The following is a 53,799-nucleotide window of genomic DNA, read 5'->3' as shown; positions in this document are numbered from 1 at the left end:
CCCGTCCCCGGCAGCGGGCCGGCTGACGTCGTACCGGCCGATGGCGACCGTGGCCAGATAGCTCGCCATCGGCTCCGCTGTGTGCCAGGAGAAGGCGGTACGCCCACCGGCGGTCCGCTCGCCCCGCAGCTCACCGTTGGAGACGGCGGTGAGCCCCTCTGGCACGCTCACCGTGATGTCGTACGACGCCTTGTCGGAAGGGTGGTGATTGCCCGGGAACCACGCCATGGAGCCGGTCGGCTCGCCCAACGCCAAGGCGCCGTCGGCCGTACGCAGCCAGCCCTCCTTCGAGCCGTCGGGATCAGTGATCACAGCCGGACGGCCCCCGTAGCGCACGGACGTCTCGAACATCGCGCCCTCGGCCAGCCGGGCGGACGGACGGACGACCAACTCCTGGCCCTCATGGTCGAAGGACGCCTCCTTGCCCCCGACCGTGACCCCCTCGACCTCCAGCCCCTTCAGATCGAGATGAAACCCGTCCAGCGCCTGGGTGGCCCGGGCCGTGATCCGGGCGGTGCCGGACAGCCGGCGCGTGGCGGGATCGTAGGCCAGGTCCAGGGCGTAGTGCGTGACGTCGTAACCGCCGTTGCCGGCCTTCGGGAAGTACGGGTCCCCCACCCCCGAGGAGCCCTCGGCATCGCCCCGGCCCCCTCCGTCGCACCCCCCCAGACATAACGCGAGCACCGGAACGACAACCCCCGCAGCAGCGGCCCGGACAAGCCGCACAGTTCGGTACATGCCGGCGATCCTATGCGCAGCCGTTCGACCGGACACCTGATCGCGCCCGACGCATGACACCATCGCCTACGTGCTCGACATCGGCTACGCCCTCTCCAACCGGTTCCCCGACCCCCCGCAGACCGACTACCGCCGCGCGGACGTCCGGGCACTGCGGCACGACCTGTTCTGCGGAGACGTCTACCTCGCCGACACCAAGACGGACCGCGAGCTGTCCACAGCCTGGGGATGGGTGCCCGTACTCGACTTCGCGTGGGCCCTGTGCGACATCGTCGAACACCTCGACCGCGACCCGGCGGGCTCCCGCGCCTCCCGCCCCCAGCACGCGGAGCTGGACTTCACCGAATCCACCGACCGCATGCTCTTCGAACGCCGCTTCGGCTGGGTGGACGTCGAAGCCGACTGGATGCCGGCCGAAGAACCCCCACTGACCTTCTCCCACACCGAACTCCGGCGCGAGGCACGCGACTTCCTGCACGACCTGATCGCCGACCTCACCGACCTCCACGAAGACCTCGCCGACAACCCCGCGATCTGGACCCTCCAGGCACGCTTCCCCCGCATCAGCTGACCCCGCCTGGCCTCAGCCCTCCACTCTGATCCCCAGCTCCGCAGCCAACGCCGGTGCCAGATCCAGCAGTTGGGCCGCACTGATCACCGCGCCCGACAGCCGGTCCAGACCGCCCGCGAGACCCAGCTCCGCCGCACCCCGAAAGTCCACGTCCTTCAGGACCGCGGCGGTGAAATCAGCGGCCTTCAGCGCACAGTCCACGAACTCCACCCGCTCCAGCCGCGCACCCCCGAAATCGGGCTCCACCAGCACACAGCCCTCGAACACCACATCCCGCAACCGCGCCTGCCGCAGATTGAGAAAATCGATCTTGCCGCCGCGGACCAACACCCGCTCCAGAACCGCCCCGTGCAACTGGACGCCACCCAGCCGCGCGTCGACCACCTCGACATCCCGCAACGTCGCCTCGGCCAGCTCCGTGCCCACACCCCGCACCCCGGTGAGCACCGAATCGAGGAAGCGGGCGTGATGCAGCCGCGTCCCGTCCAACGCGCACTCTCTCAGCGCGCAGTCCATGAAACGCGCCCCCGCGCCGTCCTGACCCGCGAGATCCGCCCCCACGAACTCCAACCCGTCGTAATCCCCGTCAGGCTCCACCTCCCCTCCCCCGTACGGCTCCAACGCCCCGGGCAGCCGCACCTCCGGCCGCCGAGCACCCTTCACCCCGCTCCCGCCGGCCCCACGCCCCGCACCGGCCCCGCCGACACCTGTCCTCGCCATGCCCCCATCCTGCACCCCACCACTGACAAACCCCCCGACCAGCACAGACACCGGGATGTCACAAGCCGGGGCCCCGAACCGGTCGTATCCACAGCACCCCCAGCACACCGACCGAAGGAGAGCCCGTGCACCGCATCACCGTCATCGGCGGCGGCCTCGCCGGCCTCACCGCCGCCATCGCCGCCGCGGAGGCGGGCGCCGAAGTCACCCTCCACGAAGCCCACCACACCCTCGGCGGACGAGCCAGGACCACAGACGGCCCCTACCGGACGAACGAAGGCCCGCACGCCCTCTACAACGGCGGCCCCCACTGGACCTGGCTCGCCCGACGTGACCTCATCGGCCCCCTCGCACCCCTGCCACCCCTGGAAGCCACCCGACTCCGCCTCCGCCACCACGGCGCCCTCCGCCGCACACCGCCCCTCGCGATGCTGAGACTCCTGCACCGCGCCACCCGCCACCACGCACCCGTGGACACCGACTTCCTCACCTGGGCGACCGAGCTGGCCGGCGAGGACGGCGCCCGCGCCGCCGCCCACTACAGCGCCGTCGCCCTCTTCCACCACGACCCCGGCGCCCTGTCCGCCGCGTTCGTCCACGAGCGCCTGCGCCGCGCCACCAAACTCCCGCCCGAAGCGCACTACCCGCGCGGCGGCTGGACCACCCTCATCGACCGGATGGCCACCCACGCCTGGAACCTCGGCGTCCGCCTGGAGACCCAGTCCCGCGTCGACACCCTCCCCGACGACACCCCCGTGATCGTCGCCACCTCCCTCGACGCCGCCCGCCGACTGCTCAAGGACGACTCCCTCACCTGGCCCAGCGGCCGCACCACACTCATCGACCTCGCCCTGCGCACCCGCCCCCGCTCAACCGGAAGGACCCCCACCCGCGACGCCTTCGCCCTCTCCGACCTCGACGCACCCGGCTGGATCGAACGGTTCACCGCCCAGGACCGCACCCTCGCCCCCGCCGGCGAACAACTGATCCAAGGCCAGATCCCGATCGGCCCGCACGAAACCAAAGCCGACGGCATCGCACGCGCGGAACAGCTCCTCGACCTCGGCTTCCCCGACTGGCGCGAACGCCTCACCTGGCGACGCGAGGCGGTCGCCACCGGCCGCACCGGCGCGGTCGACCCACCCGGCACCGACTGGCGCGACCGCCCCGCCATCGACCGCGGCGACGACGTCTACCTGGCCGGCGACCAAGTGGCCTCACCCGGCGTGCTCTGCGAAGTCTCCTTCACCAGCGCCCTCACCGCCGTCTCCCTCGCCCTCGGCCGCACCCGCCCCGAACGCGAACCCGCATGAGACCGACGGACGGGCAGACCCCCGAGCGGCCCCTCCCCACATGCGCCCCCGCCCCGGCCGTGATCTTCTGGCCAGGTGATCGTCCACCGGGCAGGTGAGCCCGCGCCGGCCCCCGTCCCCGCCCCCGAGCCCGACCCCCAGCCCACCCCGGACCCCCGCCGCTGGTGGGCCCTGGTGGTCATCGCGCTCGCACAGCTCATGGTCGTCCTCGACGCCACGATCGTGAACATCGCGCTCCCCTCCGCGCAACACGACCTCGGCATCACCGACGGCAACCGCCAATGGGTCATCACCGCCTACTCACTGGCCTTCGGCGGCCTCCTCCTCCTCGGCGGCCGCATCGCCGACCTCGTCGGCCGCAAACGCACCTTCGTCCTCGGCCTCGTCGGCTTCGCGCTCGCCTCGATCTTCGGCGGCGCCGCCACCGGCCCCGGCACGCTGTTCGCCGCCCGCGCCCTCCAGGGCGCCTTCGCCGCCGTCCTCGCCCCCTCCGCGCTCAGCCTCCTCACCACCACCTTCACCGACCCCGAAGAACGCGCCAAGGCATTCGGCACCTACGGCACACTCTCCGCCAGCGGCGCAGCCATCGGCTTCATCGTCGGCGGGCTCCTCACCCAATACCTGAACTGGCGCTGGTGCCTCTACGTCAACGTCCCCCTCGCCATCGCCGCCGTCTGCATCGCCCTCACCGTCCTGCGCGACCGCCCCGGCCCCACCGCCGCCCGCCTCGACGTACCCGGCGTCCTGCTCGGCTGCGGCGGCCTCATCTCCATCGTCTACGCCGTCAGCGAGGCCCAGCCACGCGGCTGGAGCGACCCCCTCGTGCCCACCCTCCTCGCCGCCGGGATCACACTCCTGACGGTGTTCGTCTGGTGGCAGACCCGCGCACCGGTACCCCTGCTGCCCCTGCACATCGTCCGGGACCGCAACCGCGCCGGCTGCTTCCTCACCATGGCCCTCGCCGTCGTAGGCATGTTCGGCATGTTCCTCTTCATGACCTACTACCTCCAAGTAGTCCTGGAGTACTCCCCCCTGCAGACAGGACTCGCGTTCCTCCCCCTCACCGCCTCCATCGTCACCGGCTCCACCCAGATCTCGGCCCGGCTCATCAACCGCGTCCCACCCCGCATGCTCATGGCCCCCGGCATGACCCTCGCGGCCGGCGGCATGCTCGTCCTCACCCGCATGACCGTGGACAGCACCTACGCCACCCAGATCCTCCCCGCACTCGTCCTCATGGGCCTCGGCATGGGCCTCACCTTCATGCCCGTCTTCTCCACAGCCACCGCCGGCGTCGACCCCCAAGACGCCGGAGTCACGTCGGCCACCGTCAACACCTCACAGCAAGTAGGCGGCTCGATCGGCACCACCCTGCTCAACACCATCGCCACCACCAGCGCCACCGCATACGCCGGCGCCCACCTCACCGACCACTCCGACCGGGCACGCATCGCCGCGGAAGCCACCGTGCACGGCTACACCGTCGCCATCTGGTGCGCCGCCGCCATCATGCTCACCGCCGCCCTCGTAGCGGGCCTGATGGTCACCGGCAGACCCACCCGCCACCACGTCCCGGCCGAACAACCGGCCCTCCCCGAATCGATCGCCTGAAACCACCCCCGCCCCGGCCGGAAACCGCGGGAAAACCGCGTGGTACGGCACCCCGCACCGCCGTACCGTCCCAGGAATGATCGACGTTCCCGACGCACTGGCGACATCACAGGCCAAGGCCAACGGCGAGGCGGGACGAGCCTTCATCGCCGCACTGCCCGCACTCGCCTCGCACTTCCTCGAACGCTGGGACCTACGCCTCGACGGCACCCCGATGCACGGCCGATGCGCCCTGGTCCTGCCCGTCACCTCCACCACCGACGGCACCCGCGCCGCCCTCAAACTCCAACCGGTCGACGACGAGAGCGCAGGCGAACACGTCGCCCTGCGAACCTGGGCCGGCCGACGAGCCGTACGACTCCTACGGCACGACGAACCCACCGGCACCCTGCTCCTCGAACGCCTCGACCCCGCCCGCATGCTGACCCACGTCCCCGACCCCCAGGAAGCGGTCCTCGTCATCGCCCGGCTACTGGCCGAACTGACCGCCACCCCCGCACCCGCCGGCATGCGCCGCCTCGGCGACATCGCGGCCCGCATGCTGGAACGCACCCCGCACGCCCTGACCCGCGTCGAGGACCCGACCGCCCGCCGACAGCTCGCCGACTGCGCCGCCGCACTGCGGGAGGTCGCCGATGAACCCGGCGACCGACTCCTCCACTGGGACCTCCACGACGGAAACGTCCTCGCCGCCGACCGCGCCCCCTGGCTCGCCATCGACCCCAAACCCCTCGCAGGCGACCCCGGCTTCGACCTCTGGCCCGCCCTCGCCAACCGCTTCGACCCGGCCGACGTCCGCTGGCGCTTCGACGCGATGACCGACGTCCTGTCCCTGGACCGCGCCCGTGCCCGCGCCTGGACCCTGGCCCGCCTCCTCCAGAACGCCCTGTGGGACATCGAGAACGGCGACCGCCCCTCCGCACAGGACCTGGAGATCGCCCACCGCCTCAGCGATGACCACGCCGGCCCGGGAAGGCGGCCATGACCGCGCCGCACACATGGAGAAGCCCAGGCCAAACACTGCTTGACCTGGGCTGCTGAGCCGCCTGTCGGAATCGAACCGACGACCTGCGCATTACAAGTACGCTGCTCTGCCAACTGAGCTAAGGCGGCATTACGCGCTACAAGGCCGCACGCGAAGGCGGGACCACTTTACACAGGGGCCGCTTCACCCAGCCACGGAGTTGCTGTCCCGAAGAACGCCTCGGGGGTCCGGAACCGGCCGCCGTCGAAAATTTCCGCGAAGTTCACCGGCGCGCAGGTGCTGACAGGGCGACGGCGGCCGGGTACCGTCCTGAGCCAGTTCACTCCGGTGGACTACACCAACCACCTTCCTACAACGGATCGTCCGGCACGTTCCTGCCGGTAGAAGGGGGCCTTCGAGCCATGGCCACTGTCACTTTCGACAAGGCGACCCGGATCTACCCGGGTTCCACCAAGCCCGCCGTCGACGCACTCGACATCGCGATCGAGGACGGCGAGTTCCTCGTCCTGGTCGGCCCGTCGGGTTGCGGCAAGTCCACCTCGCTCCGGATGCTCGCGGGGCTCGAGGACGTCAACGGCGGCGCCATCCGCATCGGTGACCGCGACGTCACGCACCTGCCGCCGAAGGACCGGGACATCGCCATGGTGTTCCAGAACTACGCGCTCTACCCGCACATGACCGTCGCCGACAACATGGGCTTCGCGCTCAAGATCGCCGGCGTCAACAAGGCGGAGATCCGGCAGAAGGTCGAGGAGGCCGCGAAGATCCTCGACCTCACCGAGTACCTGGACCGCAAGCCGAAGGCCCTCTCCGGCGGTCAGCGCCAGCGTGTCGCGATGGGCCGCGCCATCGTGCGTGAGCCGCAGGTCTTCCTCATGGACGAGCCGCTGTCCAACCTGGACGCCAAGCTCCGTGTCTCCACGCGTACGCAGATCGCCTCGCTGCAGCGCCGTCTCGGCATCACCACCGTCTACGTCACCCACGACCAGGTCGAGGCCATGACGATGGGCGACCGTGTGGCGGTCCTCAAGGACGGTCTGCTCCAGCAGGTCGACACCCCGCGCAACATGTACGACCGTCCCGCGAACCTCTTCGTGGCCGGCTTCATCGGCTCGCCGGCGATGAACCTCGTCGAGGTGCCGATCGCCGACGGCGGCGTGAAGTTCGGCAACTCGGTCGTGCCGGTCCAGCGCGACGCGATCTCGGCGACCACCGACAAGACGGTCACCGTCGGCGTCCGCCCCGAGCACTTCGACGTCGCCGGCGCGGACTCCGACCAGGGCCTCGCGGTCACCGTGAACGTGGTCGAGGAGCTGGGCGCCGACGCGTACGTCTACGGCACCGCCAAGCTCGGCGGCGACGACTCGAAGGACCTCGTCGTCCGTGTCAGCGGCCGTGACGTCCCGGAGAAGGGCAGCACGCTGCACGTCGTCCCGCGCGCGGGCGAGACGCACGTGTTCTCCACCTCGACGGGCGAGCGTCTCTCCGACTGACGCCGGACCGCTCCACATCTTCAAGAGAAGGGCCCCGCGGTTTCCGCGGGGCCCTTCTCGTCGCCGCCGTCCACCCGGCGAACCCCGACACACCGGGCGTTTCGAACGGCACTCGTCAACCCCTTACCCAAAAAGAAGCACACCTTCATCCCCCGACCGAGTGACTTAATGTCGCCGTGTCATTACGGCGCGCTACCCTCACACGCGTGAAGCACTCCGTGAAGCACTCCAGCACCCCTCAGACGCGACGCGGCCGGGGCCCCGCCCGGCGGATCGGTCGCTCCCTCGCCCTCGTCCTGCCCGTCGTCATGGTGCTCTCCGGCACCCTGGCGGTCACCCGGGTCAACTGGTCGGGGGACCCCTCGGATTCGGTGCTCACCGCCTCCGACGCCTCCGCCTCCACCGGGCACCGCACCTCCCACAGCGCCGCGAAGGCCCCGCAGGACATCCTGCGCGACCGGCTGCTGACCGAGCTCCACGACGAGAACCCGGGCGTCGCGCTGACCCACCTCCAGGAGGCGGTGAACGGCAAGCCGTCCCTGGCCAGGCACTGCGCCTCCATCGCCCGCGCCCTCGGCCGCGCGGCGGTCCGTCTCCACGGCCCCGCACGGGCGCAGTCCTACGCCCGTCCCGTCTGCGACACGTCCTTCGCCTCGGGCGTCATGGCGGCCCACGGCTGAGGCACGGCGGCGGGTGCACCCCTCCGGGTGAGCCCGCACGCCGCCGCCCGGCACCGCCCCCTGGATCACACCTCTCCGTCGCCTCGGCGCGTCACAGGCGGGGCTCCAGGCGGTGGGCCCGGGCGCTGAGGTGGCGGCGTTCGGGGGCACTGGTGGTACGGCGGGCGGCTTCGCGGTAGGAGGCCGCCGCGGCCTCGTGTTCACCGAGGAGTTCGAGGAGGTGGGCACGGGTGGCGAGCAGCCGGTGGTGGCGGGCCATGCGGTTGTCGGCGTCCAGTGCCCTGACCAGGTCGAGCCCTGCGGCCGGGTCGTGAACCATCGCGACGGCGACCGCGCGGTTGAGGGAGACCATCGGGTTCGGCCCGAACTGCTCCAGGAGGTCGTACAAGGCGAGGATCTGGGGCCAGTCGGTGGCGTCGGTGTCCTCGGCCTCGTCGTGCACGGCCGCGATGGCGGCAATTTTTTCGCACCGCGTCGAGCAGGCCCGCACACCGAGGCGAAGCAGGTGATCAAGCTACGCCCCGGCTCGGTACCGGCGTTGACCCGGCGCTCCCGGGGCCCGGCGCCCGCCTGCCTCCGGGGCAGCCCCTCGGGCCGTCGAGGGCGCCGCGTACAGTGCCGGTCATGACCCATCCGCATGCCGCGTCCCGCCCCACTCAAGCCGTCGTCCTGGCCGGTGGCCAGGGGTCGCGGCTGCGCCCCTACACCGACGACCGGCCCAAGCCGATGGTCGAGATCCCCGGGACGGGGAAGCCGATCATCGGTCACCAGTTGGGCTGGCTCGCCGAGGAGGGCGTCACCGACGTCGTCGTCTCCTGCGGTCATCTCGCCGACGTGCTGGAGAAGTGGCTGGAGACGGCCGATCTGCCGGTGCGGGTCACGACGGTCGTGGAGTCCGAGCCTCTCGGCCGCGGCGGCGGTCTCAAGTACGCGGCCGCCCGCCTCCCGCACCCGGACCGGCCCTGGTACGCCACCAACGGCGACATCTGGACCCGGTTCTCGCTGCGCGACATGGCGGACTTCCACACCGAGCGCGACGCCCTCGCCACCCTCGCGCTGGCCCGTCCGCGCATCCCGTGGGGGGCGGTGAAGACGGACGGCTTCGGCCACATCACGGACTTCATCGAGGCGCCGCCGACGACGTACGAGATCAACGCGGGCGTCTACGTCTTCTCCCCCGAGTTCGCCGGCCTGCTGCCCGAGCGTGGGGATCACGAGCGTACGACGTTCCCGCATCTGGCCCGGGAGCGGCGTCTCGCCGGGTTCCCGATCCCGCAGGGCGCCTACTGGCGGGCGATCGACACGGCGAAGGATCTGACGGAGGCGGCGAAGGAGCTGGCGGCGCTAAAGCGCTGACGGTCCGTCCGTCCTGTTCGGCATGACGGTGTCCCCGGTGCTGGAGAGCACCGGGGACACCGTCGTTTCCGTATGGCTCCTGAGGAGTTGTGTGTCAGCCGAGGAGCCCGCCCACCAGGCCCGGGCGGCCGGTGTCGGACGACGATCCGCCGGTGCTGTCGGAGCCGCCGCTCGTGGAGCCTCCGGTGCTGGAGGATCCGCCGGAGGTGGGGCCGGAGCTGGTGCTGGGGGCCTGCTGGTCCGGCGTGGAGCGCTGGGGCGGGGCCTGGCCGCCGCCGGTGCCCTGGGTCTGGCTGGGCGCGCCGGTGGTGGCGCTCTCGGTGTCGTCCTGGGTGGCGTCGGGGGAGCTGTCGGCGCCGGCGGTGGGGGCCGCCGAGGTGGCCTCCCGGGTGGGCTCGGCGGACGGGGAGGCCTTCTTCTTGCTGGGGCGCTGCCCGCCGGACTCCTGCGGGAGCGGGGAGCCGGGCAGTTCGTTGCGCGGGGCCTCGCCTGGGCCGGGGACGACGACGCGGTCGGCGTCGCGGACGGCGCCGCCGAGCAGGGAGCCGACGAGCAGGGTGATGCCCACGGTGATCGCGGTGACGAGTGCGCCGCGGCGCAGGACGTAGCGGCGCAGGTCCCACAGGTCGGCGCGGGGGCCGAGCCGGCGCCAGGCGCCGGCGGCGAGCCGGCCGTCGACGGAGTAGACGGGGGCGCCGGCGATGACCAGGGGCGACCAGGCGGCGAGGTAGATGATGTCGGGCGTCTCGTAGACCGGGGCGGTCTTCCAGCTGACGGTGACGAGCAGTGCGGCGGAGAGCGACGCGCCGACGAAGGCGGCGACGCGCTGCCAGCAGCCGAGGACGGTGAGGACGCCCACGATCACCTGGAGGAAGGCGATGACGAGCCCCGAGCCGACGGGGTGGTGCAGGGCGAACTGGCGCAGCGGCTCGGCGACTTCCCAGGGGTGCAGGGTGTTGAGCCACTTGACCATGGAGCCGCGTTCGCCGCCGTCGAAGTAGACGGGGTCGCACAGTTTGCCCATGCCGGTGTAGACGGAGATGAAGCCGAGGAGGACGCGCAGGGGGAGCAGGACCACGCCGAGGTTGAGGCGGCGGTCGGGGTAGAACGCGTGCCGGGCGGGTTCGTCGCCGTGGCGCCGGGAGCGCGGGGCGGTCTGCGCGGCGACGGCTTCGCCGAACTCCTCGAAGGGGGCGTCGTCGTAGGGCGGTTCGTCGTAGCCGGACGGGTCGTGGCCGTGGCCGGCGTGGCCCGGAGGGGCGTATGCGGGCTCGTCGTAGGCGCTGCCGACGGTGCGCATGGCGGGCAGGATGCGGTTCTCACCGGCGCCGGGGGTGCGCTGGGCGCCGACCGTCGGGGTCTCGAGGGTCTGGGCGGTGAGGCCGCCGTCGTAGCCGTCGTAGGTCCCGCCGGACCCGACGCGGGGGATGACGCGGGTGGCTCCGGCGATGTCGGAGGGCGGTTCGCCGTGGCCCACGCTGCCGGCCCGCACGGCCTGGAGGAGGCGGTGGGCGCCGGTGTCGTCCGGGGCCGACCGGCCGCTCCAGACGACGGCCCGGCGGCGCGTTCCGGGCGCGCCGGCCAGGCCCGCTCTGCCCGCGGTCCCGACGACGGGGATGCGGGCGGTGTCCTGGGTGGCGCTCAAGTGCCGGGCGACGCGCGGGGATTGGGTGCGCCGGGTCGACGCGCCCAACTGCACGCGGAAGCTCGCGTGACTGACGATGACCTGCGCCGGATCGCTCGGCACCTTCACCATGCTCAGCGCGGGAGCGTCGTCGAATCCCGACGAGCGGTCCCCCGTGGGTGTGCGGGGTGTTCTGGTGTCCACACTCATCTAACCGAGTGACGTGACGTTAGGACACTGCCTTGACCGACCGGATCTGTCCGGACGCCGTCAAGGCTGCCCACAGCCTCCCGCGCCGCGCCTGCAGGCCCCAGGGGCCCGCCCGCACGGGCCGTCCGGCGACCTGCGCCGGCGCGGCGGCCGGCGCACACCCGGCTGCCCCCGTCGGCGCGGCGCCGTCTCCCGCGTGCCGGTCATCCCCGTCGGCGCGGCGCCGTCCCCCGCGTGCCGGTCATCCTCGTCGGCGCGCGGCCTCGTACAGCACGACTCCCGCCGCAACACCGGCGTTGAGGGATTCCGCGCCGCCCGGCATGGGGATGCGCACCCGGAAGTCGCAGGTCTCGCCGACCAGTCGGGACAGGCCCTTGCCCTCGCTGCCGACGACGATGACGACGGGGCCCTGGAGGGCTTGAAGTTCGCCGATCTCCGCTTCGCCGTCGGCGGCCAGGCCGACGACCGCGATGCCGGCCTTCTTGTAGGCCTCCAGTGCGCGCGTGAGGTTGGTGGCGCGGGCCACCGGGGTGCGGGCGGCGGTGCCGGCGGAGGTCTTCCAGGCGCCGGCGGTCATGCCGGCGGCGCGCCGCTCGGGGACGACGACGCCGTGGCCGCCGAACGCGGAGACGGAGCGGACCACGGCGCCGAGGTTGCGCGGGTCGGTCACGCCGTCGAGGGCGACGATGAGCGGGTCCTCGCCCGCGTCGAAGGCGGCGGCGGCGAGGTCCTCGGGGTGGGCGTACTCGTAGGGCGGGACCTGGAGGACGAGGCCCTGGTGGTTGAGGCCGTTCGTCATGCGGTCGAGCTCGGGGCGCGGGGCCTCCATGAGGTTGATGCCGCCGCGCTCGGCCGCGAGCTGGAGGGCCTCGCGCACGCGCTCGTCGTTGTCGATGAACTGCTGGACGTAGAGCGTCGAAGCGGGGACGCCCTCGCGCAGTGCCTCGACGACCGGGTTGCGGCCGACGACCAGTTCGGAGGCCGACTTGCCGCCGCGGCCGCGGGGTGCGGGACGGCGTGCGGCCTGCTTGGTCTTGGCGGTGGCGATGCGGTTCTTCTTGTGGCCCTTGCGCATCTCGGCGGGCGGGGTCGGCCCCTTGCCCTCAAGGCCTCGGCGCCGCTGGCCGCCGCTGCCGACCTGCGCGCCCTTCTTGCCGGACATGCGACGGTTGTTGGCTGCCATGACCTACCTGTTTTCCGTGAACTGTGGTGCGTGCGTACATGCAGTGTGCCGCCCGGGGGGCCGGGCGGCACAATCGATCAAGGGTGCTGTCAACGCGGGCCCAGGGACCAGCGTGGTCCCTGCGGGCCGTCCTCGATGACGAGGCCGGACTGGTTGAGCTGGTCGCGGATGGCGTCCGCGGTCGCCCAGTCCTTGCGTCCCCGGGCGGCTTCGCGCTGGTCCAGGACGAGGCGTACGAGGCTGTCGACGACGCCGTGGAGGTCCTCGCCCCGGTCGGTCTCGCCCGCCCAGTGTGCGTCGAGGGGGTCGAGTCCGAGGACGCCGAGCATGGCGCGGACCTCGGCGAGGCGGGCCACGGCGGCTTCCTTGTCGTCGGCGGCGAGGGCGGAGTTGCCCTGCCGGACCGTCGTGTGCACCACGGCGAGCGCCTGGGGGACGCCGAGGTCGTCGTCCATCGCCTCGGCGAAGGCCGGCGGGACCTCGGGGGCGGGCTCGACGACTCCCCCCGCCTTCTCGACGACGCGCTGGACGAAGCCCTCGATCCGCGCGAACGCCGACTCGGCCTCGCGCAGGGCTTCCTCGCTGTACTCGATCATCGAGCGGTAGTGCGGTGTGCCGAGGTAGTAGCGCAGGACGATGGGCCGCCACTGCTTGACCATCTCGGAGACGAGGACGCTGTTGCCCAGCGACTTCGACATCTTCTCGCCGCTCATGGTGACCCAGGCGTTGTGCACCCAGTACCGGGCGAAGTCGTCGCCGTAGGCCTTGGCCTGGGCGATCTCGTTCTCGTGGTGGGGGAAGATCAGGTCGAGGCCGCCGCCGTGGATGTCGAAGGCGGTGCCCAGGTACTTGTGGGCCATCGCCGAGCACTCCAGGTGCCAGCCGGGGCGGCCTCGGCCCCAGGGCGTCTCCCAGCTGGGCTCGCCGGGCTTGGTCGCCTTCCACATGGCGAAGTCGCGGGGGTCACGCTTGCCCGTCTCGCCCTCGCCGGAGGGCTGGAGCAGGTTGTCCAGTTCCTGGTTGGACAGCCGCAGGTACTCCGGGAAGGACCGCACGTCGAAGTAGACGTTGCCGTCGGCCTCGTAGGCGTGTCCGCGCTCGATGAGGCCGCGCATCATCTCGATCATCTCGGGGACGTGCCCGGTGGCCCGCGGTTCGTACGTCGGCGGCAGGCAGCCGAGGGCGTGGTAGCCGTCGTTGAAGGCGCGCTCGTTGTCGTACCCGATGGACCACCAGGGGCGGCCCTGGTCGTGGGACTTGGCGATGATCTTGTCGTCGATGTCGGTGACGTTGCGGATGAACGTGACGTCGTAGCCGCGGTGGGCGAACCAGCGGCGCATGATGTCGAAGTTCAGGCCCGAGCGGATGTGCCCGATGTGCGGGGCCGCCTGCACGGTGGCGCCACACAGGTAGATCGAGACGCAACCCGGCTGGAGCGGGGAGAAGTCACGGATCTGCCGGGCGCTGGTGTCGTACAGGCGAATAGTCACCCCTCCAGGGTAGTGGGCGTGGGACCATGCCCCGCTCTCTTCCGCTCAAGGGCCACAGATTCGTGACACGCCACGGCATATGACGGCCCGCGGGCGCTCCCGGCGCGGCTGCCGGGGGCGCCTCGGGTGCGTCAGCCCGTGCGGGCGACCAGTGCCGTCGCCACCGCCATGAGGCCCTCGTCCCGGCCGGGGAAGCCGAGGCCGTCGGTGGTGGCGCCCGAGACGGAGACGGGGGCGCCGGCCGCGCCGGAGAGGATCTTCTGGGCCTCGTCGCGCCGCTTGCCGATCTTCGGGCGCGGGCCGACCACCTGGACGGCGATGTTGCCGATGGTGAAGCCGGCGGCGCGGACGATCCGGGCGGCCTCCGTCAGCAGGGTCACCCCGGAGGCGCCGGACCACTCGGGGCGGCCGGTGCCGAAGTGCTGTCCGAGGTCGCCGAGTCCGGCGGCGGAGAAGAGCGCGTTGCACGCGGCGTGCGCGACGACGTCGGCGTCGGAGTGGCCGGCCAGCCCGGGTCCCTCGCCCTCCCATTTCAGGCCCGCGCACCACAGCTCGCGGCCCTCCTCGAAGGCGTGGATGTCGGTGCCGATGCCGACCTGGGGCAGAAGCGGGGTGTCAGAAGCCATCGTTGAGCCTCCTGCGGGCCAGGACCGCCTCGGCGAGGACGAGGTCGAGCGGGCGCGTCACCTTGAAGGCCTCCTCGTGGCCGGGGACGGCGACGACGGTCAGGCCGAGCCGTTCGACCATGCCGGCGTCGTCGGTGACCTCGTCGGTCACGTTTTCGTGGGCCTGGACGAGGGTGGCGCGGTCGAAGCCCTGCGGGGTCTGGACGGCGCGCAGCCGGGCCCGCTCCGGGGTGGCGACGACCGGCTCCGGTTCGCCGGGGGCGGTCGCGGGGTCGACCTCTTTGACGGTGTCGGCGAGGGGCAGCGCGGGGACGACGGCGCGGGCGCCGTCGCGGACCGCCTCGATGACGGCGTCGACGGTGTCCACGGGGACCAGCGGCCGGGCGGCGTCGTGCACGAGGACGATGTCGTGGCCGGGCGGCAGCGCGTCGAGGCCGAGCCTGACCGACTCCTGCCGGCTCTCGCCGCCGGGGACGACGACGAAGTCGGTGCGCTCGGGCAGGGAGTGCGCGTCGAGCAGTGACCTGACCTCGGCGGCGCCCTCGGGCGGGGCGACCACGACCACGAGGGTGACCGCGCGGGAGGCGGCGAGGGCGCGCACCGCGTGGATCAGCATGGGGGTCCCGCCCAGCGCGCGGAGCGCCTTGGGGGCGCCCGGGCCTAGGCGTACGCCTCGGCCGGCGGCCGGAATGACCGCGGCCGCGCGGGCCGGGGCGGGCGAGGGACGCGAATCGTCAGACATCGGTTCCTGTCAGGTTTGTGTGCTCGGCCTTGGTGGGTACGGAGACAGCGTGCCGGGCGCGACGCCTTGACCGGACCCTTCCGTGACGCCGGTCGAGCTTGCTGCCCGGGCCCGGCACCCCGGAAATCGGGGGGATCTCCCTCCGAAGCACCATGCGGTCGCCCGCAGGACGCGATCGACTGCATGCGACATGCGAAGAGCACTCGGGGTGGCGTGGCGACGGCGCGCGGCACTGCGGGAGAGACGTGCGCACGGCGTCCGGGCACGGACATGCCGCAGCGCCCGGCGACTTGAGCTATGTCATCGGGCACCGCGGCATTTCAGTGTGCTGAGCCGAGGCCGGTGTGCGTCGGCGTCAGGACGCGAGGACCTCGTCGAGGAGCGCCTCCGCCTTGTCCTCGTTGGTGTTCTCCGCGAGGGCGAGCTCGCTCACCAGGATCTGGCGGGCCTTGGCGAGCATGCGCTTCTCGCCGGCGGAGAGTCCGCGCTCACGCTCACGACGCCACAGGTCACGTACGACTTCCGCGACCTTGATGACATCACCGGAGGCGAGCTTCTCGAGATTTGCCTTGTAACGGCGCGACCAGTTCGTGGGCTCCTCGGCGTACGGCGCGCGCAGCACCTCGAAGACCCGGTCCAGCCCGTCCTGACCGACCACATCACGCACGCCGACGAACTCCGCATTGTCCGCTGGCACACGCACTGTCAGGTCGCCCTGGGCGACCCTCAGCACCAAGTAGGTCTTGTCCACGCCTTTGATCTGACGAGTTTCGATAGCCTCGATCAGCGCGGCCCCGTGATGGGGATAGACCACGGTGTCGCCAACCTTGAACGTCATGTGACAGGTACCCCTTCCGTGGCTATCCAGGGTAACACGGAATCCGCGGGTTCTGAATGGCGTTTTCGCAGGTCAGGGCATATCTCGGGGGTTGACAACCACGACAGGGACGTGCTGCGGGCGGTGCGTGGAAGCAGGTATTCGCAGGTCGGAGCGGCTGTCCGACGGGGGTGAAACGCGTACGTTACACGCATCCGCAACCCCTCCAGAGTGCCCGAACATCCCCATATGTCCGGTTGCCGGTGTGCGACTTCCGCTACTCCGTTCGGTGGCCTGAGTCGCATCCGAGCCGTTTCCCGAATTGATCACGCCGGGGGATCGCACCGCCGACCGAACCACCGGTGATCAATTTCCGGGGCGGCCGCGCTTTCCTTCACCGAAAATCCCCGGTCCCGCCGACTGGCGGTTATGTGAATGACGAAGTGACTGAAGTGACTGGTGGGTCACTTGTGACGTGAGTGACTGAAGTGATCTGAGTGGCCGCCGCACTGCCAGGGCACTCGAGTGCCGCGAGGTGCCGCCCGCCGCGGGAGCCGCCCTCACCGGTGCGGAACGCCGTAGAGGCGGGTCGGGTGCGGCGGCGTGGGAGCGGCTCGGTAACCTTGTGGCCCGCTGACAGACCCTTAGGGCGGCTTTATCCAGGAGAGCTGCCCGCGCGTTCCAAGGAGATGCCGCCGCCGTGAGCAGCAGCCTTCGACGCGGCGCCCTCGCCGCCTCCGCCCTTGCTTTCTCGATCGCCACGCTCGCCGCGTGCGGCGCCGGCAACGACAGCCAGACGCTGGAGATCAAGCCGGACAACGCCGCCACCAGCGTCGGCGACATCAAGCTGCAGAACGTCGTCGTCATCACCCAGCCCGACCCGGAGTCCACGGGTCCGGCCGCGGTCTCCGCTACGGTGTTCAACGGCGGCGACAAGCCGCAGACGCTGGACTCGATCAGCGTGGACGGGGTGAGCAAGCCCGTCGAGATCAAGCCCGCCAAGGGTGAGAGCAAGGTGACGATCCCGGCCGGCGGCTCGGTCGTCATCGGCGGCAAGGACAACGCCTCCGCGATCGTGGACGGCAGCGACGAGGCGGTCCAGGGCGGCAACGCCCAGAAGGTGACGTTCACCTTCAGCGAGACCGGCGCGGTCAGCCTGCAGGCCTTCGTCGTCCCCGCCGAGAGCTACTTCAGCGAGTGGGGCCCGAGCGACATCCCGTCCGCGCCGGGGGCCTCGGCCTCCCCGTCCGCCTCCGCGTCGGCGTCGGCCTCCGCGTCGGCGGGCCAGCCGGGTACCGCGGGCACGGGCACGGCCTCCCCGAGCGCCTCGGAGTCGGCGGCCGCCGGCCACTGAGCCCCGTACCGCCTCGTGCACATGACGAAGGGCGGCGCCCCGCGTGGGGTGCCGCCCTTCGTCATGCCTTCGGTGACCGCTCCCGGCCGGCCGTGACGGCCTACGGCTCGAACTTGTAGCCGAGCCCCCGTACCGTCACCAGGTACCTGGGCGCGCCCGGGTCGGGCTCGATCTTCGCGCGCAGGCGCTTGACGTGGACGTCGAGGGTCTTGGTGTCGCCCACGTAGTCGGCGCCCCAGACGCGGTCGATGAGCTGCATACGGGTGAGGACGCGGCCCGCGTTGCGCAGCAGCATCTCCAGCAGGTCGAACTCCTTCAGCGGGAGGTCGATCTTCGAGCCGGCGACGGTCACGACGTGCCGGTCGACGTCCATCCTGACCGGCCCCGCCTCCAGCGCCGCGGGTGTCGTCTCCTCCGGCTCGCCCCGCCGGCGCAGGACGGCCCTGATCCGGGCGACCAGCTCGCGCGAGGAGAACGGCTTGGTGACGTAGTCGTCGGCGCCTATCTCCAGGCCGACGACCTTGTCGATCTCGCTGTCCTTGGCGGTCACCATGATCACGGGGACGTTGGAGCGGCCGCGCAGCTGCCGGCACACCTCCGTGCCGGGCAGTCCCGGCAGCATCAGGTCGAGGAGGACGAGGTCGGCGCCGTTGCGCTCGAACTCGTCCAGCCCGTCGGGCCCGGTGGTCGCGACGGCGACCTCGAAACCCTCCTTGCGGAGCATGTACGACAGGGCGTCGGAAAAGGACTCCTCGTCCTCGACGACGAGCACTCGGGTCACGGAAGGACCTCCGGGGCGGAAAGCGTCTGGTACGCGGTTGAGTCGGGGGATGCGGGAGTTGCGGGGTGTTCCGGGGTCCCCGGGGAGGGGCCGGGGCCCGGGGGAGGTGAGGCGCGGCGGGCGCCGCCGGCGGGCGCGTCGGGGTCGTAGGGGCCGGGGTCCTGGTCGTAGACGCCGTCGGCGTAGAGGTCGGCGTCGTCGCCGTACGCGCCGTCGTCCCCGTAGGGGTGGTCGTCGTCGGCGCCGTAGGGGTCGGTGCGGCGGCGGGCGGCCACTTCCGGGAGCCGGAGTGTGAAGGTGGAGCCCTGCCCCTCGGCGCTCCACACGGTGACCTCGCCCCCGTGCGAGGCGGCCACGTGCTTGACGATGGCCAGTCCGAGGCCTGTGCCGCCGGTGGCGCGGGAGCGGGCGGGGTCGACGCGGTAGAAGCGCTCGAAGATGCGTTCCTTGTCCTTGTCGGAGATGCCGATGCCCTGGTCGGTGACGGCGATCTCGATCAGGTCGCCGCCGGGGGCGGTCACCCTGCGGGCGGCTATGCCGACGCGGGTGCGGGCGGGCGAGTAGTTGACGGCGTTCTCGACGAGGTTGCCGAGGGCAGCGGCCAGTTGGCCGCGGTTGCCGTGGACGCGCAGGCCGGAGGCGCCGGCGGCGGCCATGGTGATCTGCTTGGCGCCGGCCTGGTGGCGGCAGCGGTCGACGGCCTCGGTGACGAGTTCGTCGACCGCGACGGGCTCGGCGTCCTCCAGGGGGTCGTCGTTCTGCACGCGGGAGAGGTCGATGAGCTCCTGGACCAGGTTGGTGAGCCGGGTGGCCTCGATCTGCATCCGGCCGGCGAAGCGTTCCACGGCCTCCGGGTCGTCGGAGGCGTCCATGACGGCTTCGGAGAGCAGGGAGAGCGCGCCGACGGGCGTCTTCAGCTCGTGGCTGACGTTGGCGACGAAGTCGCGTCGTACGGCTTCGATGCGCCGGGCCTCGGTGAGGTCCTCCACGAGGAGCAGGACGAGGCGGGAGCCGAGGGGCGCCACACGGGCGGAGACGGCGAGGGCCTCGCCCCGGCCGGTGCCCCGTCTGGGCAGATCCAGTTCGACCTGGCGTATCTCCCCGTCGCGTCTGGTGTCGCGGGCCATCTGGAGCATCGGCTCGACGGCGAGTTTCCCGCCGCGGACGAGGCCGAGGGCGTACGCCGCCGAACTGGCCTTGACGACGGCGTCGGCCTCGTCGAGGACGACGGCCGAGGAACGGAGGACGGACAGGACGGTGTCCACACCCGGAGGGAGGACGGCATCGGTGTGCAAGGAGGTCCTGGTGGGTCGTTTCTGGTCGCGTTCGCTCCAACGGAACGCCAGCATGGCGATGACGCCGGTGAGCACCCCGGCGATCGCAGCCGCTGCGGCGACCGCCGCGTTCACGTCCATGCGTCCAGGTTAGGCATGGCGTCCGGCCTGGCCACAGCCATCGGTGTGGGACCTCGGACACTCGTCGCCCAGAGTTCACCTTGGAGCCAGTGGTGGTTCATTTGAGGTGACGGAAACCGACGCGTACGGGGCGGACCGTGGCACCGTGGGGTTCACAGCGCCGGTTCCACGGCCGGTCCCGGCCCCCGGAGCCCCTGAAGAACGACGTACGAGAGGGAACCCTGATGCGGGACGCGTACCACGAGGAACTGGACTCGATCGGCGACAGTCTGGTGGAGATGGCCCGGCTGGTGGGGTCGGCAGTCGGACGCGCCACGACCGCCATCCTCGACGCCGATCTCAAATTGGCAGAAAGCGTGATCGAGGCCGACCAGAAGGTCGACGAGCTTCAGCACGACCTGGAGGCGCGGGCCATCGCGCTGCTGGCGCGGCAGCAGCCGGTCGCGACGGACCTGCGCATAGTGGTGACGTCGCTGCGCATGTCGGCGGACCTGGAGCGCTCGGGCGACCTCGCCCAGCATGTGGCGAAGCTGGCTCGGCTGCGTTTCCCGGAGCGGGCGGTGCCGCGTGACCTGCACGCCACCATCCTGGAGATGGGCCAGCTGGCGCAGCGCCTGATGGCCAAGGCGGCCGAGGTGATCATCACGAAGGACGTCGATCTCGCGCTCCAGCTGGAGACGGACGACGACGAGATGGACCTGCTGCACCGGACGCTGTTCCAGCACCTGATCGACGACCGCTGGAAGCACGGCATCGAGACGGCGGTGGACGTCACCCTGCTGGGCCGCTACTACGAACGCTTCGCCGACCACGCGGTGGCGGTCGCGAAGCGGGTGGTGTTCCTGGTGACCGGCGAACACGCGGACGAACTCCAGCAGGACCTGCCGACGGAGATCCAGCCGGTGCCGGGGTCGGAGGGGGCGTAGCCGGCGGCGGGCTCGTGGGCCCGGGGAGGCGGCCGTCCGCGACGGCGCGTCGGCGTGTCGGCCCGTTGGCGCGTTGGCGCGTTGGCCTGTCGGCGCGTCCGCGTGTTGGCGCGTCCGCGTGTTGGCGCGTCGGCGCGGAGGAGCGAGCCCCGGGCGCGGCGGAGCCTCCGTGCGCCGTTGATGCGCCCGCCGGGAGGGGCATGCAATGGGCAACAAGGCGCTCCAGCCTTCAGGCCTCCAGGAGGAACCCATGGCCGAAGCTCCCAGCACCTCCAGCCCGGCGGCCCCCACCCAGGAACGCCCGACCGAACAGCCCGCGCAGATCAGGAGCCTGCCCCTGATCGCGGCGTGCGGCTGCGGCTCGGGCTGCGGGTGCGGGTGCCAGTCGGGAAGCCCGTGCCAGTGCGGCTGACAGCCCACCGCCACTGAAGGGGCCCGGCGTTCCGCCCGGGCCCCTTCTGCTCCGTACATGGGCCATCAGCGCCCGACCCACCTCCGCAGGGCCCCACGGGCCTCACGGCGGCCCCTCATGGGCCGTTGAGAACAGCGAGCGGGACGACAAACCAGAAGAAGAGGAAGCCGAGGAAGCTGACGAGGACGAAGGCCAGCAGGCCGAACATCAGGAACACCAGAAGCGTCCACTTGATGCGGTCGCCGGTCCCCCGGAACCTGTCCCCCAGCGAACGCCTGTCGCGCACGGAGCCCCCTCCCCTGCCCGGACTGTACAGCGCACGGGGTCCAGCAGCAGGATGATCGCGCCTGTTCACTTCGGGGAGGGACACATGGGCGCGACGGATGGCGTCATCGAGCTGATCCACCTGGCCGACAGGCCCGACGCCGGCGGCAACAGCGTCGCCGTGCGCGTCCTGGGGCGCTGTCGCCCCGGAATCCTGACCGGCCACGACTTCCTCGACTGCGAGATCGTCATCGCTGCGGAATCGGTGACCGCGTCCTTCCCCGTGACGCTCCTCCCCGAGGACCTGGAGGACTGGGAGGACGCCTTGACGGCCCTGGAGTCCGGGCGGTCCGCGTTGTGGCTCGACACCGGGCGAACCCCGTCGATGAAGTTCAAGCCCGACAAGAACCGCGGGGTCCGGGTGTCCGTCCACGACGGACCGTCGTCCGGCGTCAAGGTCACCGTCCCGCTGTGCGCGCCCCCGGAGGCCTGGGCCAGGAAACAGCGCGACCTGCATGCCCGGGTACGCGAGGCCTACCCCCGAGAGGTCGTCGAGACGTCACCCGGCGCCTACGAGTGGCGGCGCGCCGGGGAATGATGCCCAGTCAGCGCGAGGCAGCACCTGAGTCCTGCCTCGAGAGCGTGAGCTGACGTCCCGTCGTCGACCACGCCGCCGCTCGGTGGGCTGGTCAGCCGCAGGAGCACCCGACAGCGGCCGGGGCCTCGTCGGTGGCCTGGCTGGTGCAGCAGCCGTCGCCGGTGCCATCGGGGCCGGCGCTCTCGCCGAGGGTGTCGGCGTCGGCCTTGACGACGTAGACCTCCCACGGCTCCTTGCCGGGGCCGTGGACCCACACCTTGTCCTGGAGCGCGTAGCAGCAGGAGGTGTCGTTCTCCTCGAAGGTGGCCAGGCCGGCCTCCTTGAGCCGGGCGGTGGCGGCGGTGACCTGGCCGGTCGACTCGACCTCGACGCCGAGGTGGTCCAGGCGGGTCTCCTCGCCGGGCTCGCCCTCGATCAGGACGAGCTTGAGCGGGGGTTCGGCGACGGCGAAGTTGGCGTAGCCCTCGCGGCGCTTGGCCGGTTCGGCGCCGAAGAGCTTCGAGTAGAAGGTGATCGAGGCTTCGAGGTCGCTGACGCGCAGGGCGAGCTGAGCACGGGACATGACGTGACTCCGATCTGCTTGCATTGATGTCTGTCAATACAGAGCTTGCGCCTTGAATCGAGAAACGTCAACATAGAAGAATGTCGAAGCAAGAACTCGTGGTGGTCGGGCAGGATGACGGGCCCGCCGCCTGCTGCCCAGGGCTGGTGACCGCCCCTCTGGATGACGTCCAGGCGGCCGGCCTGGCGAAGATCTTCAAGGCGCTGGGGGACCCGGTCCGGCTGCGGCTGCTGTCGATGATTGCTTCGCCGTCGGGCGGCGAGGTCTGCGTGTGCGACCTGACCCCGGCCTTCGACCTCTCGCAGCCGACGATCTCGCATCACCTCAAGCTGCTCCGCCAGGCGGGGCTGATCGACTGCGAGCGTCGCGGGACGTGGGTGTACTACTGGGCCCTTCCCGGAACCCTGGACCGACTGTCGGCCTTCCTTGCAACGGCGAGGACGGACGAGGCGACCGCGTGAGCGCATCGCTCGGCCCCCGGCCCCCGGCTGAGGCAGTGGGGTAGACCGCTCTGGCCGCCAGTCCGCAACCGACGGCGAACCCGAACTCGCCGCCCCCTGACCCGCTCCGCTCAGGCTCCGCTCAGAAAGACACCCGTGATGCCCACTCCCGACGCGCGCCCCTCCGTACTGTTCGTCTGCGTCCACAACGCCGGCCGCTCCCAGATGGCTGCCGCCTTCCTCACCCGACTGGCGGGCGACCGCATTCAGGTGCGCTCCGCCGGGTCCGCCCCCGCCGACACCGTGAACCCCGCCGTGGTGGAGGCCCTGGCGGAGGTGGGCATCGACATCTCGGCCGAGGCCCCGAAGGTGCTCACCGTGGAGGCAGTCCAGACGTCCGACGTCGTCATCACGATGGGCTGCGGCGACACCTGCCCGGTCTTCCCCGGCAAGCGCTACCTGGACTGGGAACTCCCCGACCCGGCCGGACAGGGAGTCGAAGCGGTCCGCCCGATCCGCGACGAGATCGAAAAGCGCATCCGCATCCTGACCGACGAACTCACCCCGACGGCCAGCCATAAGTGCAACTCGGGGTGATCCCCGAGTCCCGGCCTGACTCCAGAGCCCGATCACAGGAGTCGCACCCAGGAAAGCGCACGGCTCCATCGCCCTGACGACCCGGAAGCAGCGAGAAGCCCCCTGCCCGCAAGGAAACCGCAGGCAGGGGGCTGTTCGCGTCCGCTTACTTCTTCTTGCCCGGGGTCTTGATGGGGATCTTGGTGAGCTGGGTTTTTGCTGGTCGGGGGCGGTGGGCTCGTGCGCCTGATGGTCGTCATTGGCCACTATCGAGCGACCCCGGACGGCCCAGGGACGGCCCAGCTTTGCCGCGCCCTGCTGACGGTCGGCACCTTCGATGCGCCCCGTCTGAACCTCGGCCGACGACAGTCAGCCACGACGGCGGGCGAGCCGACCGATCACGCACGCGTATGCCTCGCTGCACCCCCACCCGCCTCAGCCACGCTGCCGGTTCCTTCAACCAGAGCAAGCCACGAAGACCTCCGCCCTGGACGCAACGCATCGACATCCGTCCACCTCGCGAGACCTTCCTCACAAAGCGTGACCGGTATACGCGCGGAGATTGGCACTCTGTGACATGGAGAAGCGCTTATCGATCTTCTGTTTCTAGGAATGCAGGATTCCGCAGGAAGCCGAGACACTCAGTGCCATTTCTTTCCGAAGGCCGTCTCTAGCCGTGCCGTAACCTGACTGACGGCCCTTCAGCTTCGAGTAAGCAGAACTTCGATCCCAGGAACGGACATGACCTCCTACGGCTACCGCCTTTTCACCTTCCAGGTATTCCGCGGCTCCAAGCGAACCCCTCTGGACCTCGCTGACTGCAAGGGGGAGCCGTACCAGGAGATAGCTGAGTCTATTCTGAAGATCCTTTCTGCTGGTACGGCAGTAGGCGACCCCACAGATGACGGCCAAGCCGAGGTGGAGACAGAAGGGACGTTCGGCAAGCCTGCGCTGCGCGTCGAGGAAGTGCGGACCGTTGAAAACACCATCCGAGCCACCGTCTGGGCGGGCAAATTTGGCAGCCACGAGAAGGCGATTGGAGACGCCACGGGGAGCGACACCGACATCAAGGACAAAGCTGCAAGCAATCTGTTTCGTGTGATCTTCACCTTTCCCGAGGAAGGTGACAGCGGCATTCTTGCCGTCGAGTCGATCGGCCGATCTTGTCCTGTAGCACCACTCATCAGATGGATGACTAAGAAATCCCGCGACGAGGCCACTCAGGGAAACAACGAAGGCGTCTGGTGGCGAATCTCCGCATCCCCCCTAGCTAATGAAGACCGTCTTGCCGAGATGATTCGCGAAGGCCAGGCCCAGACCCTCGTACTGGTGCGGCACGCCATTACTGCCGGCAGAACCCGCACCGTGAAGGATGTGGAAATAACTGCATCCCTTGCCGTCTCGGGAAGATTGGAAAGGACCGTGCAGGTTGTGCAGGGCTGGTATCGGCGCAATAAGCAGGCAGAAGGGTTTGAAGAGGCCGGCGTCACCAACGAGCAGGGCGCCAGGCAGTTGGCGGCAATCGTTGGTCCACAGATTGCAGACATGGACCTGGACGATGGCTGGGTACAGATCGAGGACCCTGACGGCCAGGTCAAGCGTGTGAAGCCCACGCAGATGACCGATGTTTTCACGTACCGCCTGTCCGAGGACCACCCGCCTGTCACACCCAGGTTCTATGCTGCGGTGAGAGAGACGGCATTGGGGATCCAGCCTGCGGCGAAACTGGGCATCGACTGGCCCGTCTCCTAACCGAGGGGGAGGCATGAGTTGTTTAGTCGGTTCAACTTCATCCCAGTCCTGCGTGGCCACTGGAAGGGTTTGACAGACGGCAGGTACGCGCCTCCCCGACCCGATGTCTTGGCACGCTTGGCGCTCCTCATCCCAATAACAGTCTTCCTCCTTATGTGGCTAAGAAAAGGGCACCTTTCTACTCCCGGAGCGCTGCTGACTGGGGTCGCTCTACTGGCAGGTGGAATGTTGAGTGCATTTACCCACCTGTCTACCCTTAGACTTAAAATCAAAGAATGGGTGGGCGCTTCCGAAGTCAGCCGTTATGAAGTAGAAAAAGGGATGCTCGACGAGACGGCTGCACACCTCCTTACCGGTTCTCTCCTATGCGCGTTTGACGTAGCCTCACTGGTTATCGGGATGAATGTAAGCGTGACCAAAGAAGGCCACCTTTACGGATTCTGGGCGGCCCTTTCTGCAGCGATTAGCTCCTACGTCCTGGTGATCTTCATTTTTCTCGTCCCGCGCCTCTACTCGGCGTACGTTGAGATCAATGACGTAAGCCCCAATCTCAACGGGTTCGTAGGCCCAAAGAGAAAAAAGAGATAGCCGTCTGGAGGCCAAGGGAACTGCGCGATTTTTGGGATGACTTGGAGCTGCTTTGGCACGAGTGATCGAGTGATCGAGCTCGCGCCAAAGTGACCTCGTAAATCCGTGAGGGCGACCGCTCCGGATACAACGTATCCGTTGCATCCGTTTTCTGTGAGTGCTGGCGGGCGTCGTCCGTCGAGCCGTTGTGTCCAGCCCCAGCCGTGGCTGCCGTCTTCGAGGGCGCATACGCTCCCGTTCGCTGAGGCAGGAGGGCGAGATGTCCGACGAAGACTCCACCGAGTACTACACGCTGCTCTGCGACGACCCGTCCCACGAGGTGGTGCTCGTCGACTGCGGGCCCCGCGAGATGGATGTGGTCCTGGCAGTGCGAAAAGTGACCGGGCAAAGCTTGTGGCACAGCCGGGTCCTGGCGCGCCAAGCCCCCGTGACCCTCCTTGGGGGTCTGTCTGCGTCCAGGGCCCAGTCCGCTGTTGCTGTGCTCCAGAGCGCCGGCGCCAGAGCGGAGTGGAGACAGGAGCCGGAGCCCGGAGAGCGCGCGGCCCCGTCGCCCTGACGGCCCAGAGACGGCCCAGCCCCACCAAAAAGCCCCCGACCTGCCAGGAAACCGCAGGTCGGGGGCTTGCTGGTGTCGCGTTACTTCTTCTTGCCCTGGTTCTTGACTGCCTCGATGGCTGCTGCTGCCGCCTCGGGGTCGAGGTACTTGCCGCCCGGGGTCAGCGGCTTGAAGTCGGCGTCGAGTTCGTAGTACAGGGGGATGCCCGTCGGGATGTTCAGGCCGGCGATGTCGGCGTCGGAGATGCCGTCGAGGTGCTTGACCAGGGCGCGCAGGGAGTTGCCGTGGGCGGCGACCAGGACCGTGCGGCCGGTGAGGAGGTCGGGGACGATGCCGTCGTACCAGTAGGGGAGCATCCGGATGACGACGTCCTTGAGGCACTCCGTGCGGGGGCGCAGCTCCGGCGGGATCGTCGCGTAGCGCGGGTCGTCGGACTGGGAGAACTCCGTGCCGTCCTCGAGCGGCGGCGGCGGGGTGTCGTAGGAGCGGCGCCACAGCATGAACTGCTCCTCGCCGAACTCGGCGAGCGTCTGGGCCTTGTCCTTGCCCTGGAGGGCGCCGTAGTGGCGCTCGTTCAGGCGCCAGGAGCGGTGGACGGGGATCCAGTGGCGGTCGGCGGACTCCAGGGCGAGCTGCGCGGTGCGGATCGCGCGCTTCTGGAGCGAGGTGTGGACCACGTCGGGGAGCAGGTCGGCGTCCTTCAGCAGCTCACCGCCGCGGACCGCCTCCTTCTCGCCCTTCTCGTTGAGGTTGACGTCCACCCAGCCGGTGAACAGGTTCTTCGCGTTCCACTCGCTCTCGCCGTGACGGAGCAGGATCAGCTTGTACGGTGCGTCGGCCATGCGTATGAGCGTAATCCAAGCCTTTGGGCGGGGGTGCGCCCCGCCCGCAGAGCGGACGGTTGACGGGATCTGTTAATCGAGTGGCCATCGGCATCCCCGTGCTCGTAAGTTGTCGACACCGTCTACGCCTCTTACATGCACCTCCGGTGCGTGTCTCTTACCGTGCCTCTTACCGTTCGGGGGATCCCTGTGTCCGTCGCCTCTTTGAGACGTGCCGCCCGCGAGAGCGTCTCCGGGTTGCCCCGGGAGTTCTGGTGGTTGTGGACCAGCACCCTCGTCAACCGGCTCGGGGCGTTCGTCGCCACCTTCATGGCCCTGTATCTGACGCTCGAACGCGGCTATTCCGCCGTCTACGCCGGTGTCGTCGCCTCCCTCTACGGGCTCGGCGGCGTCCTCTCCTCCCTCGCCGGCGGTGTGATGGCGGACCGGCTCGGGCGGCGGCCCACGCTGCTCGTCGCCCAGGTGGCCACCGGTCTGTCGGTGACGCTGCTCGGCTTCATGGAGCATCCCGTCGCCATCGCGGCCGTCGCCCTCCTCGTCGGCGCGGCCTCCAACGCCTCCCGGCCCGCCGTGCAGGCGATGATGGCCGACATCGTGCGGCCCGAGGACCGCGTCCGGGCGTTCTCGCTCAACTACTGGGCCATCAACCTCGGTTTCGCCGTCTCCTCCATGGGCGCCGGGTTCGTCGCCGAGTTCAGCTACCTCGCCGGCTTCCTCATCGAGGGCGGGATGACCCTGCTCTGCGCGGTCGTCGTCTTCCTCAAGCTCCCCGAGTCGCGGCCGGTGCGGGAGGCCGCGTCCGTCGAGGAGAGCGCCGTCGGTCTCGGCTCCGTGCTGCGCGACGGGCGGTTCATGGGGCTCGTCGGGCTGTCCTTCGCCGTCGCCTTCATCTTCCAGCAGGGCGCGATCGGCCTGCCGGTGGCGATGGGCGAGGCCGGGTTCACGCCGGCCGACTACGGCATGGCCATCGCCGTCAACGGCGTCCTCATCGTCGTCCTGCAGATCCCGGTCACCCGGTTCATCCAGCACCGTGACCCCGGGCGGCTGCTCTTCGTGTCGTCCGTGCTCGCCGGGGCCGGTTTCGGGCTCACCGCCTTCGCCGGGTCGGTCGGGGTCTTCGCGCTCACGGTCTGCGTGTGGACGCTCGCCGAGATCGTCAACGCGCCCACCCAGACCGGTCTTGTCGTGCGCCTCTCCCCCGTCCACGGGCGCGGGCGCTACCAGGGCATGTACACGATGTCGTGGGCGGTGGCCTCGCTGATCGCCCCGGTGTTCTCCGGTCTCGTCATCGACCGGTTCGGGGCGGAGTGGCTGTGGGGGCTGTGCGCCGTCGTCGGGGCGGTGGCGGGCGTCGGGTTCGCCGTGCTGACCCGGTGGCTTCCGGCGGAGGAGACGCGAGCGGCCGAGGGGGCCGACGGGGCGGAGAGGGCGGAGCCTGCTGACGAGGTCGAGGCGGTGTCTCCGGCGGGGCCGGCCGACGCGGCCGAGGACGCGCCTCGGGCGGCGAGCGGGGCCGCGTGCGGCAAGCCCGAGGTCACCCCGGCCGCCTGACCCGCTACCGGCCGCCCGGCCCTCACCCGGCCGCCTGACCTGCTACCGGCCGCCCGGCCCCCTCCCGGCCGTCTGACCTTCTACCGGCCGCCCGGCCCCCCTCCCGGCCGCCGCCTCCTCCGGCCGCCCGGTCCGCTACGGGCCGACCGGTCCACTACGGGCCGACCGGTCCCCTCCCCGAACCCCGCCGGCAGCGAGGGCGTCAGGGATGCATCCGCGCCCCCTTCACCACCTTGTCCACCGCGTTCCGCGGGCCGTACACCGCGAGGCCCACCAGGTCCAGGGCGTCGGTCCGCACCGCCCGCACCGCCGCACGGTTGTCGCGGTCGTTGCCGGTGGCGAAGAGGTCCGAGGTGAACACCGCGCGCGGGAGGGCCCGGGACAGCACGCGCGCGTGGGCCGTCGTCAGCGCTTCCTTCGTCGCTTCGAAGACCATCACCGGCTGACGGAGCATCGGCAGGTAGCCGACGCCGTCCGCGTCCTCGTACGGCTCCCCGATCACCTCGGGGATCCGGGTGCCCAGGCCGCTGACCAGGAACGCGGTGACGTTCAGGCGCTGCCAGGTCTCCAGGTCCCCGCGCAGCATGACGGCGATCTTCGTGTCGAAGCGGACGGGGGCGTCACCGGCGTCGGCGTCCGCATGCGGGTTCGGGTTCGGGTGCGTGCTCATGTGGCGAGACTGCCGCCCCCGCCACGGCGGGGTCTTGTACGTTCTTTGCATGGTCGCCGACGTCTCCGCCTGGCGCCCGCGTGTCCCGGGCGTCGTCGAGGTCTTCCACGCCCACTTCACCGACCACGCGTACCCGATGCACGTGCACGACGTGTGGACGCTGCTCATCGTGGACGCCGGGGCCGTGCGGTACGACCTGGAGCGGCACGAGCACGGCACCCCGCACGACACGGTGACGCTGCTGCCGCCGCACGTGCCGCACAACGGCTCCGCCGCCACCCCGGGCGGCTTCCGCAAGCGGGTGCTGTACCTCGACGCGAGCGTGCTCGGCGCGGATCTGATCGGCGCCGCCGTCGACGGTCCCGACCTGCGGGATCCCGTGCTGCGGCAGCGCGTCGGGCAGTTGCACACGGCGCTCACCGGGCCCGGCGGCGAACTGGAGGCGGACAGCCGGCTGACGCTGATCGGCGAGCGGCTGCGCTCGCATCTGCGTCCCCAAGGCCCTCAAGGCCCCGTGGAATCCGTCCGCCGCGACCCGGTCCTGGCCCGTCGGCTCCGCGAACTCCTCGACGAGCGCGTCCTGGAGGGCGTCGTCCTGGACGAGGCGTCCCGGCTGCTGGGCGCTCACCCGGCGCACCTCGTGCGGGCGTTCAGCACGGCGTACGGCATCGCGCCGCACCAGTATCTGACGTCCCGCCGCCTCGAACGGGCCCGCGGACTGCTGCTCGGCGGTCTGCCGCCGGGGGAGGTGGCGGCGGCCAGCGGCTTCTTCGACCAGTCCCATCTCACCCGCCACTTCAGGAAGTGGGTCGGGGTCACTCCGGGACGGTACGCGCGCAAGTCCGCCGTCCGCTGACCGGCGTGCTCACTGCGCCTCCCGCCGCGTCAGATGGGCGAAGGCGTCCAGGTTGCGGGTGGACTCGCCGCGGGAGACGCGCCAGGCGTACTCGCGGCGGATCGCGGTGGCGAAGCCCAGCTCCAGAAGGGTGTTGAAGGCCCCGTCGGCGGCCTCCAGGACCTGGCCGAGGAGACGGTCGGTCGCGTCGGCGGTGACGGCGGCGAGGGGGAGACGGGCGGTGACGTAGACGTCGCCGAGCTGGTCGACGGCGTAACTCACGCCGTACAGCTTGAGGTTGCGCTCCAGGAGCCAGCGGTGGACGCCGGCCTCGTTCTCGTCGGGGTGGCGGATGACGAAGGCGTTCAGGGAGAGGGAGTGGCGGCCGACGATGAGCGACAGCGTCGTCTTCAGCTTGTGCGTGCCGGGGAGCTGGACGACGTAGTTGCCCGGCTCGGGACGCTCCCATTCCAGTTCGGCGTCCTTCAGGACGTCCTCGATGACCTGCGCGGCGGTCTTCTCGGCATCACCCATGCTGGGAGCGTACGCGACGGCGGTGCGCCTGCGTCGCGGCCGCGTAGACGTCGGCGGTGGCCGCCGCCGCGGTGTCCCAGCCGAAGGACTGGGCGTGCCGGGCGGCTGCCGCGCCCATGCGGGCGGGGAGTTCGGGGCGGTCGGCGAACTCGGCGAGCACGCGCGCGTAGGCAGCCGGGTCGTGGCCCTCGACGAGGAAGCCCGTCTCACCGTCGCGCACGGCCACCGGGAGTCCGCCGACGGACGCGGCGAGCACCGGTGTGCCGGCCGCCTGCGCCTCTATGGCGACCAGGCCGAACGACTCGCTGTAGGAGGGGACGACGAGGACGGAGGCGGCCCGGAACCAGTCCGCGAGCTGCTCCTGCCCGACCGGCGGGCGGAACCGTACGACGTCGGAGACGCCCAGGCGCGCGGCCAGCTTCTGCAGCCCCTCCGGCTTGGCGAGGCCGCTGCCGCTGGGGCCGCCGACGACGGGGACGACGAGCCGGGAGCGCAGGTCGGGCCGCTTCTCGAGGAGGACGGCCACGGCGCGCAGCAGGACGTCGGGGGCCTTGAGCGGCTGGATGCGGCCGGCGAAGAGCGGGATCAGGGCGTCCTGCGGCAGGCCCAGGCGGGCGCGGGCGGCGGCGCGGCCGTCGGCGGGGCTGAAGCGGTCGAGGTTGACGCCGGGGTGGACGACGGCGACCTTGCCGGGGTCGGCGCGGTAGTGGCGGACGAGTTCGTCGGCCTCCTCCGCGGTGTTGGCGATGAGGCGGTCGGCGGCTTCGACGATCTGGGTCTCGCCGATGACGCGGGCGGCGGGCTCGGGGGTGTCGCCGTCGGCGAGGTTGGCGTTCTTGACCTTGGCCATGGTGTGCATGGCGTGCACGAGGGGGGCGCCCCAGCGCTGGGCGGAGAGCCAGCCGACGTGGCCGGAGAGCCAGTAGTGCGAGTGGACGAGGTCGTAGTAGCCGGGGCGGTGGCCGGCCCAGGCCTGCATCACGCCGTGCGTGAAGGCGCACAGCTGGGCGGGGAGGTCTTCCTTGGCGAGGCCCTCGTAGGGGCCGGCGTCGACGTGGCGGACGAGGACGCCGGGTGCCAGGTCGACGGTGGGGGGCAGACCGCCGGTGGTGGCGCGGGTGAAGATCTCGACCTCTATGTTGAGCGCGGCGAGGCGCTGGGCGAGTTCCACGATGTAGACGTTCATGCCGCCGGCGTCCCCGGTGCCGGGCTGGTGGAGCGGTGACGTGTGCACGGAGAGCATGGCGACACGGCGGGGACGGCGGTGCAGTCTGCGGCGTGGGGTTGCCGTCGTAGAGCGACGCCCGAGCCTGCTGCCGTACTGGCTCACTGGCGGTCCTCCTTGCTGCGGGCATGCCGGGCGGAGGGTGTGGGGCGCCCTCCGGGGGGAGGAACACCGGAAGGGCACGTTCCCATTCCTGGAAGGGACTCCCCGGGGGCGGTTTTTGCCTGAGCGTTACCGGGGTCGCTCAACCGTTCGAGGGTGGGCGGCGTCCGGCCCGCCCGGGAGGCCTTCAGCGGCCGCGCCTGGGGGATCGGGTGCCCGCGCGGGCACCGCATACTCGTAGGCATGGTTTCCCGCGCACCGTCCCGCCCCGTGGGGACGGTCACGCGCGGGACGACGAATCCCAACCGGCTGCGCCGCATGGACCGCTGGATCGCGGCCGTGCACGGCGCCGAGCTGCGCCGCGCGGGCCGCCCCGTCGCCGTCGACCTCGGTTACGGCGCGGCCCCCTGGACCGCCGTCGAACTGCTGGGCCGGCTGCGGTCGGTCGCGCCTCACGCGCGCGTGGTGGGCGTCGAGATCGAGCCGGCCCGGGTGGCCGCCGCGAAGCCGTACGAACGCGACGGCCTCGTCTTCCGCCACGGCGGCTTCGAGATCCCGCTCCCCCACCGGCCGCACCTCATCCGCGCCGCCAACGTGCTGCGGCAGTACGACGAGGAGGAAGTCGGCGGTGTCTGGGAGCGGCTGTGCGCACGGCTCGCGCCGGCGGCGGACGGCTCCCGCGGGGGACTGCTCGTCGAGGGGACCTGCGACGAGGTCGGGCGGCGGCACGTGTGGGTCGCGCTCGGGCCCGAGGGGCCGCGGACGGTCACCTTCGCCACCCGGCTCGGCTCCCTGGACCGCCCCTCCGACCTCGCCGAACGACTCCCCAAGGCGCTCATCCACCGGAACGTGCGCGGCGAGCCCGTGCACGCGTTCCTCCGCGACTTCGACCGCGCCTGGGCGGCGGCGGCGCCCTACGCGTCGTACGGCGCGCGCCAGCGGTGGATACGGGCGGTGCGGGACCTCACCGCGGACTGGCCGGTGGCGGACGGGCCGGGGCGGTGGCGGCAGGGCGAAGTGACGGTGCGGTGGGAGGCGCTGGCACCTCGGGGGTGAAAGGCGGACACGGGGGGCTGAGACCGGGCGCCCCGGGCGCGGCCTGCCGTCGTACGACTCCGCCGATCACCCTGACCGCCCTGACCGCCCTGACCGCCCTGACCGCCCTGACCGCCCTGACCGCCCTGACCGCCCTGACCGCCCTGACCGCCCTGACCGCCCTGACCGCCCGTCGGGAACGATCTCCGCGAGGTGTTCGTCACACATGGCGGGGAGATCCTCACGGCAGGTGAGGACGGGGTGGGACAGACCCTGTCGTTTTCCGGCGCGGCGTGGCACGATCCCCCGGGTGACCGTATGTTACTGACGGGAAATCAGGTCTTGGGGGATGTATGGGTAGGGGCAAGCGCAGCCTGATCGCGGCGGCGGTGGCCGCGGTCTGCGCGGTCACTGTGCTGACGGTTCCGGGCACCGCCTTCGCGGCCCCGGCTCCCACGCCCACGCCGCTCCCCACCACGAACCCCGATCTGACCCTGCCGCCGTCGTCCGACACGGACCTGGAGGCGGTGCGCACCAGGCTCGACGCGCTGTACCACGACGCCGCGGTCGCCACCGACGCCTACAACGCGGCCGAGGAGCAGGCGGAGAAGCAGTCCACGGAGATCGTGGAGCTGGCGAAGAAGATCGCCGAGGGCCGTGAGGCGCTGGCCGGCCTGAAGGACCGCGCCGGCGCCGCGGCCCGCGCCCAGTACCGGGGCGGCGGTCTGCCCGACGAGGCGAAGCTGGTGCTCAGCGACAGCCCGGGCGAGTTCCTCGACGGGGCGGGCCGGGCCCGGCAGGGCCAGCGGGCGACCGAGGGACTGCTCGGCGAACTGACCCGCACCCAGCAGGACTTGGAGCAGTACGCCAAGGACGCCTCGGCCCAGTGGCAGAAGCTGGAGGCCAACCGCAAGGCCAAGGCGACGGCCCAGAAGAAGGTCGAGCAGCAGATCGCGGCCGCCGAGAAGCTGGAATCGGAGCTGGAGCAGGAGGAGCGGGACCGCCTCACCCGGCTCCAGGAGCAGGCCGCCCAGCGGGCGCAGACCGCCTGGCTGGACAGCGGCGCCCTGGCCGGCGTCGACAGCCAGGCCGGCCCGCAGGGCGAGCAGGCCATCGCGTATGCGACCGCGCAGCTCGGCAAGCCGTACGTGTGGGGCGCCGAGGGGCCGGAGTCCTTCGACTGCTCCGGTCTGACGTCGCAGGCCTGGGCGTCCGCCGGTGTCCAGGTCCCGCGGACCTCGCAGGAGCAGTGGCGGCAGCTGACGCGCGTCGACGTCAAGGACATGCGCCCCGGGGACCTCATCGTCTACTTCGACGACGCCAGCCACATCGCGCTCTACCTGGGCGACGGGAAGATGATCCACGCCCCGCGCCCGGGCCGGACGATCACCGTCGCGGGCGCCGGCTCGATGCCGATACTCGGGGTGGTCCGCCCGGACGCGTGAGGGCGCTCCGGCCGCGGCGCACGGGACGTACGGCATGTACGGGGCTGAGGGCGCGCCTGACCGAGGGTGCGCCCGCCCGTGACACCGCCCACGTGACCCACCGCACCTCAACCCGTCGGCAAACCACGCGCCGACGTGACGTTCGTCATCCCCGCACCGGTCCCACCCTGCCCAACTGCGCCACAATTGGCGGCATATGACGCCGGTCTGAGATCAAGCGGCGTGCTGTGGACCATTCCGCTGCGGCCCTTTCTGCCGCTATGGTCCCCGTCGGTGGGTCGAGGTCCCTCGTACCCGCCATGCCCTCGGGGGGAGGGAAGGAACCCAGGACAATGCCCGTACCCGTACCGCGGCAGAGAGCGATCCCGGCCGTGGAGTGTGGTCAGGCGCAGGCCGCGCCCGCAGTCGGCGGCCCCTCCAAGGAAGAAGCCCCGCGCACGGACGACCGGAACGACCATCGCGACGAAGCGAAGAACCCCACGGTCGGGGACGACGCCGCCACCAAGGGCGACCGCGTCCCTCCCGGTGTGAGCGCCGCCGCCCACACCAACCTGACACTGCTGCTGATCGAGGACGACCCCGCGGCCGCCCCGATCGTCCCCGGCCTGATCGACTCGGCCGGCAAGCCGATCCGTGTGCGCACCGCCCGCAACCTCACCGAGGCCGAGCGGCTGCTCACCGACGACGTCCACTGCATCCTGCTGGACCTCGCGCTGCCCGCGCCCGGACGCACCGCCGACGACGACGAGCTGGCCGTACTCAGGCATGTCCTGAAGCTCGCGCCCCGGCACGCCGTGCTCGCGCTCACCGCGTCCGGCGACGCCGAGCGCGGCGCGCAGGCCGTGCGGGTGGGCGCCCAGGACTACCTGTTCCGCGACGAGCTGGACGGCCGGCTACTCAGCCGCGCCATCCGGTACGCCGTGGAGCGCAAGCGGTCGGACACCGCCGAGCGGCGGCTCGCCGAGGGCAAGCTGCGCGCGCAGGAGAACGCCCGCCTGGAGCGCGGCCTGCTGCCGACGCCCCTCCTGGAGGGCTCGCCGCTGCGTTTCGCCGCCCGCTACCGCCCCGGCCGCTCGCGCGCGCTGCTCGGCGGCGACTTCTACGACACCGTCCGCACCCCGGACGGCACCGTCCACGCCATGATCGGCGACGTCTGCGGGCACGGCCCGGACGAGGCGGCGCTCGGGGTGGAGCTGCGCATCGCCTGGCGGGCACTGACGCTGGCCGGGCTGTGCGGCGACGAGCTGCTGAACACACTGCAGCAGGTGCTGGAGCACGAGCGCGACGACGACGAGATCTTCGCGACGCTGTGCACGGTGGACATCGCGCCCGACGGCCGCCGTGCGGGCCTGTGCCTGGCCGGTCACCCGGCACCGCTGATCGCCCGCCCGGACCGGCCTGCCCGGCTGCTGCCCTACGAGAACAACGGCCCGGCCCTCGGCCTGCTGCCGGGCGCCCGCTGGCCGCGGATGCAGGTCGAGCTGGGCGCGCAGTGGAGCCTGATGCTCTACACCGACGGACTGATCGAGGGCCGCGTCGGCGAGGGGCGTGAGCGGCTGGGCCAGGACGGCATGGTGGAGATGATCCGCCGCCAGCTGGCCTCGGGCCTCCAGGGCGAGGATCTGCTGCGGGCCGCCGTCAACGAGGTGCGGGAGCTCAACGGCGGGGAGCTGACGGACGACGTGGCGGTGGTGTTGCTCGACCGCGTGCCGTGACCACGGTCGCGGCGGCGGATCGGCGGTGTCGCCTGGTCGGCGGTGCTGCCTGATCAGCGGTGGCGCCTGAACGGCGGTCGTGCATGACCAGCGGTGGCGCCTGGTCGGCGGTGTCCCGCCGGCGGTGATGCGGCGGGAGCGGCGTTCAGCGGCCGCCGTTGTACGGGCCGTAGGGGCCGTCGCTGCTGGAGCCGCCTCGGCGGGGGCGGCCGCCGCCGGGGAGGGAGCGCAGGGCGGGGCGCACGTCGACCATGTACACGATGGTCGCGACCAGGCCGATGACCGGCAGGAACGACAGGATCGGGAAGATCAGGTTCACCACGAAGGCCAGGCCGAGGATGATCATCCAGAACGGTTTGGTCTGCTTGTCGGCAGCCCGGTAGCCGTCCTCGCGGCGGATCGCCGCGTCGACGAGAGCGAAGCCGCTGAACACGATCAGGGCCAGGCTCAGCAGAGACATGAACCCTGCGAAACCTTGCATCAGCACTACGTCCACCACCCGACTCGGCACGACTCCGACTTGACCGGGCCTGCTCGTTCCGCCCGGTTCGTTCTCGGTTCTACGCGGTCACCGTACCCGCAACCTCACTCCCGCTACCCGGACAACGGGCCGGGCACTCCAGGAGTGCCCGGCCCTTCGGCGTGTTCGCCGCGTCCGCTTCGCCCGCGGTCACGCCGTCTTCGTACGTGCCCGTCCGGCGCGGTCGGTCTCACTTGGCCGGCGGGGTCGTCTTCTTCGCCGTGGGGGTCTTGCGGGGGGCCGGGGCCTTCTTGGGGGCCGGCGCGGGCTTCTTCGCCGTCAGGGGGTCGACCTTGGCCTCGGCCGGGGTGGCGACGGGCGCCGGGGCGGGCTTCGGCTCGGTCTTGATCTCGGTCACCGTCCCGGGCGTGGTGTCCTCCTTGCCCTCGACGACGATCGCCAGCTCCTCGATCTCCTCGGCGGCCTCGCCGCGCCAGGTGCGCACGGCCTGCTCGCCGTGCTCGGCGACCTTCTCGTAGGTCTCACGGGCCTTGACGGCGTACTCGGCGGCGACGCCGACACCGCGCAGCGCGAAGTCCTGGGCGGACTCGCCGAGCTTCTTCAGGTCGGCGTCGAGCGTGCTGCCCAGCTTCTTCAGGTCGCCGTCGAGGCTGCCGAGGAACTCGCCGACCTTGCTCTGGAAGGACTCCTGCGCCTCCTTGGCCTTGGCGCCGGCCTCCTTGGCACGGGCGGCGGCCTTCTCCTGCACGGCCTTGGGGTCGGTGTTGCGGACGGCCTCGAAACGGGCCGGGGCCTCCGTGCGCAGCTGCTCCACCAGACCCGGCACCTTCTTCGCCTGCTGGAGGGCCAGGTCGGCGGTGCCCGCGGCGAAGTAGAGCGGGGTCGGGTCGCTGAGGGTCTTGCGCAGGTCGTCGCTGATGGCCATGGTGTTGGTCTCCCGTAGTCGCGTTCTTGAGGTTCGTCGATATCGGTTGGTGCGGATCCGCAGCCGGCGTCCGGTCCCCTGGTCCGGTCAACCGGCCGTCTGCTGCGGATCGGCGTCGCTGCCGCCGAGGTCCCGGGAGTCCACGGCGCCGTCGCCGGGCGCGAACCCGTTCTCCTTGCGGAAGGACTCGTAGATCTGGAGCAGCACCTGTTTCTGCTGCCCGGTGAGCGCGGGGTCGGCAAGGATGACGGCCCGCACCTCGACCTCGTCACGGTCCCGCTCGGCGTCCAGGATGCCCGCGCGCACGTAGAGCGTCTCGGCGGAGATCCGCAGGGCCTTGGCGACCTGCTGCAGCACCTCGGCGCTGGGCTTGCGCAGCCCTCGCTCGATCTGGCTCAGGTACGGATTGGACACCCCGGCGGCGTCGGCGAGCTGCCGCAGCGAGAGCTGAGCGTTTCGTCGCTGCTCGCGCAGGTACTCACCGAGATTGCCGACGTTGAGCGATGCCATGCCTCCACAGTGCCTCACTCCCGCTAACAATTGCAAGCACCCGCTTGCAAAAGTGCGGTTTCGCTCGGTGCCGGGGGGTGTTGTCGGTAGGCCCTGCCAGAGTGCCGGTCATGGATGAACTGGTGGAGCGTGTCGACGATCGGGATCGTGGGCTGGGGGCGGTGGTCAGCCGCCGGGAGGCCGTCCGGGAGGGGTGGCTGCACCGGGTCGCCGTGACCGTGTGCCGTGACGAGCGCGGGCGGATCCTCGTCCACCGCCGGTCGGAGCACCTGTCGCGCTTCCCCGGGCTCTACGAGGTCCTGGTCGGCGGTGCCGTGAATGCCGGCGAGTCCTACGAGCAGGCCGCCGCGCGGGAGCTGGCCGAAGAGCTGGGCGTGCGGGTGCGGCCCCGCCTGCTGTTCACGTTCCTCAACCGCAGCGGTCTGAGCCCTCACTGGCTCGGCGTGCACGAGGCCGTGGCGCCGGACATCGTGACCGCCGATCCTGAGGAGGTCGCCTGGCACGCCTGGCTGACCGAGCCGCAACTCCGGTCGGCCCTGCAGGAGTGGAACTTCACCCCCGACAGCCGCGAAGCCTTCAACCGGTACCTCACGTTCCGGACCACGCAGTCCTGACCTCGCCCACCTCGTCACGGACCGGGACACCCGCTCGTACGGGGAAGAATCCCGCCGACGCCCAACGCGACGCCGACCTACCGTTCCCCCCATGACCTCCCTGGACACCGACACCGACGACAAGACCGGCGTGACCATCCGCTGCCGGGACAACGCCTCCGTCGGCGTGACCCTCTGCGACCGGTTCGGCCTCGACGCGGACTGCGTGCACTACGCCGTCGAGCTGCGGGCCCCGGGCCTGACCGCCCGCGTCGACGAGGTGGTCGCCTGGGTCCGGGACAGCGGCCTCCCCGGATTCCTGAAAGGACTGGCCGCGGACTACCGCGGGTGGGACGGTGAGCGGCACTGGCAGACCGACGACCGTGACCTGGCGGTGTCGGCCGTCTTCCGGTCGGGCGGCCACGTCGGGCTGACCTGGACCCTGCGCCCCTGGCCCCGAGCCGCCGGCGGCTGGAGCGCCTCGGCGACCACATGGCTGGAGGCCGGCGAGCAGATGGCGTCCCTGGCAGCCGACGTCCGGCGCTTCCTCGCCGAAGAGCACGGGTGACGCCCGCCGGCGCCCCGTCGCGCTGACTCAAAAGCGTGGGGCGCGGCCTCGGGGTGGGGCATCATCAAGCATGCTCCCCGATGACGTGCAGACCACCGAAGGCGACACCACGCGAGGCGACCGGCGCCGTCCGGGCAGTGGCCCGGATGTCGGGCGATGGCGCCTCACCGAGGACGTGGACGAATACCTCGCCCTTGCCGGAGGGTTCCTGCGGTCCCGGCCGGGGCGGCATGTCATGCAGTTGACGTGGGCCGAGAGGCTTCGGGCGCGGGGGGCGGAGGCGTTCGGCTGCACCGAGGCTCCCGTCTTCGGTGTGCTGGAGCGGGCGGGCGAGGTCGAGGCCGCCTTCCACCGGCTCCGGCCCCGCGCTGTGGCCCCCACCCCGCTCACCCCCGAGCAGGCCGACGGCCTCGCCGACCGTCTCGCCGCCCTCGGGCACCCCCTCCCCGCCGTCAGCGCGGACCACGACACCGCCACCGCCTTCGCCGAGGCCTGGCAGCGGCGCACCGGCGCGACGCCGGCGCTCCGCGCCACCCGGCTCTGCCTGTACGGCCTCGGCACGCTCACCCCGCCGGACCCGCACCCGGCCGGCCGGGCCCGCCTCCTGGGCGACGAGGACCTCGAGGAAGTCATGTACTGGTGCGGCGAGTTCGCCGCGGCCGTCGGCGAGGACGTCACCATCGACGCCGGCACCTGGGCCGGCACCCGCTACGCCGACAAGCGCTACATGGTGTGGGAGACCCCCGACGGCGACGCCGTCTCCGTCGCGGGCATGAACCCGCTGATCGGCGGCCAGGTCCAGGTGGACGTCGTCTACACCCCGGCCCACCTTCGCGGTCGCGGCTACGCGGCCGCCGTGACGGCCGAGGTGAGCCGGGCGGCGCTGGCGGCGGGCGCACGGGAGGTCGTCCTCTTCGCGGACCTGGCCAACCCGACGAGCAACGCCGTCTACCAGCGCCTCGGCTACCGCCCGCTCACCGAGTGGTCCACGTACGACTTCGCCCCCGCCGCGGAGTAGGCGGGAAGGCCATGCCGCGTACCCACTTTTTTGTGCGTACTTGGCAGCCGACGGCCCTGCCGCGAGGCTGGTGACAGGTGGTCAGGAGGCGGCCAGCCCGTCAAGGCGGCGGTGGCCCCAGTCGGAAAGGGGGGCCAGCGCCTCGGACAGCTCACGGCCGAACGGGGTGAGGGAGTAGACGGTCTTCAGGGGGAGGACGTCGTGCACTTCCCGGTGCACGAGACCGTCGGCCTCCATCTCCCGTAACGCCTGGGTCAGCACCTTCTCCGTCAGCCCCGGCAGCCGCCGGCGCAGTTCGGCGGGGCGGTGCGGGCCGGATTCCAGCAGCCAGAGCACGCTGGTCTTCCACTTGCCGTCGATCACGGCGATCGCGGCGGTCACTCCACAGACGTTCGTGTGCTCGGCACGCCTGCTCGCCATTCGTCTCCCCCTCTTTGTCATCAAATGTTCTTCATCATAAGGGAGTTGAGCCATGTCCTCATCGTCTGCCGACCTCTCTGTCACCGTTGTGGGGCTGGGCCCCATGGGGCGTGCGCTCACCGGCGCCTTCCTGGACGCGGGGCTGCGCACCACGGTGTGGAACCGGACCCCGGGCCGGGACCGGGAGCTGGTCGAACGGGGCGCCGTGGCAGCGGACACCGCGCAGGAGGCCGTCGCGGCGAGCGCGCTGACGGTGGTGTGCGTGCGGGACTACGACGCCGCCGACGCCGTCCTGCGGGCGGAGCCGGTCACCGCCGCGCTCAAGGGGCGCACGGTCGTGAACCTCTGCGCCGACACCCCGGCCCGCGCCCGGGACACCGCCGACTGGGCGGCCCGGCACGGAGTGCGGTACCTGGACGGCGCGATCATGACGCCGACGGACACCATCGGAACGCCCGCCGGGGTGTTCCTGTACAGCGGGCCCGCGGACCTCTACGAGAAGTGGCTGCCCGCGCTGCGCGCCTTCGGCGGCTCCCACACCCACCTCGGTGAGGAGATCGGCCGGGCCGCCGCCCACGACGTGGCGCTGCTCGACGTGTTCTGGACGGCGAAGGCGGGCTGGGCCCACGCCGTGGCGCTGGCCCGCGCCGAGGGGGTCACCGCGAGTGAGCTGGCCCCGTACGCCGCGGGCATCGCGGCGATCCTCCCGGCGCAGTTCGCGGAGACCGCCGCCGAGGTGGACGAGGCCACCTTCTCCGGCGAGGCCTACCCCGTCACGTCGGCGGCGGTGACCATGAAGCACGTCATCGACGCCTCCGAGGCGCACGGCATCGACGCGGCCGTCATGCGGGCGGTGGAGGGCCAGGCCCGCCGGGTCATCGGCCGGGGGCACGGCGCGGACGGCTACATCCGGGTGGTGGAGGAAATCGAGCCGAAGCAGACGCCGGCGCGGCATTAACCCGCAGCCACCCCTCCAGCACCTCGAAGTCGGCGTCCGTGAGGCCGTGCCGGTGGTCCACACGGTGCAGAAGGGCCGGGCCCGGGTGCAGGGCGGCGACCAGGTCCTCGTCCACGGCGCCGATCTCGTCGTCGATCCAGACGAAGGGCCGGCCGGCCGCCCGGTCCAGCAGTGGCGGCGTCTTCCAGTGCGGGCCGGACGGGGCCGGCGTACGCGGCGGCTCCAGCACCGGCAGCGGGGGCAGTCCGAGCCACGGCGCCACCACCGCGTTGGCGTCCTCCAGCCAGGTCGTGGCCCACACCAGCTCACACCCGAGGGCGAGCAGGCGAGGCCCGAGAGCCGGGTCGAGACGGGACAGCAGCGGATGCACCTCGTCCGGCGCGGTCCAAGGTCCCCAGGAGGGGCCAGGACGGTGAACCGGATACGGCCCCGGCCCCCCGAAGGGGATCAACGGCCCGTCGACGTCGAGGAAGAGCAGCATCACCGCCCACCATCCCACCCGCCCCGGAACCTCACCAGGGCAGCTCCCGCTCGTGAACCACCTCCAGGCGCGTCACCGCGCGGGTCAGCACCACGTAGAGCCGGTTCAGGCCGCGTTCCTCCGCCTCGGCGATCGCCGCCGGTTCCACGGCGACGACATGGTCGTACTCGAGGCCCTTGACCTCCGTCGCGGCGATCACCGCCACCCGTGCGGCCGGGTCGGCGGGGTCGGCGGCGAGGGGGATCCCGGCCGCGGTGAGGGCCTGGCGAATGCGGGAGGCGTCGGCGTCCGGGGTCACGACGCCTACGGAGCCCTCGTGGGCGAGGGCGTCCCGCACGGCGGCCACCACCTCGGCCGTGAGGCCGCCGTGCGCGCGCCGGATGCGCAGTTCGCCGTCGCGCCGGAGGGAGCGGCCGGGCGGGACGCCGGCGTCGAGGCGGGCGAGGAGCCGGTTGGCCAGGGCGAGCACCGCTGTGGGGACCCGGAACCCGGTGGTCAGCGCGACCACCGCCGCGTCGGGCCGGCCCAGGTGGGCGAGGAGCTCCGGCCAGGTGCGCGCCGCCCAGGGCGTGGTGCCCTGGGCCAGGTCGCCGAGGACGGTCAGCGCCCCCGAGGGCGCCCGGCGGGCGATGGCCCGGCACTCCATCGGGGAGAGGTCCTGCGCCTCGTCGACCACGACATGGCCGTATCCCTGGGGGCGTTCGACGAGGCCGGCGATCTCGTCGAGGAGGACGAGGTCGGCCGCAGACCAGCGCGCGGACCTGTACGAGCGGGGCGGGCGCGGCCAGAGGAGGGCGCGCTGCTCGGCGGGGCCGAGGACCCCGTGCGCGGCCTCGCCCAACGCCTTTGCATCGGTGAGGAGTTCGGCCAGCACCTCTTCCGGTCGCGCCTTCGGCCATACGGCGTCCACGCAGGCGCTGACCGGACGCGACCGTTGCGTCCGGCGCTGCCAGGCGGCCGGCCGCGGTCCCCCGCGGCGCTCGGCCTGCTCCTGGATCCGGCGCGTGATCCGGCTGCGTACGCGCTCACGGCCGACCTCGTACGGCGGGGCCTCGGCGAGGACGTCGGTCACGATGCGGGCGAGTTCGTCGCCCGTGACCCGCCATCGGTACGAGCCGTCCGGCACGGCGAGATCGTCGACGCGGGCGGCGGTCACCCTGCCGTGGAGGGCCCGGCGCAGCACCTGTGCCATCCGGGGGTCGTGTTTGACGGCGGCCGTGCCGGCGGGGTCGACGGCGCTCACCGGGTGGCGGGCGATCTCGTCGAGGAGGGTCGACTGGCGGACGCCGGTCTCTCCGAGGGCGGGCAGGACCTCGGCGATGTAGGAGAGGTAGCCGCGGTGGGGGCCGAGGATCAGCAGGCCGCCGTCGCGGTGGACGCGCCGGGGGTGGGTGTAGAGGAGGTAGGCGGCCCGGTGCAGGCCCACCGCGGTCTTGCCGGTGCCGGGGGCGCCCTGCACGCACACGGACCGGTCCCGGTCCTCGCGGACGAGGTCGTCCTGCTCGGGCTGGATGGTGGCCGCGATGTCGCGCATCGGGCCGAGGCGGGGCCGTTCGATCTCGCGGGTGAGGAGGTCGCCGTGTCCGTGCTCGCCGTGGCCCAGGTGTTCGTCCTCCAGGGCGGTCAGATCGGCGGAGTCGCCGCGGCTGCCCGGCGCCCAGCCGAAGCGGCGGCGCACGGCGACGCCCAGCGGTTCGCGGGGGCTCGCCTGGTAGAAGGCGCGGGAGACGGGCGCGCGCCAGTCGACGACGAGGGGCGGGGCGGCCGGGTGCTCGGCGATGCGGAGGCGGCCGATGTGGTGACTGAGCCCGGCGTGGTCGCCGGCGCCCTCGGCGAAGTCCAGCCGTCCGAAGAACAGGGGCCCTTCGGGGAGTTCGCGCAGGGCCTTGGCCTGGCTGCGCAGCCGGTGGCCGAGCACTTCGGCGTCGGCGCCGGAGGCGGAGACGTCCTCGCCGGTGACGACCTGGAGGTCGGCGCCCGCGACCATCGCGGCGAGGGCCGTGCGGCAGGCGTCGTGGTGGGCGCGTTCGCGGCGGAGGGAGGTGTGGAGCTCGGCGGGGTCCTCGGGGCGTGGGGCGGCAGCGGGAGACGTCATGCCGACGACCCTAGCCCAATAACGTTACCGAGTTAATTTTTTTACCGGGCTTCACCTGGTGATCGTTCACGCGAGGTGCGGCAGCCCCGCCTCCAGCCCCGCGAACGCCCGCTCCGCCGCCGCCACCGCATCCGGGCGGACGGCCGCCACCCGCTCGCCGGCCTCGATCCGCCGCCAGTTCTCCTCCGCGAGGACGCGCCGCACGGCGACGATCTGACCGGCCGCCAGCCTGGCGTCGAGGTCGCCGCCCAGGGCGTCGGCGAGGGCGGCCTCGGAGCGCTCCACATGCGCGTGGAGCCCGGCGACCAGGGCGGGCGTGCCGTAGAGGAGGGTGTGGAAGACGCGGACCTCCGGGTCGTCGTTCAGGCCGGTGACGGGGTCGGCGGCGGCCAGCAGGTCGAGGAAGCGGCGGCGCAGCGCGGGCAGGGGGGCGGCGCCTTCGGCGCGCGCCGCGGTGACCACGTCGGCCGCCTCCCGCTCGTGGTCGGCGATCCGGTGCAGGACGAGGTCCTCCTTGGCCGGGAAGTACCGGAACAGCGTCGGCTTGGAGATCTCGGCGGCCGCCGCGACCTCCGCGACGGACACCGCGTCGAACCCCCGCTCGACGAAGAGCCGTACGGCGGTGTCCGACACGTTCTGGAACGTCCGTCGCTTCTTGCGTTCACGCAGGCCGGGCTCGCTCATGGGGCGAGCCTACGCATCCGCCGTCCTCACCCGGGCGCGGGCCGTGTACGGGTTCGTCGTCGGGGGGACGGGCAGGCCGAGGGCCGTGGTGGCGGCGACCAGGGTGGAGGCGTAGGAGTCGACGGCGCGGCGGACGTTGGGGGCGTCCAGGGCGGCGCCGGTGACCAGGCGGTCGAGGTCGATGTAGGCGGAGCGGACGATCTCGACGCAGCGGTAGACGCGCCAGTCGCGGCGCCAGTCCCGGGTGTACTCGGGGGCCAGCCGCCGCTCCCAGCGGCGGACCATGCGCTCCCTGATCTCCTGGCGGTTGGGGGTGAGGTGCATGTGCCGGACCAGGTCGTAGAGGGGGTCGCCGACGAGTGCCATCTCCCAGTCGATGATCGTGAGTCCGAGCGCGTCGTCGCGGCACACCAGGTTCCACGGGTTGAGGTCGCCGTGCAGGAGCGCGGGCACGCGGTCGGTGACCGTGTGCCGGGAGAGGATCTCCCCCAGCCGCTGGTGGTCGGGCAGGCCGAGCGACCGCGCCAGCCGCATGGAATCCCTGGGCAGGTCCCTCACCAGGGCGACGAGTTGCCCCGTGAGCCAGGCGTGGAAGCCGCCCTGTCCCGCCGCCGGGTCGACGCTCTCGTGGTTCACGGCGGTCAGGGCGCACAGCTGGTCCACGAGAGCGTCGGCCTCGTGCGGGCGCAGGCCGTTCACGGGGTGGACGGGGCGCAGGTCGACGTCCCAGGGGCCCACGTAGGTGTGGACGGCGAAGGCGTCGCCGGTGAAGTCCGTGCCCAGCGCGAGGACCCTCGGGGCGGCCACCTCGACGCCGGAGTCCTCGATGGCGCGGAGCACCGCGTGCTCGCTGAGGAAGCTCGGTTCCCTGCGGCAGACGTCGCGCAGTCTGCGCCGGACGACCACCGGGAACTCGACGCCCGGCACCCGCACCACCGAGTTGAGGTGCGCGGTGCCCTTCACCACCCGGCCGGCCGGGGCGGCGCCCTCCGCCAGCAGGGCGTCCCGGACCGCGGACGCCGGGAAGTCGGGGTGCTCCGGGAGGCGGGGGTCGGGCTTCCAGTCGAAGGCCCCGGCGCCTTGGTGCCGGCCGCCGATGTCGTCGAGGCCGCGCGAGGCCAGCCAGCGGAAGAGGGCGCCCTCGATCTCCAGGGGGGTGGGGACACGGCTCAGCCGCAGCGGTTCGGTCGCCGCCAGGACCGCCCGGTGCACCTCCGCCGTCGCCTCCTCCAGGCTCTCCTGGGTGAACGACCGCTCCAGGGACCGCGCGGCGCGCATGACGTCCGGGTACACGGACTGCGCCTTCTCGAAGGCCAGGTAGTGGTCCAGGTCCTTGGCCAGGCCGTTCACCGCGGCGGGGCGGACGTGCCGCATGGCCCGCGCCCAGGCCTCGGTGACCTCCTGCTCCTGGTGCCGCGGGTACCTCATGCGCACCAGGTGGGTGGCGAGGTCGTGCAGCGGGTCCCCGTAGGTGGCCGACCCCCAGTCGACGCAGACGACGGATGCGTCGCCGTCGGGGTCGCGGACGATCAGGTTGTCCCGGCGCAGGTCGGTGTGGAGCAGGCTGTACGGCCTCCGCGTCATCGGCAAAACCCGTTCCGCCAGCGCGGACAGGGCGTCGGCGGGGATGCCCAGCGCCGTGAACAGGCCGCCGAAGACAGCCCAGTTGGGCCTGCGGATCTGCTCGTCGGCGAGCCGGGCCAGGGTCCGCAGGAAGGCGCGGCTGTCGGTGTGGTTGGCGGGCCACGCCGACGGCAGGGGCGGCAGCGCCGAGGCGCGCACCTGGGTCAGCCGGGCCAGCAGCGTGGTCAGTGACTCGACGAGCAGCGCGTCGACAGGTTTACCGTTTCCGCACAGCGCCGACAGCGGTTCGCCCGGCACATGGCTGTGCACGGCGAACCCCGGCCCCTCGGCCAGGCACCGCGGGGTGTGCGGCAGGACGGCGCGGACGGCGTTCTGGACGGCCTTCTCCCCGCGCCAGGTCCTGATCACCGCGGGCAGCGCGTCGGAGCGCCGGATCCGCACGGTGACCGGTGCTCCGGCCTGCCCGCCGACGATCCGGGCCACATCCGGCGGCAGGTCCAGCACATGGTCGCGACGGTGGGGACCGCCGGCCGACGGGGTCGACGCCGCGTCCCGGACGAAGGCGTGGAGCACGGCGGCGGACCTGCTCCGTGCGGCCGTTCGCCCCCCGAAGGGGCGGGGGGAAACAGGGTCGTCGCCCACTGGGCCGCTCCGGTGCTCACACTCGTCGAATGGATACGGCAAACGCTAGATGCCGTGTGCTGCCGCGCACGCCCGGACCGCCTTGAGCTGGGCCATTGGGTTGATCACCGCTCAGACGCGTCCGGCGTGGTCGAGGAATCGGGCCTGTTCGCCGTCTCGTACGTGCCGGCGGGAGCTGTTGCTCACGCGATTGCGGAACTGTAGCGCAGCTCCCGAGCCGGGTGGTGCGAAGACGTGAGAAGACGCCGCGACCGTCACCCCGTTCGACTCAGGGCGCCTGTCTGACGGTGTCCAGCACCGCCTCCAGCGAGGCCACCACGGTCGTCGCTCCGGCGTCTCTCAGGAGCTTTTCCTTGCGCTCGTTGCGGGCGTAGCCGAGGAAGGGGACGCCTGCCTCGCGGGCGGCCTGGAAGTCGGCGGGGGTGTCGCCGATCATCAGCGCGGTGCCGGGCGCCGAGCCTGTCGCGTTGAGGGCGCGGCGCAGGCAGTGCGGGTGGGGCTTGAGGAGGTGCAGGTCCTGGGTGCGGCCGTAGACATGGGGCGCGAAGCAGCCGGTCAGGCCGCGGCTGTCCAGGTAGGCGCCGACCACCCGGGGGGAGTTGTTGGTCGTGATGGCCAGGCGGGCGCCGACGGCCGACCAGGTGCGTATCAGGGGGTCGGCCCAGGCGGTGGGCATCGCCGAGGCGGCGGCCTTCAGCTCCTCCTGGGTGAGGCGCTCCTCCAGCTCCGCGACGAGGTCGCTGCCGGGGTGGCGGCGGTCCACGGCGCGCAGCACGGCGTGCGGGTCGAGCGACTCCCGTTCGGACTCCGTCAGCAGCCCGCGCAGTCCGCGTCCCTCCAGCCACTCCACCAGGCCGTCGGCCACCAGTTCGGCCGAGTGCCGTGCGAACAGCCGGCAGATCGGTCCGTCGAAGTCCCAGAGCACGACTCGGGCACGCCTGATCGTTTCCCGCAGATCCACGGTTGTGTCCTCGGTCTCGGATGCCACCAGATCAGTCTGCGTCGTATCAGAAGTCACTAGGAGAGTGTCAGGTCCGAGGTGATTGTTTCCCAGAGGGCGTCGAACCACTTCTGGGATTCCTCGACGAAAGCGGCGTCCCGCCGGCCGGCCGCCTTCTCGAAGGAGAACAGCAGGGACTCGGTGCCCAGCACGTCGTACATTTCGAGGGTGCCGTCCTCGGTCGGCTCCTCCCGGCGCTCGACCATGTAGTAGGCCATCAGCGCCTCGCTGCCGTTGAGCAGGTACAGCTTCACCGGCGGGGTGAACGGCAGGGCCCTGAAGGTGACGTTGACGTCGACGCCGTGGGTGCGCAGGGTGAGCAGGTTGTGCCGCAGGACGTGGCCCTGGGCGTTGCGCATCGCCAGCCAGCGCTGGTGCACCGGGTCGTCGTCGCTCCGTCCGTCGACGGGGACGGGGAAGGCGAGGTTGATGTCGCGCGAGGGCAGGAGGATGCGCACGTCGATCCGCTCGGGGCGGATGCTGCCGCCGTGGATGAGGCGCAGCGGTTCGCCGAGGGCCGGGATGAGGCTCTCGGAGGTGAGGCAGGCGGCGTCGATGCGGACGTGCGGAGCGGAGAAGGCCTCGGTCAGGCGAGGGGCGAGGGCGACCATCGTGGGCTGGGGCTCTTCCCGGGCCGGCGCCGGGGGTTCGGCGATGCGCGGGGGGCTGCCCTTGCTGACGTCGGTGAGCAGTCCGTCGTCCTGGAGCGCCCGCAGGGCCTGGCGTACGGCGCCCCGCTCGACGTCGAACTCGTGAGCCAGCTCGGCCTGGGTGGGCAGGCGGTCGCCCGCCTTGAGATCCCCGACGCGGATGCGTTCGCGCAGGACATCGGCGATCTCCTGGGGCGAGAGCCTTCTGCTGCCGTTCACGGCCACGTTCTCCTGGGTCACGACCAAACGCTACAACTTCGATCCATCTGAGGGCAGTTGCTTGGAAGTTGTTTAGTAGTTGCTGCCAAGTGGGGACAACATTATCAGAGTTGGTTGCCAACTTGGCCCAGTTGGCAGAACCCCGTCTCCGCAGCGTCTCCGAAGGGACCCGCCTCCGCAGCACATCCGAAGAGAGGAACCGCCATGACCGCCCTCACCGTCCTCTCCGCCGTTCTCGAACAGGCCGTCCAGTGGAAGTACGGCACCGCCGGCACCGTCGGCCTGCTCATGCTCACCGTCGGCATCAGGACCGGCCGCCCCGGCGTCAGTTCCGCAGGCGCCGTGATCCTCGCCCTCCTGGTCAGCGGCCCCGCCGTCAACTCGTGAGCGTCAGCCCGGAGCTGATCGTCTCCCAGAGCGCGTCGAACCAGCGCAGCGACTGCTTCACGAACGCCGAGTCACGCGGCCCGGCGCCCTCTTCGAAGGCGAACAGAACCGACCGCGTGCCCTCGGCGTCGTACATCTGGAGCTGCTCGTGGTCGATCTCCTGCTCGCGGCGCTGCACGGTGTAGTACGCCAGCAGCGCCTCCGTGCCGTTGAGGAGGTACAGCTTGACCGGCGGGGTGAAGGGCAGCGCGCGGAAGCTGACGTCGACGTCGATGCCGTGCGTCTCGCGCAGCGTGAGCAGGTTGTGCTGCAGCACCTGGCCCTGGGCGTTGCGGTGGGACAGCCAGCGGCGTTGCAGCCGCCCGGCCTCCGAGGCGTCCACCGGGGTCGGGAAGGCCAGTTCGATGTCCCGGGACGGCAGCAGGACCCGCACCTCGATCTTGGCCGGTTTCAGCTCCCCGGCGTGGATCCGCCGCAGCGGTTCGCCGATGGCGAGGGTCAGCGAGACGGCCGTCAGGCACAGGGCGTCGATCCGCACGTGCGGAGCGGCGAACGCCTCGACGATACGCGGGGTCAGCGCCGCCATCGTGGGTTGCGGCGGCGTCCCCGGCCCGGCCGGGAAACCGCTCGCGCCGGAGTGCGGGGCGACCGTCGCCGGGGCGCCCTTCGTCACATTGGTGAGCAGGCGCTCCGCCTGGAGAATGCGCAGCGCCTGGCGCACCGCGCCCCGCTCCACCCCGAACTCGTCCGCCAGCCTGGCCTGGGTGGGCATGCGCTGGCCCGGCCGCAGCACCCCGGTCCTGATCCGGGTGCGCAGCTCGTCGGCCACGTCACGGGGGGTCGGCCGCGGCCGCGCCGGCCGCCCCGGGCTCCCCCGCCCCTTGACGGAGGCATGTTCCGGCTCCACGACCGAACACTACAACTTCTCGCCATCTTGCGGCAGTTCAAGGAGAGATGGTTATAGGACGCTTCCAAACGGACATAAGTACAGTGAAGTTGGCTGCCAACTTCAACAACGTGGTCAAACTTTCAGACGGTTGGCCGGTCGGGCTCCCTTCCGGAGGGGAGCCGGGAGCCCGCGCAGGCCGGCACCGAGGCACAGTCACAACTGCAGATCGCCCGCACAGCCACAACTACAGATCGTCGTCACCCGCACAGCCACAACTGAACAAGCACGGAGGAAACGACAGCCACGGCTACGGACGAGCTGGAAGGAGCCTCAGAACATGTCCGGGCACCACGGTCGCCCGGGCGTACGCAGCAGGGCGTCGGCCTCACGGGCGGCGCCCGCTCGTTCTTCCCGGACCCGGCCCAGCGCCGCCAGCCGCGTCACCGACTCGTCGCCCAGCCACAGCCTCGCCAAGTCGGCCACGTCCAGGGTGAGATCGGCCGTACGGGTCGTCGGGGCGCAGGAGACGCCGTCCCCGGACGCGTCCAGCAGATAGCGGCCCCCGGCGAGACCGCCGCCGTCGGCCACCTCCAGCACCAGCGCCCCCGACGCGCCGTACGTCCTCGCCTCGAGCGCCCGTACGACGTCCAGGATCCGCACCCACAGCCAGTCCGCCTGCGTGGTGACGGTGGCCGCGCGCGGGTCGGGCAGCAGCTGCGGCAGCAGGTCGTCGGGGCCCCGCCAACCCGACTTCACCCGCACCACCCAGTCGATCGAGCAGAGGAAGTGCCACAGCGCGCGCTCCGCGGCGGGCGTCGAGGTGATCAGCCAGCGCACCGAGGCGGTGTTCATCGGCTGCTTGGCGTCACCCCACTTGTCGTCCGCCCGGTAGGAGACCAGCCCCTGCACCTCGCCGTCCGCCGAGCGGTACACCGCGTAGAACGGCTCGGCCCACGAGGCCTCCCCGTGCAGCCGCAGCACGCCGGTCTCCACCTCCCACCAGTGCTCGGTACGGCTCACCGCGCCGGGCTGGGCGAGGCGGAGCCGCTCGTGCAGTTCGGGGCCGACCTTGCGGGCCTCCTCCCCGTCGACCAGGTCGACGCGGCCGCCGTCCTCCGGGCCCGACCAGCGCGGGTCGAGGCCGGAGCGGGGCACGTCAACCGACCACTCGGTCGACGTGGTCGCCGGGCCGAAGCCGTAGCGGCCGTAGATCCGGTACTCGGCGGCGATGAGGGTGGCGACGACGTCGCCGCGCTCCTTGGCGGCGGCCAGGTCGTCGGTCATCAGCCGGGTGAGGAGGCCCCGGCGGCGGTGCGTCGGGGAGACGGTGACGGCGGAGACGGCGTCCGCGGGGACCTGGGCACCGCCCACGGCGGTCAGCTCCTGGGGGAACGAACGGAAGGTGGCGACGCACCGGCCCGCGTCCAGGGCGGCGGAGACGCGGGACCCGGCGAGGTTGGTGCGGCGGTCGGCGATCTCACGGTCGGTGATGGCCGCGCTGCTGAGGAAGCCGGTGTTGACCGCGCGCATCCAGTCGGGGAGTTCGGCATCGGTGATCGGGCGTACTTCTATCGGGACGTCGGCGTCGGCTCGGGAGGTCATGGGAGCCACGGTAGGCGGGGCCGGGCGAGAGGTGCGGGGATTTTTTTCCGCCCCCGCCGCCCCTCCCGCGCCGGCCCCGAAGGGCCTCGCCTCACGCTTCCCCGGAGGGGGCGCTCCCGGGCGGGCTGTCGCACACGAGCAGGTCGTCGACCTGCGCCTCGCCCTCCCGGTACCTCCGCGTGATCTCCGCCCCGCAGCCGTCGGCGGTGCGCTGGAGGCCCTGGCGGCGGCTGGAGACCTGCTCTTCGTACCGGACCAGACGGGCCATCGCCTCGTGCAGCTCCTCGTCCGTGCGGGCGTCCAGGTCCGACAGCTCGACCTCGGAGAGCATCTCCGCGGCCAGCCTGCCGTACTCCTCGCTGTACGGGGTGCCCAGCGTGACGTGCCGGGCGGAGGAACGGTGGCGGGCCGGGGCGTCGGTGAGGATCTCCGGGAGCCTGGCCACCATGGACGCCTCGGCCGGCGCGGGAACGGCCGCCGGGGCCCGCCGGGCCAGCTCCGCGCGCAGGATGTCGATCCGCCCCTGGAGCAGCCGCCGTACGTAACTCAGGTCGGCCTCGTCACGCTGGGCGTCCCGGCGCAGGGTGCGCAGCTCGGGCAGGCTCAGCCGGGGCAGGTCCGGCGCGGGCGGCTCGACGGGGAGCCCACGGGGCGGGCTGTCGGTGCGCTGCACCGGGGGGCGTTGGGGGCGGGCGGCGGCGCGACCCCCTGTCGGCCCCGCGCCGGTGCCGGTGCCGGCTGTGCCCGCCCCGGTTCCGCCCCCTGTGCTGTCCGCGCCGGCCCCGCCGGGGACGCCCTCGCCGGTGGTCGCCGCGGCCGCCGGGCAGCGCCCGGCCGGCTTCGCGGCGCCCACTGTGCTCACGGTGCTCGAAGTGCTCATGTGCCTCTACCGTCCCCTCGACCGGCGTGTGGGAGCATCGTGCCACCCCAAGTGGCCGCAATGTGACCGAGTGCCCCCGAACGGCCTCAGATAGGGCCGTAAGGAGACCTAAGGATCAAAAAGCGACCCCCCGGCCGACGGCCGGCGGGGGCACGGCATGATGGGGCGCATGCGTGCGGTGGTGCAGAGGGTGGACGGCGCGAGCGTCGTCGTGGACGGCGAGACGGTCGGCGCGATCGACGGCGAGGGGCTGTGCGTGCTCGTCGGGGTCACGCACGAGGACACCAAGGAGAAGGCCGCCCAGCTCGCCCGCAAGCTGTGGTCGGTCCGGATGCTGACCGACGAGCGCTCGTGCAGCGACATCGACGCGCCGCTGCTGGTGATCAGCCAGTTCACGCTCTACGGCGACGCCCGCAAGGGCCGCCGCCCCACCTGGAACGCGGCCGCCCCCGGCGACGTGGCCGAGCCGCTCGTCGACGAGGTGGTGGCTCAACTGCGCGCGCTGGGCGCGACGGTGGCGACGGGCCGGTTCGGCGCGCAGATGCGGGTCTCCCTGACGAACGACGGCCCGTTCACCGTGCTGATCGAGATCTGAGCGGGGCTGCCGGCCGTTTCCGACCGGCCTACGGCTCGACGACGACTTCCTGGGCCGCGGCGGTCTCGCCGGCGATGAGGCGGGCGTCCACCGGGACGTTCCGCTTGACCAGGGCCAGCGCCACCGGGCCCAGCTCGTGGTGGCGCGCGGACGTCGTCACGAAGCCGATCTTGCGGCCGTCGGGGCCCTCGTCGGCGGTACGGATCTCGGTGCCGGCGGGCGGGAGGTGGACCTCGCTGCCGTCGAGGTGGAGGAAGACCAGGCGGCGCGGGGGCTTGCCC

56 protein-coding genes, 1 tRNA gene and 1 pseudogene (2 of these 58 running past the window's edge) are annotated in these 53,799 nt (G+C 71.7%); 26 read left to right on the top strand and 32 right to left on the bottom strand.

Annotation, left to right across the window (positions count from 1 at the left end; all coding sequences use genetic code 11):
* Window positions 1–738, bottom strand: partial view of a M1 family metallopeptidase gene (locus ACFYXA_RS22090; protein ID WP_352246589.1) — the 5' portion only. 678 nt of this gene lie to the left of the window's left edge; only the first 738 of its 1,416 coding nucleotides appear in the window; it begins with the start codon at window positions 736–738; its stop codon lies beyond the left edge, outside the window.
* Window positions 739–808: 70 nt separating this feature from the next.
* Here ACFYXA_RS22090 and ACFYXA_RS22085 point away from each other — a divergent pair, with 70 nt between their 5' ends.
* Window positions 809–1,309 carry a hypothetical protein gene (locus ACFYXA_RS22085; protein WP_389035340.1) on the top strand — a complete coding sequence of 167 codons (501 nt, stop codon included), beginning with the start codon at window positions 809–811 and terminating at the stop codon, window positions 1,307–1,309.
* A gap of 12 nt (window positions 1,310–1,321) precedes the next feature.
* Here the strand turns inward: ACFYXA_RS22085 and ACFYXA_RS22080 are convergent, their stop codons facing one another.
* On the bottom strand, window positions 1,322–2,029 hold the full coding sequence (locus ACFYXA_RS22080; RefSeq protein WP_389035337.1) for a pentapeptide repeat-containing protein: 708 nt from the start codon (window positions 2,027–2,029) through the stop codon (window positions 1,322–1,324).
* A 125-nt stretch (window positions 2,030–2,154) separates the two neighbouring features.
* Here ACFYXA_RS22080 and ACFYXA_RS22075 point away from each other — a divergent pair, with 125 nt between their 5' ends.
* From ACFYXA_RS22075 to ACFYXA_RS22065, 3 genes are all read left to right on the top strand, one after another.
* A complete protein-coding gene (locus tag ACFYXA_RS22075; protein WP_352246592.1) occupies window positions 2,155–3,342 on the top strand; it encodes an FAD-dependent oxidoreductase in 1,188 nt (395 codons plus the stop codon).
* 174 nt (window positions 3,343–3,516) lie between these two features.
* A complete protein-coding gene (locus tag ACFYXA_RS22070; RefSeq protein WP_389036152.1) occupies window positions 3,517–4,953 on the top strand; it encodes an MFS transporter in 1,437 nt (478 codons plus the stop codon).
* A gap of 76 nt (window positions 4,954–5,029) precedes the next feature.
* Complete coding sequence (locus ACFYXA_RS22065) at window positions 5,030–5,938, top strand: aminoglycoside phosphotransferase family protein (RefSeq protein WP_389035333.1); 909 nt, start codon at window positions 5,030–5,032, stop codon at window positions 5,936–5,938.
* Between the two features lie 55 nt (window positions 5,939–5,993).
* Here the strand turns inward: ACFYXA_RS22065 and ACFYXA_RS22060 are convergent.
* Window positions 5,994–6,066: transfer RNA gene (locus ACFYXA_RS22060), tRNA-Thr, on the bottom strand.
* 273 nt (window positions 6,067–6,339) lie between these two features.
* On the opposite strand from ACFYXA_RS22060, the gene ACFYXA_RS22055 reads away from it, so the two are divergent.
* On the top strand, window positions 6,340–7,431 hold the full coding sequence (locus ACFYXA_RS22055) for a sn-glycerol-3-phosphate ABC transporter ATP-binding protein UgpC (RefSeq protein ID WP_351091721.1): 1,092 nt from the start codon (window positions 6,340–6,342) through the stop codon (window positions 7,429–7,431).
* A gap of 218 nt (window positions 7,432–7,649) precedes the next feature.
* Window positions 7,650–8,111, top strand: coding sequence for a hypothetical protein (locus ACFYXA_RS22050; RefSeq protein WP_389036149.1), 462 nt, complete (start codon window positions 7,650–7,652; stop codon window positions 8,109–8,111).
* Window positions 8,112–8,202: 91 nt separating this feature from the next.
* On the opposite strand, the pseudogene ACFYXA_RS22045 reads toward ACFYXA_RS22050, so the two are convergent.
* Window positions 8,203–8,568, bottom strand: a pseudogene (locus ACFYXA_RS22045) (RNA polymerase sigma factor); the annotation flags it as partial.
* Between the two features lie 167 nt (window positions 8,569–8,735).
* On the opposite strand from ACFYXA_RS22045, the gene ACFYXA_RS22040 reads away from it, so the two are divergent.
* Window positions 8,736–9,467, top strand: a complete 732-nt coding sequence (locus tag ACFYXA_RS22040; RefSeq protein WP_389035328.1) for an NDP-sugar synthase — start codon at window positions 8,736–8,738, stop codon at window positions 9,465–9,467.
* Window positions 9,468–9,561: 94 nt separating this feature from the next.
* Here ACFYXA_RS22040 and ACFYXA_RS22035 read toward each other — a convergent pair whose 3' ends face one another.
* From ACFYXA_RS22035 to ACFYXA_RS22010, 6 genes are all read right to left on the bottom strand, one after another.
* The gene (locus tag ACFYXA_RS22035; protein ID WP_389035325.1) at window positions 9,562–11,301 is read right to left on the bottom strand and encodes a DoxX family membrane protein; all 1,740 of its coding nucleotides are present in this window, start codon (window positions 11,299–11,301) and stop codon (window positions 9,562–9,564) included.
* A gap of 241 nt (window positions 11,302–11,542) precedes the next feature.
* Window positions 11,543–12,484 carry a 23S rRNA (guanosine(2251)-2'-O)-methyltransferase RlmB gene (gene rlmB, locus ACFYXA_RS22030; RefSeq protein WP_352246596.1) on the bottom strand — a complete coding sequence of 314 codons (942 nt, stop codon included), beginning with the start codon at window positions 12,482–12,484 and terminating at the stop codon, window positions 11,543–11,545.
* An 89-nt stretch (window positions 12,485–12,573) separates the two neighbouring features.
* The gene (gene cysS, locus ACFYXA_RS22025; RefSeq protein ID WP_352246597.1) at window positions 12,574–13,974 is read right to left on the bottom strand and encodes a cysteine--tRNA ligase; all 1,401 of its coding nucleotides are present in this window, start codon (window positions 13,972–13,974) and stop codon (window positions 12,574–12,576) included.
* Window positions 13,975–14,105: 131 nt separating this feature from the next.
* Complete coding sequence (gene ispF / locus ACFYXA_RS22020; RefSeq protein ID WP_389035320.1) at window positions 14,106–14,600, bottom strand: 2-C-methyl-D-erythritol 2,4-cyclodiphosphate synthase; 495 nt, start codon at window positions 14,598–14,600, stop codon at window positions 14,106–14,108.
* Complete coding sequence (ispD, locus tag ACFYXA_RS22015) at window positions 14,590–15,342, bottom strand: 2-C-methyl-D-erythritol 4-phosphate cytidylyltransferase (RefSeq protein WP_389035317.1); 753 nt, start codon at window positions 15,340–15,342, stop codon at window positions 14,590–14,592. The genes ispF and ispD overlap by 11 nt, the downstream gene beginning before the upstream one ends.
* 355 nt (window positions 15,343–15,697) lie before the next feature.
* Entirely contained in the window at window positions 15,698–16,180 is a 483-nt protein-coding gene (locus ACFYXA_RS22010) for a CarD family transcriptional regulator (RefSeq protein WP_389035314.1), read from the bottom strand.
* 679 nt (window positions 16,181–16,859) lie between these two features.
* Here ACFYXA_RS22010 and ACFYXA_RS22005 point away from each other — a divergent pair.
* The gene (locus ACFYXA_RS22005; protein ID WP_352246599.1) at window positions 16,860–17,513 is read left to right on the top strand and encodes a DUF461 domain-containing protein; all 654 of its coding nucleotides are present in this window, start codon (window positions 16,860–16,862) and stop codon (window positions 17,511–17,513) included.
* 100 nt (window positions 17,514–17,613) lie between these two features.
* Here ACFYXA_RS22005 and ACFYXA_RS22000 read toward each other — a convergent pair whose 3' ends face one another.
* Together ACFYXA_RS22000 and ACFYXA_RS21995 are read right to left on the bottom strand one after the other, a co-directional pair.
* Complete coding sequence (locus tag ACFYXA_RS22000) at window positions 17,614–18,294, bottom strand: response regulator transcription factor (RefSeq protein ID WP_130441905.1); 681 nt, start codon at window positions 18,292–18,294, stop codon at window positions 17,614–17,616.
* Window positions 18,291–19,709, bottom strand: a complete 1,419-nt coding sequence (locus ACFYXA_RS21995; protein WP_352246600.1) for an ATP-binding protein — start codon at window positions 19,707–19,709, stop codon at window positions 18,291–18,293. Before ACFYXA_RS21995 ends, ACFYXA_RS22000 begins: the two co-directional genes overlap by 4 nt.
* A gap of 224 nt (window positions 19,710–19,933) precedes the next feature.
* Between ACFYXA_RS21995 and phoU the strand changes: the two genes are divergently transcribed.
* Window positions 19,934–20,635: a phosphate signaling complex protein PhoU gene (gene phoU, locus ACFYXA_RS21990; RefSeq protein ID WP_352246601.1), complete on the top strand. Its 702-nt coding sequence runs from the start codon at window positions 19,934–19,936 to the stop codon at window positions 20,633–20,635.
* Between the two features lie 527 nt (window positions 20,636–21,162).
* Here phoU and ACFYXA_RS21985 read toward each other — a convergent pair.
* A complete protein-coding gene (locus ACFYXA_RS21985; RefSeq protein ID WP_352246602.1) occupies window positions 21,163–21,333 on the bottom strand; it encodes a hypothetical protein in 171 nt (56 codons plus the stop codon).
* An 84-nt stretch (window positions 21,334–21,417) separates the two neighbouring features.
* On the opposite strand from ACFYXA_RS21985, the gene ACFYXA_RS21980 reads away from it, so the two are divergent.
* Window positions 21,418–21,909, top strand: a complete 492-nt coding sequence (locus ACFYXA_RS21980; RefSeq protein WP_389035307.1) for a DUF5959 family protein — start codon at window positions 21,418–21,420, stop codon at window positions 21,907–21,909.
* 91 nt (window positions 21,910–22,000) lie between these two features.
* Here ACFYXA_RS21980 and ACFYXA_RS21975 read toward each other — a convergent pair whose 3' ends face one another.
* Window positions 22,001–22,471, bottom strand: coding sequence for an ArsI/CadI family heavy metal resistance metalloenzyme (locus ACFYXA_RS21975; RefSeq protein ID WP_389035304.1), 471 nt, complete (start codon window positions 22,469–22,471; stop codon window positions 22,001–22,003).
* An 80-nt stretch (window positions 22,472–22,551) separates the two neighbouring features.
* On the opposite strand from ACFYXA_RS21975, the gene ACFYXA_RS21970 reads away from it, so the two are divergent.
* The 5 genes from ACFYXA_RS21970 (at window position 22,552) to ACFYXA_RS21950 (ending at window position 26,383) form a co-directional block, all read left to right on the top strand.
* Window positions 22,552–22,932, top strand: coding sequence for an ArsR/SmtB family transcription factor (locus ACFYXA_RS21970; protein ID WP_389035301.1), 381 nt, complete (start codon window positions 22,552–22,554; stop codon window positions 22,930–22,932).
* Between the two features lie 138 nt (window positions 22,933–23,070).
* Window positions 23,071–23,508, top strand: coding sequence for an arsenate reductase ArsC (locus ACFYXA_RS21965; protein ID WP_389035298.1), 438 nt, complete (start codon window positions 23,071–23,073; stop codon window positions 23,506–23,508).
* A 720-nt stretch (window positions 23,509–24,228) separates the two neighbouring features.
* A complete protein-coding gene (locus ACFYXA_RS21960) occupies window positions 24,229–25,239 on the top strand; it encodes a hypothetical protein (RefSeq protein ID WP_389035295.1) in 1,011 nt (336 codons plus the stop codon).
* A gap of 117 nt (window positions 25,240–25,356) precedes the next feature.
* Complete coding sequence (locus tag ACFYXA_RS21955; RefSeq protein ID WP_389035292.1) at window positions 25,357–25,827, top strand: hypothetical protein; 471 nt, start codon at window positions 25,357–25,359, stop codon at window positions 25,825–25,827.
* Window positions 25,828–26,086: 259 nt separating this feature from the next.
* Window positions 26,087–26,383, top strand: a complete 297-nt coding sequence (locus ACFYXA_RS21950) for a ribosomal protein L7/L12 (protein WP_358799744.1) — start codon at window positions 26,087–26,089, stop codon at window positions 26,381–26,383.
* Window positions 26,384–26,463: 80 nt separating this feature from the next.
* Here ACFYXA_RS21950 and ACFYXA_RS21945 read toward each other — a convergent pair whose 3' ends face one another.
* Window positions 26,464–27,225 carry a phosphoglyceromutase gene (locus tag ACFYXA_RS21945; RefSeq protein WP_351091742.1) on the bottom strand — a complete coding sequence of 254 codons (762 nt, stop codon included), beginning with the start codon at window positions 27,223–27,225 and terminating at the stop codon, window positions 26,464–26,466.
* A 189-nt stretch (window positions 27,226–27,414) separates the two neighbouring features.
* Between ACFYXA_RS21945 and ACFYXA_RS21940 the strand changes: the two genes are divergently transcribed.
* Window positions 27,415–28,776: an MDR family MFS transporter gene (locus ACFYXA_RS21940; RefSeq protein WP_389035287.1), complete on the top strand. Its 1,362-nt coding sequence runs from the start codon at window positions 27,415–27,417 to the stop codon at window positions 28,774–28,776.
* Window positions 28,777–28,978: 202 nt separating this feature from the next.
* Here ACFYXA_RS21940 and ACFYXA_RS21935 read toward each other — a convergent pair whose 3' ends face one another.
* A complete protein-coding gene (locus tag ACFYXA_RS21935; RefSeq protein WP_352246614.1) occupies window positions 28,979–29,446 on the bottom strand; it encodes a DUF2000 domain-containing protein in 468 nt (155 codons plus the stop codon).
* 49 nt (window positions 29,447–29,495) lie between these two features.
* Here ACFYXA_RS21935 and ACFYXA_RS21930 point away from each other — a divergent pair, with 49 nt between their 5' ends.
* Complete coding sequence (locus tag ACFYXA_RS21930) at window positions 29,496–30,302, top strand: AraC family transcriptional regulator (RefSeq protein ID WP_389035283.1); 807 nt, start codon at window positions 29,496–29,498, stop codon at window positions 30,300–30,302.
* 9 nt (window positions 30,303–30,311) lie between these two features.
* On the opposite strand, the gene ACFYXA_RS21925 is transcribed toward ACFYXA_RS21930, so the two are convergent.
* Entirely contained in the window at window positions 30,312–30,815 is a 504-nt protein-coding gene (locus tag ACFYXA_RS21925; RefSeq protein ID WP_389035280.1) for a YbjN domain-containing protein, read from the bottom strand.
* On the bottom strand, window positions 30,808–32,145 hold the full coding sequence (gene mshA, locus ACFYXA_RS21920; RefSeq protein ID WP_352246617.1) for a D-inositol-3-phosphate glycosyltransferase: 1,338 nt from the start codon (window positions 32,143–32,145) through the stop codon (window positions 30,808–30,810). Before mshA ends, ACFYXA_RS21925 begins: the two co-directional genes overlap by 8 nt.
* 240 nt (window positions 32,146–32,385) lie before the next feature.
* Here mshA and ACFYXA_RS21915 point away from each other — a divergent pair, with 240 nt between their 5' ends.
* From ACFYXA_RS21915 to ACFYXA_RS21905, 3 genes are all read left to right on the top strand, one after another.
* The gene (locus ACFYXA_RS21915) at window positions 32,386–33,198 is read left to right on the top strand and encodes a class I SAM-dependent methyltransferase (RefSeq protein WP_389035276.1); all 813 of its coding nucleotides are present in this window, start codon (window positions 32,386–32,388) and stop codon (window positions 33,196–33,198) included.
* A gap of 332 nt (window positions 33,199–33,530) precedes the next feature.
* Entirely contained in the window at window positions 33,531–34,622 is a 1,092-nt protein-coding gene (locus tag ACFYXA_RS21910; RefSeq protein WP_389035273.1) for an NlpC/P60 family protein, read from the top strand.
* 332 nt (window positions 34,623–34,954) lie between these two features.
* Window positions 34,955–36,337: a PP2C family protein-serine/threonine phosphatase gene (locus ACFYXA_RS21905; protein ID WP_389035270.1), complete on the top strand. Its 1,383-nt coding sequence runs from the start codon at window positions 34,955–34,957 to the stop codon at window positions 36,335–36,337.
* A gap of 145 nt (window positions 36,338–36,482) precedes the next feature.
* Here the strand turns inward: ACFYXA_RS21905 and ACFYXA_RS21900 are convergent, their stop codons facing one another.
* From ACFYXA_RS21900 to ACFYXA_RS21890, 3 genes are all read right to left on the bottom strand, one after another.
* On the bottom strand, window positions 36,483–36,818 hold the full coding sequence (locus ACFYXA_RS21900) for a DUF2516 family protein (RefSeq protein ID WP_352246621.1): 336 nt from the start codon (window positions 36,816–36,818) through the stop codon (window positions 36,483–36,485).
* A gap of 229 nt (window positions 36,819–37,047) precedes the next feature.
* Window positions 37,048–37,743: a hypothetical protein gene (locus ACFYXA_RS21895; RefSeq protein ID WP_352246622.1), complete on the bottom strand. Its 696-nt coding sequence runs from the start codon at window positions 37,741–37,743 to the stop codon at window positions 37,048–37,050.
* Between the two features lie 87 nt (window positions 37,744–37,830).
* Window positions 37,831–38,253: a helix-turn-helix transcriptional regulator gene (locus ACFYXA_RS21890; protein WP_351091764.1), complete on the bottom strand. Its 423-nt coding sequence runs from the start codon at window positions 38,251–38,253 to the stop codon at window positions 37,831–37,833.
* 110 nt (window positions 38,254–38,363) lie between these two features.
* Here ACFYXA_RS21890 and ACFYXA_RS21885 point away from each other — a divergent pair, with 110 nt between their 5' ends.
* The 3 genes from ACFYXA_RS21885 to ACFYXA_RS21875 all read left to right on the top strand — a co-directional run bounded on the left by ACFYXA_RS21885 (window position 38,364) and on the right by ACFYXA_RS21875 (window position 40,432).
* Window positions 38,364–38,867 (top strand): NUDIX hydrolase, encoded by a 504-nt coding sequence (locus ACFYXA_RS21885; protein WP_389035265.1) that lies wholly within the window; start codon window positions 38,364–38,366, stop codon window positions 38,865–38,867.
* 91 nt (window positions 38,868–38,958) lie between these two features.
* Window positions 38,959–39,414 (top strand): DUF6228 family protein, encoded by a 456-nt coding sequence (locus ACFYXA_RS21880; protein ID WP_389035261.1) that lies wholly within the window; start codon window positions 38,959–38,961, stop codon window positions 39,412–39,414.
* Between the two features lie 70 nt (window positions 39,415–39,484).
* Window positions 39,485–40,432, top strand: coding sequence for a GNAT family N-acetyltransferase (locus ACFYXA_RS21875; RefSeq protein WP_389035258.1), 948 nt, complete (start codon window positions 39,485–39,487; stop codon window positions 40,430–40,432).
* Window positions 40,433–40,513: 81 nt separating this feature from the next.
* Here the strand turns inward: ACFYXA_RS21875 and ACFYXA_RS21870 are convergent, their stop codons facing one another.
* Window positions 40,514–40,852 carry a helix-turn-helix domain-containing protein gene (locus ACFYXA_RS21870; protein WP_130441859.1) on the bottom strand — a complete coding sequence of 113 codons (339 nt, stop codon included), beginning with the start codon at window positions 40,850–40,852 and terminating at the stop codon, window positions 40,514–40,516.
* Window positions 40,853–40,904: 52 nt separating this feature from the next.
* Here ACFYXA_RS21870 and ACFYXA_RS21865 point away from each other — a divergent pair, with 52 nt between their 5' ends.
* Window positions 40,905–41,810, top strand: a complete 906-nt coding sequence (locus ACFYXA_RS21865; protein ID WP_389035254.1) for an NAD(P)-dependent oxidoreductase — start codon at window positions 40,905–40,907, stop codon at window positions 41,808–41,810.
* Here the strand turns inward: ACFYXA_RS21865 and ACFYXA_RS21860 are convergent.
* The 6 genes from ACFYXA_RS21860 to ACFYXA_RS21835 all read right to left on the bottom strand — a co-directional run bounded on the left by ACFYXA_RS21860 (window position 41,728) and on the right by ACFYXA_RS21835 (window position 49,192).
* Window positions 41,728–42,291 carry a hypothetical protein gene (locus ACFYXA_RS21860; protein WP_389035251.1) on the bottom strand — a complete coding sequence of 188 codons (564 nt, stop codon included), beginning with the start codon at window positions 42,289–42,291 and terminating at the stop codon, window positions 41,728–41,730. The two genes, ACFYXA_RS21865 and ACFYXA_RS21860, sit on opposite strands and share 83 nt — an antisense overlap.
* Before the next feature lie 31 nt (window positions 42,292–42,322).
* Window positions 42,323–44,386 (bottom strand): HelD family protein, encoded by a 2,064-nt coding sequence (locus ACFYXA_RS21855; protein ID WP_389035248.1) that lies wholly within the window; start codon window positions 44,384–44,386, stop codon window positions 42,323–42,325.
* 66 nt (window positions 44,387–44,452) lie between these two features.
* Window positions 44,453–45,070 carry a TetR family transcriptional regulator gene (locus ACFYXA_RS21850; RefSeq protein WP_352246630.1) on the bottom strand — a complete coding sequence of 206 codons (618 nt, stop codon included), beginning with the start codon at window positions 45,068–45,070 and terminating at the stop codon, window positions 44,453–44,455.
* Between the two features lie 9 nt (window positions 45,071–45,079).
* Complete coding sequence (locus ACFYXA_RS21845) at window positions 45,080–47,227, bottom strand: phosphotransferase family protein (protein WP_389035245.1); 2,148 nt, start codon at window positions 47,225–47,227, stop codon at window positions 45,080–45,082.
* Window positions 47,228–47,564: 337 nt separating this feature from the next.
* Window positions 47,565–48,365 carry an HAD family hydrolase gene (locus ACFYXA_RS21840; protein ID WP_389035242.1) on the bottom strand — a complete coding sequence of 267 codons (801 nt, stop codon included), beginning with the start codon at window positions 48,363–48,365 and terminating at the stop codon, window positions 47,565–47,567.
* On the bottom strand, window positions 48,314–49,192 hold the full coding sequence (locus ACFYXA_RS21835) for a winged helix-turn-helix domain-containing protein (protein WP_389035239.1): 879 nt from the start codon (window positions 49,190–49,192) through the stop codon (window positions 48,314–48,316). The genes ACFYXA_RS21840 and ACFYXA_RS21835 overlap by 52 nt, the downstream gene beginning before the upstream one ends.
* A gap of 177 nt (window positions 49,193–49,369) precedes the next feature.
* Here ACFYXA_RS21835 and ACFYXA_RS21830 point away from each other — a divergent pair, with 177 nt between their 5' ends.
* On the top strand, window positions 49,370–49,552 hold the full coding sequence (locus tag ACFYXA_RS21830; protein ID WP_130441847.1) for a hypothetical protein: 183 nt from the start codon (window positions 49,370–49,372) through the stop codon (window positions 49,550–49,552).
* Here ACFYXA_RS21830 and ACFYXA_RS21825 read toward each other — a convergent pair.
* The 3 genes from ACFYXA_RS21825 to ACFYXA_RS21815 all read right to left on the bottom strand — a co-directional run bounded on the left by ACFYXA_RS21825 (window position 49,542) and on the right by ACFYXA_RS21815 (window position 52,905).
* Complete coding sequence (locus tag ACFYXA_RS21825; RefSeq protein ID WP_389035236.1) at window positions 49,542–50,459, bottom strand: winged helix-turn-helix domain-containing protein; 918 nt, start codon at window positions 50,457–50,459, stop codon at window positions 49,542–49,544. The genes ACFYXA_RS21830 and ACFYXA_RS21825 overlap by 11 nt on opposite strands.
* A gap of 312 nt (window positions 50,460–50,771) precedes the next feature.
* Window positions 50,772–52,043: a GNAT family N-acetyltransferase gene (locus ACFYXA_RS21820; protein WP_389035233.1), complete on the bottom strand. Its 1,272-nt coding sequence runs from the start codon at window positions 52,041–52,043 to the stop codon at window positions 50,772–50,774.
* 91 nt (window positions 52,044–52,134) lie between these two features.
* On the bottom strand, window positions 52,135–52,905 hold the full coding sequence (locus ACFYXA_RS21815; protein ID WP_389036146.1) for an aerial mycelium formation protein: 771 nt from the start codon (window positions 52,903–52,905) through the stop codon (window positions 52,135–52,137).
* Window positions 52,906–53,092: 187 nt separating this feature from the next.
* On the opposite strand from ACFYXA_RS21815, the gene dtd reads away from it, so the two are divergent.
* Complete coding sequence (gene dtd / locus ACFYXA_RS21810) at window positions 53,093–53,518, top strand: D-aminoacyl-tRNA deacylase (protein ID WP_351091784.1); 426 nt, start codon at window positions 53,093–53,095, stop codon at window positions 53,516–53,518.
* 28 nt (window positions 53,519–53,546) lie between these two features.
* On the opposite strand, the gene ACFYXA_RS21805 is transcribed toward dtd, so the two are convergent.
* Window positions 53,547–53,799 carry the end of a folate-binding protein gene (locus tag ACFYXA_RS21805; RefSeq protein ID WP_351334730.1) on the bottom strand. It continues 713 nt past the right edge of the window, so the window shows 253 of its 966 coding nt (coding positions 714–966); the start codon falls outside the window, past its right edge; its stop codon occupies window positions 53,547–53,549.

This window comes from Streptomyces sp. NPDC002566 (genome assembly GCF_042889585.1).
Classification (GTDB): domain Bacteria; phylum Actinomycetota; class Actinomycetes; order Streptomycetales; family Streptomycetaceae; genus Streptomyces.
The sequence above is the reverse complement of the archived record's forward strand: the minus strand, read 5'-3'. Positions and strand labels throughout refer to the sequence as shown.

What these genes read in the sequence shown, in the direction of transcription:
- ACFYXA_RS21820 (WP_389035233.1), bottom strand. Translation starts at nt 52,043, where the DNA reads ATGACCTCCCGAGCCGACGCCGACGTCCCGATAGAAGTACGCCCGATC.
- ACFYXA_RS21910 (WP_389035273.1), top strand. Translation starts at nt 33,531, where the DNA reads ATGGGTAGGGGCAAGCGCAGCCTGATCGCGGCGGCGGTGGCCGCGGTC.
- ACFYXA_RS21995 (WP_352246600.1), bottom strand. Translation starts at nt 19,709, where the DNA reads ATGGACGTGAACGCGGCGGTCGCCGCAGCGGCTGCGATCGCCGGGGTG.
- ACFYXA_RS21830 (WP_130441847.1), top strand. Translation starts at nt 49,370, where the DNA reads ATGACCGCCCTCACCGTCCTCTCCGCCGTTCTCGAACAGGCCGTCCAG.
- ACFYXA_RS22065 (WP_389035333.1), top strand. Translation starts at nt 5,030, where the DNA reads ATGATCGACGTTCCCGACGCACTGGCGACATCACAGGCCAAGGCCAAC.
- ACFYXA_RS21925 (WP_389035280.1), bottom strand. Translation starts at nt 30,815, where the DNA reads ATGGGTGATGCCGAGAAGACCGCCGCGCAGGTCATCGAGGACGTCCTG.
- rlmB (WP_352246596.1), bottom strand. Translation starts at nt 12,484, where the DNA reads ATGGCAGCCAACAACCGTCGCATGTCCGGCAAGAAGGGCGCGCAGGTC.
- ACFYXA_RS21850 (WP_352246630.1), bottom strand. Translation starts at nt 45,070, where the DNA reads ATGAGCGAGCCCGGCCTGCGTGAACGCAAGAAGCGACGGACGTTCCAG.
- ACFYXA_RS21970 (WP_389035301.1), top strand. Translation starts at nt 22,552, where the DNA reads ATGTCGAAGCAAGAACTCGTGGTGGTCGGGCAGGATGACGGGCCCGCC.
- ACFYXA_RS21905 (WP_389035270.1), top strand. Translation starts at nt 34,955, where the DNA reads ATGCCCGTACCCGTACCGCGGCAGAGAGCGATCCCGGCCGTGGAGTGT.
- ACFYXA_RS21885 (WP_389035265.1), top strand. Translation starts at nt 38,364, where the DNA reads ATGGATGAACTGGTGGAGCGTGTCGACGATCGGGATCGTGGGCTGGGG.
- ACFYXA_RS21880 (WP_389035261.1), top strand. Translation starts at nt 38,959, where the DNA reads ATGACCTCCCTGGACACCGACACCGACGACAAGACCGGCGTGACCATC.
- ACFYXA_RS21855 (WP_389035248.1), bottom strand. Translation starts at nt 44,386, where the DNA reads ATGACGTCTCCCGCTGCCGCCCCACGCCCCGAGGACCCCGCCGAGCTC.
- ACFYXA_RS21965 (WP_389035298.1), top strand. Translation starts at nt 23,071, where the DNA reads ATGCCCACTCCCGACGCGCGCCCCTCCGTACTGTTCGTCTGCGTCCAC.
- ACFYXA_RS21895 (WP_352246622.1), bottom strand. Translation starts at nt 37,743, where the DNA reads ATGGCCATCAGCGACGACCTGCGCAAGACCCTCAGCGACCCGACCCCG.
- ACFYXA_RS21870 (WP_130441859.1), bottom strand. Translation starts at nt 40,852, where the DNA reads ATGGCGAGCAGGCGTGCCGAGCACACGAACGTCTGTGGAGTGACCGCC.
- ACFYXA_RS22040 (WP_389035328.1), top strand. Translation starts at nt 8,736, where the DNA reads ATGACCCATCCGCATGCCGCGTCCCGCCCCACTCAAGCCGTCGTCCTG.
- ACFYXA_RS21860 (WP_389035251.1), bottom strand. Translation starts at nt 42,291, where the DNA reads ATGCTGCTCTTCCTCGACGTCGACGGGCCGTTGATCCCCTTCGGGGGG.
- ACFYXA_RS21960 (WP_389035295.1), top strand. Translation starts at nt 24,229, where the DNA reads ATGACCTCCTACGGCTACCGCCTTTTCACCTTCCAGGTATTCCGCGGC.
- ACFYXA_RS21915 (WP_389035276.1), top strand. Translation starts at nt 32,386, where the DNA reads ATGGTTTCCCGCGCACCGTCCCGCCCCGTGGGGACGGTCACGCGCGGG.
- ACFYXA_RS22055 (WP_351091721.1), top strand. Translation starts at nt 6,340, where the DNA reads ATGGCCACTGTCACTTTCGACAAGGCGACCCGGATCTACCCGGGTTCC.
- ACFYXA_RS21980 (WP_389035307.1), top strand. Translation starts at nt 21,418, where the DNA reads ATGGGCGCGACGGATGGCGTCATCGAGCTGATCCACCTGGCCGACAGG.
- ACFYXA_RS22080 (WP_389035337.1), bottom strand. Translation starts at nt 2,029, where the DNA reads ATGGCGAGGACAGGTGTCGGCGGGGCCGGTGCGGGGCGTGGGGCCGGC.
- ACFYXA_RS21950 (WP_358799744.1), top strand. Translation starts at nt 26,087, where the DNA reads ATGTCCGACGAAGACTCCACCGAGTACTACACGCTGCTCTGCGACGAC.
- phoU (WP_352246601.1), top strand. Translation starts at nt 19,934, where the DNA reads ATGCGGGACGCGTACCACGAGGAACTGGACTCGATCGGCGACAGTCTG.
- ACFYXA_RS22010 (WP_389035314.1), bottom strand. Translation starts at nt 16,180, where the DNA reads ATGACGTTCAAGGTTGGCGACACCGTGGTCTATCCCCATCACGGGGCC.
- ACFYXA_RS21930 (WP_389035283.1), top strand. Translation starts at nt 29,496, where the DNA reads ATGGTCGCCGACGTCTCCGCCTGGCGCCCGCGTGTCCCGGGCGTCGTC.
- ispD (WP_389035317.1), bottom strand. Translation starts at nt 15,342, where the DNA reads ATGTCTGACGATTCGCGTCCCTCGCCCGCCCCGGCCCGCGCGGCCGCG.
- ACFYXA_RS21935 (WP_352246614.1), bottom strand. Translation starts at nt 29,446, where the DNA reads ATGAGCACGCACCCGAACCCGAACCCGCATGCGGACGCCGACGCCGGT.
- ACFYXA_RS21900 (WP_352246621.1), bottom strand. Translation starts at nt 36,818, where the DNA reads ATGCAAGGTTTCGCAGGGTTCATGTCTCTGCTGAGCCTGGCCCTGATC.
- ACFYXA_RS21875 (WP_389035258.1), top strand. Translation starts at nt 39,485, where the DNA reads ATGCTCCCCGATGACGTGCAGACCACCGAAGGCGACACCACGCGAGGC.
- dtd (WP_351091784.1), top strand. Translation starts at nt 53,093, where the DNA reads ATGCGTGCGGTGGTGCAGAGGGTGGACGGCGCGAGCGTCGTCGTGGAC.
- ACFYXA_RS21945 (WP_351091742.1), bottom strand. Translation starts at nt 27,225, where the DNA reads ATGGCCGACGCACCGTACAAGCTGATCCTGCTCCGTCACGGCGAGAGC.
- ACFYXA_RS21890 (WP_351091764.1), bottom strand. Translation starts at nt 38,253, where the DNA reads ATGGCATCGCTCAACGTCGGCAATCTCGGTGAGTACCTGCGCGAGCAG.
- ACFYXA_RS22035 (WP_389035325.1), bottom strand. Translation starts at nt 11,301, where the DNA reads ATGAGTGTGGACACCAGAACACCCCGCACACCCACGGGGGACCGCTCG.
- ACFYXA_RS21975 (WP_389035304.1), bottom strand. Translation starts at nt 22,471, where the DNA reads ATGTCCCGTGCTCAGCTCGCCCTGCGCGTCAGCGACCTCGAAGCCTCG.
- ACFYXA_RS21865 (WP_389035254.1), top strand. Translation starts at nt 40,905, where the DNA reads ATGTCCTCATCGTCTGCCGACCTCTCTGTCACCGTTGTGGGGCTGGGC.
- ispF (WP_389035320.1), bottom strand. Translation starts at nt 14,600, where the DNA reads ATGGCTTCTGACACCCCGCTTCTGCCCCAGGTCGGCATCGGCACCGAC.